This is a genomic window from Lactobacillus corticis (assembly GCF_018327645.1).
GTDB classification, from domain to species: domain Bacteria; phylum Bacillota; class Bacilli; order Lactobacillales; family Lactobacillaceae; genus Lactobacillus; species Lactobacillus corticis.
Map to the genome: position 1 here is coordinate 57,060 of NZ_BMAY01000002.1, position 57,671 is coordinate 114,730.

Genomic DNA, 57,671 nt, shown 5'->3' on the forward strand with positions numbered 1-57,671 from the left:
TTGAACGTTGAACCCTTAAGAGTTTCACCGTCTTTACCGTATAGGTAAGTGCCTGCTGAGAACATTACTGGCCACATTACGTATGCGTTGGTGAAGTCAGTTGCAACTACACCCTTCTTAGTCAAAGTGTCCCAGTCCTTAACATCGCTAGCTGATAACTTAGACTTGTTGTAGTACAAAGTTTGAGCTTGTTGAGCGTATGGGTATGCGTAAACCTTACCCTTCCAAGAAACACCCTTGTAAGCTGCGTTGAGGTAGTTGCTCTTGATGTCCTTAGTTGCTGCTGGTGAAAGTGGGTTAATGTAACCTGCTTCGGCCATTTGACCTAATTGGTCGTTAGGAACTTCAAAGACGTCAGCAGCCTTTGATGGGTCCTTACCAACGTCAGTCTTAGCGTTAGCTGAACCGTTTGGACTTTGAGTAACCTTAACCTTGATCTTTGGATACTTCTTTTGGAAGTCCTTAGCAATGCTCTTGTAGTAAGTTACTTGTTCAGTGTCAACCCAGAGAGTAATGTTACCCTTGGTGTCCTTGTCATTAGAGCTTGAACTTGAGCTGCTTGATGATGAACCGTTAGAGCAGGCTGCTAAAGCTGAAACAGCTAATAAAGTCACGCCTCCGACAGCAAATTTCTTCCAAATCTTCATAATATTTCCTCCTAAACAAAGCAAATACAGCTTTTTTCTTTGCAAATGACCAAAACACACATCAAAAACGGATCATTTGCAAGGTTCTCTTTCCTAATTGTGAATACGTAACGTTGTGTCCTTGTCAAAGAAGTGACCCTTGTTAATATCAAAGCCCATCTTGACAACATCACCTGGTTGGTGGAAGTCACGCGAATTAATGATGGCTACGAATTCGGTTCCATCTACTTCTTGGTACAGTTGGATCGTTGCCCCAAGCAATTCTGAAACTACAACCTTCGAAGTTACGACATCATTTGGCCAAGTTTCCATAAAGGCTTCTTCTGAGTGAATGTCTTCTGGACGAATCCCAAAGACTAAATCTTTGTCATTGTAGCCTTGTTCTTCAAGCATCTTGGCCTTGCCTTCAGGCACTTCCAAGTTCAAGCCCTTGCCATCACTCATGCGACCATCTTTATAATGAACATTGAAGAAGTTCATTTGTGGTGAGCCAATGAAGCCTGCAACAAATTGGTTAACTGGTTCGTTGTAAACTTCAAGCGGCGTTCCGATTTGTTGCACATGTCCAACCGACATAACAACGACCCGGTCAGCCAAAGTCATGGCTTCAGTCTGATCGTGAGTAACGTAAATTGAAGTCGTCCCTAAACGTTGGTGCAGCTTGGCAATTTCGGCTCTCATTGATACCCGCAGCTTGGCATCCAAGTTAGAAAGCGGTTCGTCCATCAAGAAAATTGGCGCATCCCGAACGATTGCCCGTCCTAAAGCGACACGCTGACGTTGACCACCAGATAAGGCACCTGGCTTTTTGTCTAAGTAATCTTCCAGCCCTAAGATCTTGGCAGCGTTCTTAACCCGCTTGTCAATATCTTCTTTCTTGTAGTGCCGCAGCTTTAAACCAAAGGCCATGTTGTCATAAATCGTCATGTGTGGGTACAAGGCATAGTTCTGGAAAACCATGGCAATGTTCCGGTCCTTTGGGGCAACATCATTCATGACCTTGCCATCGATCTCCAAAGTCCCCTTGCTGATGTCTTCCAAACCAGCAATCATCCGCAAAGTAGTTGACTTACCACAACCTGATGGTCCAACGAAAACGATGAATTCCTTGGGCTTAATATGCAGATCGAAGTCGTTAACTGAATATTTATCGTTGCCTTCGTATTTCTTGTAGATATGGTTTAAATCAACTTCAACCATTCTTGATCTCCTTACTTTCTTTAAATGCCGTCACAATATCTGCCAAGTGAAGTTGACTGGTATCGCTGACGATGTAGTCTGCTTCATGGAGCAGTTTGCGATCGCCGATGCCGACTGCAAATTGACCGGCTGCCTTGATTGCGGCCACGCCCGCAGCTGCATCTTCAAAGCTGATAACTTCATCCTGCTCAAGGCCAATCAATGCTTGAGCTTTTTCATAGATCTCTGGATCCGGCTTGCCCTTATGCAAGCTGGCTGGATCAACAATGCCGTCAAACTCTCCGATAATTCCAAGTTTAGTTAGAATCTTAGGGGCATTCTTTGAGGCACTGGCAATCACCAGTTTCAAGCCATCCTGTTTAGCATCTGCTAGCAGTTGCGGAATTCCTGGCAGAATGTCAGCCGGTGTCATCGTTTCAACTGACTCTAAGAATTTTTCATTCTTTTTAGCAGCTAAAGCAGCTTTTTCTTCCGGACTGTAGTCATTTTCCTTGCCGCCGATCTTCAGAATCATTTCCAAAGAATCCATCCGGGAAATCCCGCGCAAGTTATCTAAATCGGCTTGGGAAAGGGTAATGCCTAAGTCTTTTGCCAAATTATTCCAAGCAGTTAAGTGGAATCTGGCAGAATCGGTTAACACGCCATCAAGGTCGAAGATTAAGCCTTTAAGCATTTTTCTTCACCTTCTTCCAAGTGAATGGTTTCGTCAAAGACCTGCACTGCTAAGGCTTGTCCCTTAATCAGCTTGATCTTTACTTCTCCCTTAACCACTTCAACGGCAATAATCCGATCACGGTAGTTGAGCTTGAAGCTGTAACTGTTCCACTTATCTGGAACAAATGGTTTGAAGCTCAAGTGGTCATGGTCATAACGCATTCCGGCAAAGCCTTGGACAATTGCCAACCAGCCACCGGTCATTGAAGTAATGTGCAAACCGTCAACCGTGTCATTGTTGTAGTTGTCCAGGTCAAGTCGCGCAGTCCGTTCATACAATTCAACCGCCTTTTCTTGCTTGCCTAATTCAGCAGCCAAGATTGCGTGAATTGAAGGACTCAGGGAACTTTCGTGAACTGTTAATGGTTCGTAGAAGTCGAAGTTGCGTTCTTTTTGTTCCATCGTAAAGCGGTCATTGAAGAAGTAGATTCCTTGCAAGACGTCTGCTTGCTTGATAAATGGCGAACGCAGGATCTTGTCCCATGACCAGTGTTGGTTGATTGGGCGTTGACCTTCAGGAATTTCGCTAACTGGACGAACGTCCTTGTCTAAGAAGCCATCTTGTTGCAAGAAGATCCCAAGTTCTTGATCTTCTGGGTAGTACATGTTGTCGATGATATCTTGCCATTTGGCCTTTTCTTCATCGCTAACATTTACCCGCGCCTGCGCTTCTTTCGTTGCTAGTGGCAAACGTTCAAGCGTCCAGCTCAATACCCAAGCTGCCATGGTGTTGGTAAACCAGTTGTTGTTAACGTTGTTTTCGTATTCGTTTGGTCCGGTTACGCCGTGGATCATGTACTTGCCAGCGTGCTTCGAGTAGTGGACCCGTGAAGCCCAGAAGCGCGCCGTTCCAACCATGACATCCATTCCTTCATCTTCAATGTATGAAGTATCGCCAGTGTAGTGGGTGTATTGATAGATAGCGAAAGGAATATCGCCGTTCCGGTGAATTTCTTCAAAAGTAATTTCCCATTCGTTGTGGCATTCAATCCCATTGAAGGTTACCATTGGGAAAAGTGCCCCATCTAGACCTTGTTGCTTGGCGTTGTGGTAAGCGCCTGGCAATTGGTCATGCCGGTATTCCAGCAAAGCTCTGGTTACGCTGGCTGGAGCTACTGCCAAGTACATTGGAACAATGTAAGCTTCCGTATCCCAGTAGGTAGCACCGCCGTATTTTTCACCGGTAAAGCCCTTAGGACCAACATTCAAACGTTTATCTTCACCGTAGTAAGTCATGAACAGTTGCAGAATATTGAAGCGAATGCCTTGTTGGGCTGCATCGTCGCCTTCAATGGTGACATCGCTTGATTCCCAGCGTTTTTCCCAAATCTTGGTATGGTCTGCAAGGTTTTCTGCAAAACTCTTAGCTTGTACTTGGTCAAGCAGCTTTTGACTAGCAGCTGCTTGCTCGTCAGCTGGGACATCGCGACTGGTTACCACAACGATATCTTTTTCAATCGTCTTGCTTTCGCCTTGGCTTAATTCAAATTCGCCAGTTTCTGCTAAAAAGCCGCTCTTAGTTTCAACTTTGCCTTGATACTTTTGACCATCAAGCCGTAAGCCGCTTTGCAATAAAACCGTGAATTGCGGTACCTTGTAAGGATTTGGCTTAGTCCGCAATTGAATCGTTCTAGCGTCTGCATCTTCTGCTAAGGCATCCCAGAAGTGTTCATCGTAGTTGCTGTCTTCATTAACTACGTTGCCGTCAAGCGTTGAGGTAAATTCAATTTTGGCCTTGCCAGCTAAAACTTCAGCTTTCACTTGAATCAAGGCAGCTTCTTTAATGCTATTGCTTAAGAAGCGGTTGAAAGTGAACTTGACTTGCGTGTCGTCAGCTTGGTAAATGAAGCTTCTAGTCAAAAGCCCTTGGTGCATATCTAGTGATAAGTAAAAGTCGCTAAATTCAACTTTGGCTAAGTCGATTGCTACCCCATTTACCTTCAGCTTCAAGCCCAAAAAGTTTGGTGCATTTAAACTCTTGCCGAAATATTCTGGATAACCATTCTTCCACCAGCCGACTCTCGTCTTATCAGGGAACCAAACCCCTGCCAGGTAAGTCCCTTGTAAGTAGTCGCCGGAGTAACCTTCTTCGAAGTTGCCCCGAACGCCCATGTAGTCGTTGCCGATAGCTGTAATACTTTCTTGCAGCCGTTTGTTGGCTGGATTAAATTCATGCGTGGTCACGTGCCACGGATCAATTTCAAAAATTCTCTTCATGATGTCTCCCACTCTTTTGTAGGCGCTTTCGTTTTTCTCTATATTTAAGATACATTGCCTGTAAGCGTTTTACAACGGGTTTTGGCATGTTACCGGTATCAGAATTACTTTGTGATAAATAGCGCAAATCCATTTGGCAAAATTTCGTTATTTTTTACCAATTGGCTTAATTCTGGCCGATCACTGATAGTAATTGGCTTGGTTGTCGTATTAAAGAGCCCGGTAATGGTTTCCGTCCCTTGTCGAACCACTTGCAAAAGTCCCTCTGGGGTAACGGTCAACCGGAAGCTTCCGCGACCCAGCGTTTCCTTATGAGCAAGTCGGAAAGCAATTATATTGTGTACGCGTTCCCATACCGGACCTGCTTCTTTAGACCAATCCATTGGCTTGCGGCAATCCGGATCATTGCCACCGGCCATCCCCATTTCAGTCCCATAGTAGATGCAAGGGCTGCCTTGCTGCATAAATTCAAAGGCTAGAGCTTGCAGAGCCAGGTCCTGGTTTCCCCCGGCAACAGTTAAAATTCGTGCCGTATCATGAGAATCAAGCATGTTCATCATGACTTGGTTGGTCATATCACGGTATTTCATGGTCTGATCAGTCAAGCGTTCAGCTAAAGCTTGGGCTGACAGGCGACCATAAAAGAAGTGATCTTCAATTTGCAAAGTATATGGGTAATTCATTACTGAACTAAATTGGTCACCGTTAAGCCACGGCCGAGCTGAGTGCCAGATTTCGCCCACAATATAAAAGTCCGGCTTGATCTTAACTAGTTCATCATGGAATCTCTTCCAAAAATGATGATCAACTTCATTGGCTACATCCAGTCGCCAGGCATCAATATCGAAATATTTAACCCAGTAGCTAGCAATATTCAATAAATACTCTTGGACTTCGGGATTAGCGGTATTCAGTTTAGGCATATTGCCGACAAAGGCAAACGTGTCGTAGTTAGGTTCACCTTCGCCTTTTGAAGCATCAATAAATGGTTCAACTGGGAATTTATTAATATGGAACCAATCCCGGTAACGTGATTTGGCACCATTTTTCACAACGTCTTGCCACTGCATGCTGGCAGCCCCAACATGGTTGAAAACCGCATCGAGCATGATGCGCATCCCGCGACTGTGAGCTTCGTTAACCAATTTGGCAAAAAGGGCCTTATCGCCAAAGGCTGGGTCAATTTCTAAATAGTCATTAGTATCATACTTGTGGTTGCTTGGCGCCTTGAAAATTGGGCAGAAATAAAGCCCGTTGACGCCTAATTTTTGCAAGTAATCTAAATGATCGATAACCCCTTGCAAGTCCCCGCCATAAAAATCTTCACGACCAGGGTGGTCTTCTGGATTCCAGGCCTTGGTTCCTACAGGATCGTTGGATTTATCGCCATTAGCAAAGCGTTCTGGGAAAATCTGATACCAAACAGTGTCTCGGACCCAATCTGGGGTCTTGGTCAGATCAATCTCGTGTAAATATGGCACCTTAAAATAATTGCCGTCGGCCATAACTGCATCTTGACTGTATTCACTAATTCCCCGATCGCCATAAATCACCTTGCTGCCGTCCTGTGCTTCTACGACAAAAGTGTACTTTAAGCGGTGATATGGAGCTTCCAGCGTTGCTCCCCAGTGGTCTTGAACTTGACCGCTACCAATTTGGGCCATTTTTTGTGCTTTTACTGATTCTAGAGGTAAATAGTTATCAGTATATAACACTGTAACCTCTTTGACGTCAGCCTTAGCTGAATGGAAACGAATATTGACGTGCGTATTGTCAATTACAAAGCTATCTTCGCTTTCAGTGCGGTGACTTAAAGCAGCTAATTGCATAAGTAAAATCTCCTTAATCATTAATTTCTAAGTAGTCATCTTTGGGTTCAAGAGCAGTTTAGCAGTTATCTAGAAGCGCTTACAATAGCATTTGTGATGTTACCGGTATCAAAAATAACAAGAAACAAAAAATCCGAGTCAAGCATAGTTTTGCTTGATTCGGATTCTTTTACTTGGCTAAAACCACGCCAGCATATGGTGCTAGTTGGATTTTATTTTCATTGGTATTTACCGCGCCCACTTGCAGCAAAGTTTTTCCATAGGATTCTGGTAAAGCAATTTCGACCGTTTCGCCTGACATATTAACGGCAACGATGGCGCTGCGATCGGCTAAATCACGCTGGTAAACAAAAGTCCGCTGATCAGTCGGCAACAAATAATATGCGCCATCTTCAAAGAGCGGCGTCTGCTTCAGCTCCAATAATTGCCGATAAAAGCTCAAAAAGCTATTGGCATCGCCCTCTTGTTTGGCGACACTAGTATCTTCAACTAGTTTTCCCTTAATCCAAGGCTCATGATCACTAAAGCCGTGGCCAGCTTCTTCGGTCCATGGCATGGTCCCGCGAGCAGCCAATTTATGCGTCTGGCTAACCATAGTGGCAATTTCAGCTTCGCTCTTGCCCGCCTGGGCTGCTGACTTAGCAAAGGCCGCAACAGTCGGATCGCCTAACTCTTGGAGCTGGTCAAAATGCAGATCCTGCAAACCTAATTCTTCACCATAATAAATAACCGGCAATCCTCGCTGCAGATACATTAACATTGCTAGGCTCTTAGCTTGCTCATCACAAGTCGCATATCGCGTCCGCAGCCGAGCCATATCATGGTTATTCCAATATAAGGTCGGCAAAGAAATGCCATTGAGCGTTTGCTGCCAAATAGCCTGGGTTAGCTTAAAGTTCGCTAGGTCTAATTTTTTCGGCTGGTACTGGTCATTAAAGCTAGGGTCTACGCCGTCTTGGCTTTCAGTAAAGTAGCGGAAAGTAATTACCGAGTCCATCAAATGCCGGTTAGGTGCCGTATAGTCCACTGCCAAATTGACATTAGCACTAGCCGCTTCACCTAGCAGCAAGGCATCGGGATAGTCTTCTTTAATCTGTTGGCAGAATTCGCGCATCCAAGTCTGCACTTGGGGCAAATTTGCAAAGAATGGCTCAGCTACCACCACGTCATCATTATTGTCCGGAGTTGGATAGTCTTGGCGTAAATCGGCCTTAGCGATATGGATAAAGGCGTCAATCCGCAACCCGTCTATCCCTTTGGCTAGCCAAAACTCGGCAATCTCCAACATTGCATGCCGCACCTCGGGATTATGCCAATTTAGATCAGGCATGTGTTTGTCGAATAAGTGGAAGTAAGATTGTCCGGTGCCCGCTGGATCTGGTTCCCAAACGCTGCCACCAAAAAAGCTGCCCCAATTATTGGGCCGCTGACCATTTTCACCAGCAAAAATATAGTAATCGCGATAAATGCTGTCCGGTGAACTAATCGCATCTTGGAACCATGGGTGCTGGTCAGACGTGTGGTTCATCACGAAATCCATCACGATGCGAATTCCGTTATCATGCAAATCGGCAATTAATTTCTCCATATCAGCCATGTTGCCCATTAATTCATCGATTGCAAAATAATTGGATACGTCATAACCATTGTCGACTTGAGGTGAAACAAATACTGGGTTGAGCCAAACAGTATTGATCCCTAAGCTTTTAAGATAGGGAATTCGTTGCCGAATCCCATTAAGATCCCCAATTCCATCATGATTGCTATCTTGGAATGACTTGGGGTAAATTTGATAAATTATTGCATGCTCATACCATTTTGCCATAATACTGTCCTCCACTAACCATCTTAGCAAGGGTCAATAAGCGCTTACAATACCTGGCCGACTGTTACCGGTATCAAGTTAATAAGTAATTTTAATAAAACCTTGCCTTAATTCCCGCAATTCGGCTTTGGTCGGCAGACGATGGTAGCGACAAGCGTTCTGTAAAATAATCACGGCAAAATTGCTAAAAATCTCAATTACATAATCTGATTCTGCAATCTTAGTTTGTTTCATTTTCGTAGCAACTTCTTGCTGAATTCGTTTACGTAAACCATGGTTATCAATTTGAAATTCCAATAAGACGGACAAAGTATCGCTATTGGTCAGCAAAAACTGGTATAACGGACCTGCATTAATGGTTTGTTCCAGGAATGTTTCTAAATGAACATGGTCCTGCATCCCTTGCATTCTTTGGTCAATAATCTGTTTAAAGTCACTGAAATAGCGATCGCTTAGCTTGGTTGCGAGATCATATTTATCCTGATAATAGTTATAAAAAGTTTGGCGATTAATCAAGGCCCGAACTGCAATTTCTTTAACCGAAATTTTCCGAAATCCTTCCTCTTTAAGCAGTGCGATAAATGCTTGATCAATCGCTCTTTGCGTCCGTTGGCGCTGTAAATTTTCCATGCAATTTCTCCCTAATAGCATTATAGAGCGACAAGTGTCGCATATATTGACAAAAATAGAAATATTATCTATTGTAACACGGTTTTTAGCAAGGTAAATTAGAACAGTAATTAAAGCAAAAGGAGGACTCAGGATGTTAATCGATTTGGAAAACGTCAACAAGTCTTTTGACAAACAAAAAGTATTGAATAACATCAATTTAACAATCGATGCTGGTCAAATAATTGGTCTAATTGGGCCATCAGGTGCCGGTAAAACCACCCTAATCAAAACCGCTCTGGGCATGGAAAAAGCTGACAGTGGCGTGACCGAAGTAATGGGAACGCCAATGCCCAACCGCAAAATTCTAGGGAAAATCGGCTACATGGCCCAAAGCGATGCCTTGTACGACAATTTAACCGCTAAAGAAAATCTGGAATTTTTTGGGCAATTAAAAGGCCTTAAAAAGCAAGAAATTGCTAGTGAAATTACCAGAGTAGCCGGAATCACGGCCCTAACTGCCCATTTGAATAAACGCGTCAGCTTATTTTCTGGCGGAATGAAGCGGCGTTTGTCACTGGCTTTGGCTTTGCTAGGACAACCCAAACTGCTGGTCCTCGACGAACCAACAGTTGGGATTGACCCGGCCTTGCGTAAAACTATTTGGGAAGAACTCAAGAAACTGCGCGATAAGGGATGCGGTATTTTAGTTACGACCCACGTTATGGATGAAGCCGAGCAAGTGGATCAAGTGGTCATGCTGATGGGAACTATCATCGCCCAAGATTCACCAGCTAAATTAAAGGAAAAATATCAGGTTAAATCCATTGAGGAAGTCTTCCTCCAAGCAGAAAGCGAGGTCTTAAACAATGAGAACGCTGGCAATTAGCAAACGAATTGGCAAGGAACTGCTGCGTGACAAACGCACCATGGCCCTAGTGCTCTTAGCGCCAATTTTGATCATGTGGCTAATGAGCGTCATCTTTTCTGCCAATAGCGAAACTAGCGCCACCATCGGGACAGTAGGAGTCAGCAGCTCAATTACGAAAAAGCTCGATAAAGTTGATAACGTTACAGTCAAACGCTACCAGACAAAAAGTCGTGCCAAGAAAGCCCTCAAGCACTACCACTTGGACGCGGTAATTATTAAAACGGGTTCCAACAAATACCACCTTTACTACGCTAATATCGATTATGCCAAAACCGCTTTAACCAAGCAGGGTTTCCAACAAGCTTTATCCAAACAACAAATTGCGCAAATTAAGAGCAAGATCACTAATTTAAGCAAAGCCATCAACCAAATCAACCAAACTCTGCCAGCTGGACATAAACTGCAAATCAAAAAGTCCAAATCCAGCAGCAAGACCAAGATCACCAATACTTACGAATATGGTAATAAGGATACTGGTTTCTTCAATAAAATCGCCCCAATCTTTATCGGTTTCTTTATTTTCTTCTTTGTTTTCCTAATTTCCGGAATTGGCCTGTTAAACGAACGCAGTTCAGGAACCTTGGAACGGGTCTTGGCTACTCCAGTAAGACGCAGCGAAATTGTTGCTGGCTACATGATTAGCTACGGCGTTTTAGCGATTATTCAAACTTTAATCATTGTCGCTACTTCCGTTTGGCTATTAGATATTGAAATTGTCGGCAGTCTGTGGCTAATTCTGTTAATTGCGATTGTCCTTTCAGCTGTTGCCCTATCTTTAGGGATCTTCATTTCAACCTTTGCTTCTTCAGAATTCCAAATGGTCCAATTTGTGCCAATTGTCCTGATGCCCCAAATTTTCTTCTCAGGAATTGTTCCGTTAGATGCTTTGCCATCATGGTGTACGCCGCTTTCACAAATCATGCCGCTAACATACGCCGCACGGGCAATGGAAGATGTCACCCTAAAAGGGGCTGGCTTTAACGAAATTGCTGGAAACTTAGGCATATTGCTAATCTTCCTCGCAATTTTCACAGTTCTCAATGTCGTTGGTCTGAAACAATACCGCAAGGTTTAAGCAAAAAGAGACGGAAAAATCCGTCTCTTTTTTGGTTGATGTTACTTTATTTGGTCGTATCTCTAACCACTAATTTAGGTTCTAATAAGACCTCTCCTTGCGGCGCCCCTGAAAGTTTGATTTTTTGCAACAACATTTGAGCTAAAATTTCACCCATTTCAAAGGTCGGCTGTTTGATCGTAGTTATCTTTGGATTGGATACCTGATCAAGGAACACGCCGTCAAAGCCGATCACGCCATATTCTTCCGGAATTTTCACCTGCTTTTCCAACAAGGCCCAAATTATGCCAACTGCCAGACGATCACTACCGCAAACAAAGCAGGTATTCTGCGGAAACTTTTCCCAGTTATCCAACACGACCTTTTTTGACTGGTGAGAATGGTTGGCAGCTCGATAAATTTGTGTTGGCATTTGTGCTTGCTGCATGGTGCTTAAATAACCATTTTCACGAGAATACTCAAATGGTTCTTTGACATCCAAGCCAATAAAGACGACATGCTCATACCCTCGCTCCAGCGCGTACTTAGTAGCAATTTTTTCACCCAAGCTATTATCGGTGTCGACATAATCGTAACCATGTCGATTTTCGCCATATAAAATAAAAGGCTTATCAAAAGCATCAAATAAATCATAATCGGCTTGCCTTGCCCCGGTTATGATATAGCCATCATCGCCGCTTTTGCCAATATCGCCAATATCAGTTACTAATTGCAGGGCATATTGCTCTTTCGTCAAGCCGCGCGCTACCCCAAACAACAAGTTCATATAGTATGGCTCAGTCGTATCAATATCTTCTAGGGTAATGAATTTAACAACGTTAGTTCGATTATTGACTAGCGCACGCGCAGCTGAATTAGGTCGGTAGTGGAGTTTATCCATTGCTTTTTCGACTAGCTCCAACAACTCGGGGGTAACTTGTTCGGGATGATTAATCGCACGCGAAACGGTCATTTTTGACACATTTGCTTCCTTTGCTACATCTGATAGCGTGACCATGTTCTTACCTCTTTCGTATGTAAACGCTCTAACTAATTTTATAGCGTTGCTAGCCAATTTCCAAGAACTTTCATTTATCAAATGAAAACAGCTCCAGGCCAATCGCCTGAAGCTGCCATTTCAATGGTAATGTTTGATAACATTAAAAAGGAAATAGTCAGAGTGAAAATTTAGAAGTTAGATTTTGAAGTGAATGTGCGCTGCCCGTAATTGCTTAAGCAGGTGTCTTAACTGCTTTAATAGCTTAGCTTTCTTGCTTGCATGCTTGCGTGCTTTGTGACTGCGGTGGTGTTTAACAGTACATTTACGTGACACGTGCTTATTGTGCTTATTGTGTTTGCTGTGCTTTGCGTGTTTGCTGTGCTTTGCGTGTTTGGTGTGTTTTTGGTATTTGCTTCCCCGTTTAAGAGTTGGCGCCTTGGCAGCTGCTTTCACCGCTGTTCCAGTATTATTACCAGCAGCAAGTAGGGTGAAATCCTTCTCCCAATTTTTACCTAAATCTGATCTAAAAGTATAGCCGTGTTCCATCCCTGCTGTTTCAACTGACCAATTTACCTCTTTTTTCAAACCGTCTGCCTCTGTAAAAGTTACTTGGCCCTTTGCATCGGTTTCCTTGGTAATCTTAGTCTTGCCATCCTTCAAATTGCGCAAAGTCACCTTGGTTCCTGCCTTGACTGGCAAACCATTAGCATAACGAAAAGTCCCCGTAAAAGTTAAGGGTTTGGCAGCTTGCGGCATTTGCACCTCAAAGCTGCGCACCCAATCTTGACCGATATCAGATCTAAAGGTATAGCCATAACGATAGCCGGCAGTTTCGACACTGTAGTTAACGCCCTTCTTCAAGCCATCAGCTTCTGTAAAAACAACTTGCCCATTAGTATCGGTCTTCTTAGTCAATACGGTTGTTCCATCTTTTAGATTCCGCAAATTGACTGGTGTACCCGCCTTGACCGGCAAGCCATTAGTATAACGAAAAGTGCCTTTAAAAGTTAATGGTTTAGTTGAACTAGCTACAACACTAGTTTCAGCAGCATGGACTGTTTGGAGGTTTGCTGCTTGGCTGAATGCCAATCCCATCAACGCTCCTGTAAGTAATGTTCCATGAACTAAAAGCTTTTTAGTCATAAGTACCTCTTTCTAAAAATATAAAATACAAAATACAAAATATTTTTGATGGAACATATCAGAATAGCGTATCTGGGAAAAATGTCAACACTTTTTTTGAATATCTGTATGATTTATTATTTAGCATTATCAAAGTTGTTTGTATAAATTATTTAGTTGCTATTTTTGAAGATATAAACATTTAAACATATCAAAAAACAAGGCCCACAAGTTGGACCTTGTCAAACCCAAAATTAGAAAAGGAAAAATAATGTCAAAAATATTATCGATATTCTGCAATATTTAGTCGTTCATCCGCAAAGTTTTTTACTTGTTCATCATGTGTTGCAACAATCACAATTTTATTGTCATTTGCCATCGCACGTAAGCTCTTTAAAACCATGTTCTTGTTATCAGCATCTAACGCACCTGTAGGCTCATCGGCTAACACAATTTTGGGATCTTGCATGCTCAACCGCGTTAGTGCCACTCTTTGGGCTTCACCACCTGATAAAGTAAATATTTTTCTATCAAGATAACTTGAATCCAATCCATAACGTTCAAGAAAACGACGCAGCATTCTATCCTTATGCCTGTTAACTAAATTTAGATTTTGGCGTACTGTTTCTTCATCTACCAATGCATAGTTTTGAAAGAGGTAGCCAATAATTTCTCGATAATATTGCAAAACGTTGTAGTCAAAAATGTTTTTTCCGTCATAGATAATATCCCCATAAGAAAGATCATTCAGTCTACCTATACTGTTCAATAGAGTAGTTTTTCCTCCACCAGAAGGACCAATAATTGCATAAATCTTGCCAGGATTGAATTCAAAATTTAAGTCTTTGAATACTACAAAATCTCCATACTCTTGTCCTATAGTTTTTAATAGTAAGTTTCCCATTCTACTCTCCTTTGATTGTTTCTGAAATCTTCTTATTGAGGTGCATCCCCTGAAGCATTAACAGTGATAATTCAAGTAAGTTTCCAATAATAAAGACTCCCAAAGACAAAGATAGCTTTTGGGTAATTAAATAAACTAATGTTGCTTCAACAACTCCTACTCCTAAGATTATCAAAATGAATTCTCCAAACTGTTTTAAATAGTTTGCTCCCATTAATCGTTTAATTGCTAACTTTTTACGATTGTTACTGATGTAAACAGTATTAAATGCAATATCCTCAAACAAAGCTAAAAAAATACTGATAATAGCAACTATAACCGTAACTAACAGTTTCTTTTGGGTAGAAGCAATTTGCTTAGCTGCATAACTCTTGGTATTCAAAATTCCCCCTACATAAGGCGTAAATCCAGTCTTGTTAATAGCCCGATGAAGCAAACTCAAATCATTAGTCATCAGTGCTGAGTCTGAAACATAAGAAGTCCAATTCATATTAGCTGGGTTATTCCACCCTCCGCCACCTAAAGATTTATGTGAAACAACAACCAACAGAGAATCTTTTACCGATCCAGAATAATTCCCATAATCAAAAGAATTTATGCTGTATAAAAAATGGCTTTGATTATTTTTTATTGCAATTGCCTTTAACGATAAACTCTTTCCCGTTGTTTTCTCTGCTTCATCTAAGCTAAGAAACGTCCGGTACAGCTTAATAAGTTTTTTTCTCTTAGAATAATAACGTTCAGGTATCAATAAATATGTTGTTTTGGTATTTGAGCTTAAATGAATTCTATTTCCGCTTAGATTCAACACTTTATTATTATCTAAATACTTAGCATTAACTAGTAAATGATTGCCCTCTACAGTGTCAAAAACATCTTTGCTTCCCCAGCCTTGAAAATCAATCAGCATTCCACCATGATCAAGCATATAATTAGCAAATTTTATGCTTTTTTTATCAACGTCATGATTTTCAGTATCTGTCCCTGTACCGATAGTTACAGTGTAATAAGTTTGATGGCTTGTCCACTCCGACAATTGTGCCGTCATTTTTTGTTCTCTATTCCAAGTTTTAAGCATAGAAGCCAAAATTACACATAAAACAACTTCAATCATAATTTTGATACTCAAGTTTATGAAAAAAGCCATATTACTATGCGCATCTCCTTTGATTGCAGGAATAATTGTATAGTAATTATGCATTTTTGCTCTAATAATAGCGTTTATGCCAATAATCACTCCAACAATTAAATACGCTAATACGCAAGCAAATAACATAATGTGATAAGAATAGCGGTAATTTTCTAAATACATGTAAATCATTATCAGAATTATTCCGCCAAAAAAAGCGAATGAAAAAATCTTTTCATCCTCTAAAAACTTTCCCATGCATCTCTGCTATTCGATACCCCAAGCAAAGCCCGAATATTCATTTTCTTTAATTCCCGCAAATTGGTCAGTAAGAGGACGACAAGTAGTATAACAAGCACAATTAAGAATACATATCCCATGCTGCTAGCTTCTAAATAATTGGAAATGTCCCATATCCAACTTTCATTAATTTTATTGTACTTAATACCATTTTTATCGAACATTCGTTCAATAGATGCTGGGTTTGTCTTTCCAACAAAATAGTATGAAAAATACACCCCGCTAGTTTCAAACTCTTTTTTAGTCGCCCTGGTTCCTTTAGGAAGGGCTAAATTCTTACCATAAACATGAATTTTGCTAACTGCATCAGAATTGCTGGATTTTTCTGGCAAAACGGTAAAAACCTTCAGTACGGAGATATTATGCTTTTTAGCATATTGACTAATAATAGAATTAAATTTAGTGGTTTGTTCTCCACCATTCATTTTATATATGCTATAGGAAGATGAGCTAGATTCAACATATGTATTTCCCAACGATTGAATGAACATCAATATTATTGCAATGATTGTTATTCCTGATAGCAATAATACAATTTTTCTAAGTTTATTCATTTCTCGTCCCCTTAAATTTTTATGTTCTAATTATACACATATAATGGTTCTACATTTTTAAAACCGTATAATTTGCATAACACTTCAAATATCTTTTTTTGCTAACAAAAGTCCAGCCACATTTATCAAATGAAAAAGGCCGCCAGGAATTATCCCAGCAACCTTAATTATGCTAAATATTTTGCGCGCAGCTTCTCGTAATCATCCTTGGAAAAACCTAATTCACGCTCAAAGAAGTGAGCGAAACTGCCCCAACCAGCGCGAATGGTTTGCGTAATGCCTAAAATTGCCGTTCCTTCGCCCTTGGTAACATTCATTTTGTTAACCATCTGCGTAATCTCATCATTTGACGGATATTGCTTGGCAATAGCAAAGTCATATAGGTTGTTCGTCAGTAGATAATCACGAGCAATTTGATCATCATCAACGCCTAAGGCCATTAAAATCAAGGCGGCCGTCATTCCGGTCCGGTCTTTTCCGGCACTGCAATGAAAGACCAAAGCTTGTTCATCAGGCAGCTCTAACAATTGCCGAAATACTTGGGCAAACATGGCCTGGCTGTGGCTATTTAACAACGTTCTTTGATAAATATCGCCCATGTAGTTTTCCCGCATATCTGGAATATGGTGGAAAAAGCGATACATTTTATTATCGCCCTTATTTTCCGCCTGCTTGTCAGAGTAGATCGGCAAATGCACATAAAATCGTCCTTGCCAATCCTTATCTGGCGCCATTCTCGTTTCATAACTGGAACGCAAATCACAATCAATCGTTATGTGGCGCTGCGTCAATTTTTCGGCATCATTCGCACTTAGCCGCGCAAGCGAATCAGCACGATAGATGCGGTTCCACTTTACCTCTTGCCCTTGACTATTTTTATAGCCGCCAAGATCACGAAAGTTCAAAGGGCCATCAAGGGCCAAAATCCGGTCCTGGGTCATCGTATGCCTGCTTTCTAACTAATAATTACCATGGGCAAAAACTTGGGTTGCAACAACCGCCCGCTTCCAGCCGGCGTACAACTCCTGGCGTTCTTCATTGCCCATCTTAGGGATAAATGACTTGCCCACCACAAAAATTTGCTTCAATTCGTCGGTGTCTTGCCAAAAGCCAGTTGCCAGACCAGCAAAAAAGGCTGCACCCAAGCCAGTCGTCTCCGCAATTTTAGTCCGTTCCAGCTTGATATTCAAAATATCTGCTTGGAATTGCATCAAGTAGTCGTTATTAGAAGCCCCACCGTCAACTCGCAAGGTAGGAATCTTAATACCGGCATCTAGCTGCATGGTATCAACCACATCCCTAGTCTGATAAGCCAATGATTGCAGCGTAGCCTTAATTAGGTCGCGGTCAGTTGTTCCACGTGTAACACCATAAATTGCTCCATGAGCTTCTGGATCCCAATACGGTGCTCCTAATCCCGTAAAAGCAGGAACTACATAGACTTCATTAGCAGATGTTGACTCAAGCGCTGCTTGTTCTGACTCCGCTGCCGTCTTAATCAGCTTCATTGAATCTCGCAGCCACTGGATGGCACTTCCGGCCACAAAAACTGAACCTTCTAGGGCATAGTTGACTTTACCGTTAATCGCATAACCAATCGTCGTCAGCAAATTATTGTTAGAATCAGTGGGTGTCTGCCCTGTATTCATCACAATGAACGAGCCCGTGCCATAGGTATTCTTTACCATACCAGGCTTTAAAGCTAACTGGCCAAAAAGAGCTGCTTGTTGGTCTCCGGCCATCCCGGAAATAGGCACTTTGGCTCCTAAAAAGGTATAGGATTCTGTTTCGCCATAAATTTCTGAGTTGGAACGAACTTCCGGCAGCATTGCTCGCGGGATGTTAAGCAAGTTTAAAATATCATCATCCCAGGCAAGCGTATGGATATTAAAGAGCATCGTTCGACTAGCGTTGGTGTAGTCGGTAACGTGCACCTTGCCATCAGTTAGTTTCCAAACCAGCCAGCTATCAATGGTGCCAAACAGCAGTTCACCTTTTTCGGCCCGTTCTTGCGCACCAGGTACCTGGTCCAAGATCCACCGTATTTTAGTAGCACTAAAGTAGGGGTCAATCAAAAGTCCAGTTTTTTTGCGGATCATTTCGCTATAGCCAGAACGTTTCAACTTTTCGGCTAGTTCTGTGGTTTGTCGCGACTGCCAGACCACCGCATTATAAATCGGTCGACCAGTCTGCTTGTCCCATACCACCGTTGTTTCCCGCTGATTGGCTATCCCAATGCCAACAATTTGATCTGGCCGAATTCCGGAATTAATAAAAGCAGTCGCAATCGTAGTCTGCACGGCATGCCAGATTTCACGAGCATCATGCTCTACCCAACCAGGAGTTGGAAAATATTGCGGAAATTCTTGTTGCGCTGAGGCAACAATTTTTCCCTGATGATCAAAAATTAGGGCTCTAGTTGAAGTCGTGCCCTCATCTATCGCCATGACGTATTTCTTCTTTGTCATGCCAAACCTTCCTTATCATAAGCGCTTTCCTATCAAGTTTAGGAAATTTAGACGAAATTTACAATATATATTGGCAGTTTAAGCTATACTTTTAGTAGTAGTAGATTTAGGGGAGGTTTATATATGAACAAACAAGCAATCGCAGTTACTATTGCTGGTAACGATTCTGACGGCAGTGCTGGCATGCCCGCCGACTTACACGCTTTTTACGGTCGCAACGTTTATGGGATGGGCTTAATGACCGCGGCTGTTGCCGGAAATTCGACCGGAATTTTTGCCCAACAAGTAATGCCAATTGATTTTATTGCCAAGCAATTTGAAGTTTTGGCTAAAGACTTTGATATTGGCGCCGTAAAAACAGGCATGTTGGCTAATAAGGCAGTCATTGACTGCGTAGCTGACAACTTAGCTAAATACGATTTTGGCAAGGTTGTGCTTGACCCGGTAATCATCACTAAACATGGCGCGATGCTGCTAGACGATGATGCCTATCAAACCTTCCTCGATCGCTTGCTGCCGCTAGCAGAAATTATCACGCCGAACTTTTTTGAACAAGAAAAACTTACCGGCATGAAGATGGACAGCGACAGTCAGATTATGGCTGGTGCTAAAAAATTGCAAGAGATGGGAGCCAAAAACGTGCTGATGAAAGGCAAGCACGGTACCGGCTCAAGCACCGTAAGAGACTACTTGCTGCTAGAAGATGGCAGCAGCCAGTGGCTGGAGAAGCCTTATGTGGATACTACGCACATCAACGGCACTGGCGACACGCTTTCAGCCGTTATTGCCGCTGAACTTGCCAAAGGCAATGAGCTTGCGCAAGCTGTTGCTATCGGAAAAGACTTTACCTATGAAGCAATTGCCCACCCAATTCCGGTTGGCTCAAAATTCGGGCCGATCAATCATTGGGTAGCTCAAAAAGCGGTAAAATAGCGGGCAGCGGGCTTTTGCGCTATACTTGTAAACAAGACTGAATAAGGATGAGAAGCAAAATGGCAGACAAGTTAATCAAAATAGCCTATTTATACGAAGACTTGATGAACACCTATGGTGATTCAGGAGACGTCAAAATCCTGCGTTTTTTATTACGTCGCGAAGGCTACGATGTCCAAGTAGATAATGTTTCATTAGGCGATGAATTTAATGCGGACGACTATGATTTCGTATTTTTTGGCGGTGGCCAGGACTTTGAACAAACGGTCGTAGCTAAAGATTTGCCGCGACACCGGGAAACTTTGAATAAATACATTCAAGCTGGCAACCCTATGTTAACGATTTGCGGGGGCTACCAACTAATGGGAACCTACTACAAGACCGTCTCTGGCACCACGATCAAGGGCTTGGATATTTTCCCATTGCACACGGTCTTTAAAGCTGACAAGCGGATGATCGGCGACACCCGCTATCAAACTGAATGGGGCGAAGTAAAGGCGTTTGAAAACCACTCTGGCCAAACTTACTTTGATAATACCGATATGCTGCACCCATTGGGCGAAATGATTGAGGGTTATGGCAATAATCCGCAAGACAAGGTTGAAGGGATGCGTTACCGTAATTTCATCGGTTCCTATTCCCATGGGCCACTTTTAAAAAATGTCAATGTTGCTAATGCCATTATGAAGCAGATCATTCAGCGACACAAAAAGCGGACTCAAGAAACTGCAAAAGCATAAGAAAACGAGGCTTTTAGGCCTCGTTTTTAAATTTCACTTAAAAGTTGAATTTGTCGCTGCTGTCTTTTGATTTTTCCGCTTTGCTCTAAATTCTTTAGACTCCGGGACAAGGTCTCTGGCGTCGTTCCCAAATATGAAGCCAGGTCCTTAAATTTCACGGTCAAGTTAAGCCGGCCGCTTGGTTGGGCCCGACTATTAAGGTATTCCAGCACCCGCTCTTCAATCGAGCTAATTGTTAACAGCTTCGCCTGCAAGCTTAGTTGCTGGTTTTGCTTAAAGGTTGCCTGTAGCAGCGCCATCGTAACGGCTGGGTGCTGCTCTAATAAACCAATAAAGTCATGATAGGTTATCAAGCAGACATCGGCGTCACTTTCTGCTTCCGCAAAAAAGTCATTGGCACCAGCCGCAAACAACCCGGCTTCCCCAGCATAGTCTCCTGTCCCTAGCAACTTTTGAAAATGTTCGCTGCCATCAGCCGATAGCCGATATAGTTTTACCTTGCCCTCTTCAACAATCAGCAAACTTCCTTCGGCCTCAGGCCCTAGCACTTGTTCTCCGCGCTCAAAATGCCGATGACGAATTAATCCTTCTATTTGCGCCTGGATTGGCAAAGCTAGAGTTTTAAACAGCGGAACTTTGGTGACACATAACTGATTAAGCTGGGGCATGATTATTTCCTTTCTAATTATTTTTCTTTATTTTAGCTAAAACTGCTAAAAAATAAATTGATTTTGATCAAGATTTTTTTAACTAAAAATTGATCAGCCTCAATTTCAAAAAGTGCAAAGCCCCCTAAGCTTAGGTCATAACGATTTTTACGAAAGGAACAATAATTATGACCAAACTTTTGACATTCATGCAGCGTCATGCAAACTCCCTGCTGCTTGCCATGACAATTTTGCTGCCGTTAGGCTTTGCTGGAAAGTTCTGGCACCTCCCGCTAGTCTTTGATGGGACGATGCTGGTAGTTACCCTGCTTGGCGGACTTCCCCTAATCCTGCGAGCCAGCGAAGCTCTAAAGTACAAAACAATCGGGATTGAACTCTTAATTTCCCTGGCGATCCTGGGAGCCCTCTTCATTCACGAATATGAAGAAGCTGGCATGGTTGTCTGGCTGTTTTCACTAGGCGAATTTTTAGAAAAACGCACGCTCAACCAAACCCGGAAGGCCATTAAGGATCTCGTCGCGCTCACTCCGCAAACTGCTATGAAAATTACCGACCAAGCGACTGGCAGCTATGAAGAAGTCGATATTGATGAGGTGGCTCCTGGCGATCTGCTCTTAGCCAAAAATGGTGCCAAAATCCCAGTTGATGGTTTAGTGGTTAGCGGGGATGCCTTTGTCAACGAAGCAAATATTACGGGAGAATACCAACCCAAACATAAAACTCACAACAGCAAGGTTTTCGCCGGTACGCTGGTTGCTAGCGGTACGCTCACGATCCAAGCAGAAAAAGTAGGCGAAGATTCAACTTTCGGCAAGTTATTAGAATTAGTCGAAGAAGCTCAAGACAGCAAAACGCAAACCCAAAAAACCATTGACAAATTTGCCCAATACTATACCCCTTTGGTTCTCCTGCTTGCTTTAATCTTGGGCTTGTTAACCAAAAATCTCAGCCTGGCAATTACCGTGCTGGTCTTAGGCTGCCCCGGCGCCTTAGTGATCGGCGTGCCGGTTTCAACGGTGGCGGGCGTAGGTTCAGCAGCCCGGCGCGGAATTGTTGTTAAAGGCGGCGGCGTCTTAGAAAAAGCTACGCAGATTGACACCTTGGTCTTTGATAAAACCGGGACTATTACAACCGGTCAGGCCAAGGTTACCCAGGTCCAAAATTTCTCCGCTGGTCAATCCGAAGCGCTAAAAATTTTGGCTAGTGTCGAAAATCAATCTGACCACCCTTTAGCTAAAGCAATTAAGGCTTTTTATCAAGAAGATACCTTCTATCCGGTGACAGAAAGCACTACTATTAACGGCTTAGGCATTAAGGCGGTGGTTAATGGCCAGCAGGTGCTCGTCGGCAACGAACGGCTGCTTCAGCAATATCATATTGCTACTACTGGACTGGCGCTGCCAGAAGCGGCTTCACATGTCTTATTGGCAGTTGACGGCAAACTGCAGCTGGGAGTGGCAATCAGTGATTCCCTGCGGCCCAATTTAGCTCATGATTTAAAAAAGCTACAAGACTACAAGTTAATCATGCTTTCCGGCGACAAAACGGCAAATGTCGTTCAAATGACCCAGGGGCTTGGTTTTACCGACGTTCGGGGCAATATGCTGCCAGAAGATAAGGCTAACTACCTTAAACAGCTTCAGCAGCAAGGCCATCATGTCGCTTTTATCGGAGATGGAGTCAACGACAGTGTGGCCATGGCTAACAGTGATCTGGCAATTGCCATGGGGAGCGGCTCTGACACGGTAATCGATTTAGCCGATATGATTTTAGTTAAGTCTGACATTGCCCAACTAGCAACGGCCTTAACTTTTGCTCGGCGCACCGTCAACAATATGAAGCAAAACATTGCCTTAGCCCTGCTCACGGTTTTGCTGCTGTTCATCGGCTTGTTCACCGGCTTTATTTATATGGCCAGTGGCATGCTGGTTCATGAATTAAGCATTTTGCTCGTTATTTTCAACGGGATGCGTCTTTTAAAAATTAAGGCAAATTGATTGCAATCAATTTTTTCTAAGCGGACCTATTCAATAATATGCTCAAGGAGGAAATTATTATGAAACAAGCAACTATTCAATTGGGTACCTTAACTTGCCCATCTTGCATGCAAAAAATTCAAAATGCCGTTAAACAATTAGATGGCATTCAGGATGTTAAAGTATTATTCAACTCTGGAAAGGTAAAAGCCAATTACGATGATCAAAAATTAGCTACGGAAACAATTGCAAACACCATTAGTCAATTAGGCTATGAGGTAAAAAAGACTTCAGTAAAGGAGGCCAATTAATGAGTGAGTTAACACCATACCAAGCTGAACAAGCTAGAAGCGAGCGCGAGCATCACAAGCCAACTGCTGGTGCGATGATCGGCCACATTACCTCCAATCTCGTCATTCACGCCTTTAAAATTGAGCAGGCTCGCTTATTTGCCAAAGGCGTCTACTCGAGCTTTTTACAAGACCAGGGGAAAAGTTGGTTAAAGCAAGAATTGGCCTTTATTGACCAGCTGAACCAAGCCTTATTGGCTGAAGATGACCTCATCCCTACCACCAGCAGTGCTTTTCAAGAATTTAGCATGTTAACCGAGGATGCAGCTAACAAATATCACAACAGTGACGACCAGCTGTTTGATTTGATCAAGGATTTCGACACGCAGCTGTTGTTTATTAAAAAGGCGATTGCTCTTGCAGAACAAGAACAACATTACGGTCAGATTTTGGTGCTCGAAAAATTATACGCTTGGATTAAGGAACAAATTGCCCTAGGTCAGCATTTTCTTAATCACGAAATTACTAGCGGTCTATATCAAGAAGACTAAAAAAGCGAGGCTTTTAGGCCTCGTTTTTGATTGTTCATTTTCGGCTGGTTGGCAGCGGCTTTTTCTTCGGCATAATATTTAAGGCAAGCACTGCCACAACCACCATCACTGATCCTAACCAGTCAAGCGGCGTCAATTGCAAACCGAAAACCAGCACCGAGCCAATCGTCGCCGACAGTGGTTCAAAGGCGTCCAACATGCTGGCTACGCTGGGCTTTATGTAACGCAGCGAGGAAGCCATCAATTGAAATGGAATAATCGTTCCAATTAAAATTACGCTAAGAACGCATCCCCACACCATCGGGGTATTGGGAACTTTGGGCACATGCGGATGCATAATGCTTAAAGCAATCCCGGAAAACAACATTCCCCACCCAGTTACCAAAAGACTAGAATATTTTTTGATGACTTTGATCGGCAATAAAGTATTGTTGGCTTCACCAATCGCCGATAAAATTCCCCAAAACAGCACTATTGGGGTGATTGCCAGTTGGTCCATCCGACCATGCGTTGATAGCAAGGCTACCCCTAAAAAAGCGACAATGCTTGCAATAATATCGAGCCGCCGAATTACTTGCTTTTTCGTCACTCCTAAATAGGCAATCACAAAGAAGGGACCAAGAAATTGCAAAATCGTCGCAATCGAAGCATTGGACAGCTGCACTGCAATAAAATAGCAGGCTTGGACTGGCAAGAGGCCAAAAATTCCGTAAGCCACGATCTGCCACAGGTCTTGCTTATTTTTCAAAATCTTTAACGGCTGCAGGCCACGCATCCCTGCAATGGCTAGCATTACTAGTCCACTAACCAGCATTCGGACTTGCGACAGCCAGATGGCGTCAGCTTGCGGAGCTGCTTCAAACAGGGCTTTGCCAAATAGTCCGGAAATTCCCCACATAATGCATGAGCCGGCAGCTAACAGGGCCCATAAGCGTTGTTTAGTCATTTAATCATCCCTACACATAAAGTCTGATTTATTATAGCAAAAAAGCTGCCCGCTTTGAGGCAGCTTTTTGCTTAATCTAAGCCACAGGCGTGGAAAATTTCGTCCACATGCCGCAAGTGATAATGATAGTCAAAAGCATCATCAACATCGGCTTGAGAAAGGTAATTCATAATCTCGCTTTGTTCAACCAACGGCTTGAATTGCAGATGTTCGTTCCAAGACTTGGCAGTCAATTTTTGTACCATATCATAAGCCTTTTCCCGTGATAAGCCGGCTTCATCAATCAGTTTGAGCAATAGGCGTTGGCTGTAAATCAAGCCATAAGTCTTGTTCATATTTTCCTTCATGGTTTCGGGGAAAACATCTAAAGTGCTCAAGATATTCTTGAAGCGATGCAGCATGTAGTCAATGCCTTCAGTTGAATCCGGCAAAATAATCCGTTCAGCACTGGAGTGGGAAATATCGCGTTCATGCCATAAAGCTACATCTTCGTAAGCCGTCAGCATCTGTCCGCGCAAAACTCGCGCCATGCCGCAAAGGTTTTCTGAACCAATCGGGTTACGCTTATGCGGCATTGCACTCGACCCCTTTTGGCCTGGACGGAAGTGTTCTTCAACTTCATGAATTTCGCTGCGTTGCAAACCGCGAATTTCAGTTGCCCAGTTTTCAATGCTGGTAGCAATCAAGGCCAGCATGGCCAAGTATTCCGCATGCAGATCCCGTGGCAAAACCTGACTAGTTACCGGCTGCTGGGTTAAGCCCAATTCTTGTAAAACACTGGTTTCAACAGCTGGCGGAACGTTGGCAAAAGTACCGGTAGCCCCAGAAATTTTGCCGCTTTCTACTCCTTGAGCCGCATGTTCAAAACGGTCGATGTCCCGCTTAATTTCGGCATACCAGCGGGCAAGCTTCAAGCCAAAAGTGGTTGGTTCTGCCTGTACCCCGTGCGTCCGGCCCATCATCACCGTGTTCATGTACTTCAAGGCTTTTTCTTTGATGACGTCTTTTAATTCATGCAAGTCTTGACGAATGATTTCATCGGCTTGTTTTAGCAGGTAGCCTTGAGCCGTATCAACAACATCAGTTGAAGTCAGACCATAGTGGATCCACTTTTTCTCTTCGCCCAAACTCTCAGAAACGGTCCGGGTAAAAGCAACTACATCGTGGTGGGTAACGGCTTCTAATTCATGGCAGCGGTCAACCGTAAAACTAGCTTTTTCTTCAATTTTAGCCAAATCGTCGTCCGGCACTTCACCCAGCTTGTTCCAGGCACGCGTTGCCGCAATTTCAACCTTCAGCCAAGCTTCATACTTATTCTGGTCAGTCCAAATTTTACCCATTTCTGGGCGAGTGTAGCGATCAATCATTTTTTACAGCTCCCATGGATTCTTTAAAACAATCGTTTGTTCTCTGTCAGGCCCAACAGATACCGTCACAAGTGGCGTCTTGGTTACTTCTTCAACCCGCTTCAGGAACTTGTGGGCATTTTCTGGCAAATCTTCCCAAGTCTTAGCTTGGCTGATATCTTCACCCCAAGCAGGCAATTCTTCATATACTGGCTTGCAGCGGTACAATTCCTTCAAGCTTGCTGGGTAGTAGTCGATTTCCTTGCCGTCAAGTTCATAAGCAGTACAAATCTTGATCGTGTCAAAACCGCTGAATACATCCAAGATGTTCAAACTCAAAGCATTGATCCCAGCAACCCGCTTAGCGTGACGGAAGGCAACTGAGTCAAACCAGCCAACCCGCCGCGGACGACCGGTAACCGTTCCATATTCATGAGCAGTTTCACGAATTCGGTCACCAACTTCATCCTTCAATTCAGTTGGGAAAGGACCGGCACCAACTCTGGTCGTGTATGACTTAATGACCCCAATCACGGTGCGCAAACGGTTGGCACCCATGCCGATCCCGCTGGCAATCCCGCCGGAAATGGTATTAGATGAAGTAACAAATGGATAAGTCCCTTCATCAATATCCAACATAATTCCTTGAGCCCCTTCAAACAGGACTTTATCGCCATTATCGATAGCATCATTAATTAACACGGAAGTATCAGTTACATACTGCTTCAGTTCTTGACCATATTGGTAGTATTTTTCAAAAATGTCTTCGAACTTTAATGGTTCCTTACCGTAAACCTTGGTGAACAACTGGTTCTTTTCTTCCAAGTTGAACCGTAATTTTTCTTCAAAAGTGTCTTTTTCAAGCAAGTCGCACATTCTAATCCCAATTCGCGAAGCCTTGTCCATGTATGTTGGACCGATCCCGTTCTTGGTAGTGCCGACTTTGTTCTTGCCTTTAGTTTCTTCTTGGTAAACGTCTTGCAAAATGTTGTAAGGCATGATGATGTGGGCCCGGTTAGAAATCTTCAAATCACTGGTGTCAATCCCGTTGGCCTTTAAATTCTTCAATTCTGCTAAAAGCACTTCCGGATTGATAACTACCCCGTTACCAATAACTGCACCCTTCTTAGCGGCAAAAATACCTGATGGCGTCAACCGCATCTTGAAGCTCTTGCCGTCAAAATCGATCGTGTGGCCGGCATTATTGCCCCCGTTTGACCGAACGGCATAATCTGCTTCTTGGCTCAGGTAGTCGGTAATTTTACCTTTTCCTTCATCGCCCCACTGGCTGCCTACAACTGCTACAACTGTCATATTGTTCACCTCATATAAAGTTCCATATTATTTCCGTCACACATTTTAGCAATACCCAGAATATTAGTCAATAAAATTCCGAATTATAGTTTTTACTAAGTTTTTTATAGTTCGCTTTTTTCTTGACAACGCTCTTTGACTTGCGTATAGTTGTTTCCGTTAGAAATTGCCCGGAAGGAGTTCCAAAATGAGTAATTATTTTAGTATGGAAGCATTCGACTACGATGATATCCAATTAGTCCCGAGCAAAGGAATTATCAAAAGCCGGCGGGATGCGGATACCAGCATCAAATTTGGAAGCCGAACATTTAAAATCCCTGTTGTTCCAGCTAATATGGAAAGCGTCATTAACGAAGACCTAGCTGTTTGGCTGGCAGAAAATGGCTATTATTACGTGATGCACCGTTTTCAACCGGAAAAACGGTTTGATTTTATTAAACGCATGCACGATAAAGGCTTATTTGCCTCAATTTCAGTTGGTATCAAGGACAGCGAATATCAATTTATTGATCAACTGGCGGAAAGTCAAAATATTCCTGAATACATTACCATTGACGTTGCTCATGGTCACTCGATCTACGTTATCAAGATGATCAAGTACATCAAAGAAAAATTGCCTGAATCATTTTTAACCGCCGGCAACATCGCTACTCCAGAAGCCGTTCGCGAGCTAGAAAATGCCGGTGCCGATGCCACCAAAGTTGGCGTTGGACCCGGCAAGGCCTGCATCACCAAGCTAAAAACCGGTTTTGGGACTGGCGGCTGGCAGTTAGCTGCTTTAAGAATGTGCAGCAAGGTTGCCAGCAAGCCATTAATTGCGGACGGCGGAATTCGCCACAATGGCGATATTGCCAAATCAGTCCGGTTTGGTGCCAGCATGGTCATGATTGGGTCAATGCTTGCAGGGCATGAGGAATCTCCTGGCCACATCATCAAAATTGACGGCAAGAACTACAAACAATACTGGGGCAGTGCCAGCGAGGTCCAAAAAGGCGCTTACCGCAACGTTGAAGGCAAGCAAATGTTAGTACCCTATCGTGGCTCCATCAAGGATACGCTGGTTGAAATGCAGGAAGACTTGCAATCATCTATCTCCTATGCTGGTGGACGGGATCTGAATTCTATCCGCAAGGTCGACTACGTAATTGTCAAAAACACGATCATGAACGGCGACTACTAATTTTTTTAAATTTATCACTCAAAAAATAGCAAAACTATGTTATACTGATTGAGTTGATGAATTGCACCCTTAGCGCAACTGGATAGAGTGTCTGACTACGAATCAGAAGGTTGTAGGTTCGACTCCTACAGGGTGCACATTCCGGGAAGTGGCTCAGTTTGGTAGAGCACCTGGTTTGGGACCAGGGGGTCGCAGGTTCAAATCCTGTCTTCCCGATTGCGTACGTCTCTCCTAGTGAGAGACGTTTTTATTTTCCCTCAGACTTTTTACAAATTTTTACTTGCATTTTTTGGAAAAAGCTTATATTATTATCTCAAACGATTAAAAAGCTATGAAAAAGACGAGTAAATAAGTTACCTCTTGCAGTGAACCGACGATGGTGTGAAGTCGGTAGACCCTGGCTTATTGAAAAACACTTTGAGCAGCTCGCCGAACGGCAATCAGCCTAGTAAGCAGAGACGTCTCCGGTACGTTACCACGCCGGTGGGGCATGATAGTGCTCCATTAAGTTGGTCTGCAAATGCAGACAATGTGGGTGGTACCGCGGAAAAAGCCTTTCGTCCCTATCTTTCAGGGAGCGAAGGGCTTTTCTTTTCTCCCAAATATATTTAAGGAGGAAGCGCGATGACGCTAATTATACCCAAGGATTACCGCCCAAGCCTGTCAGTCCGTGATACCGAAGCTGCAATTGCTTTTATCCGGGAGACTTTTCAAGCTTATTTAGCTGACGAATTGCATTTGCAGCGGATGTCAGCACCAATGTTTGTCGAAAAGGCAACAGGGTTGAACGACAACCTAAATGGGGTTGAACGTCCGGTAGCTTTTGATATGAAAGCTATGCCAGACAACGAAATTGAAGTTGTTCACTCACTGGCCAAATGGAAACGGTGGGCTTTGAAACACTACGAATTTGGCATGCATGAAGGCCTTTACACCAACATGAACGCCATTCGACGGGACGAAGATTTAGATAACTTCCACTCAATCTACGTTGACCAATGGGACTGGGAAAAGGTCATCAGAAAAGAAGACCGCACCCTAGATTACCTGCAGGCCACAGTAGCACATATTTATAAGGCAATTAAAAAGACTGAAAAAGCCGTAACTAAGCTCTACCCCGGCTCAGCATACCGTTTGCCAGCCGACGTTCACTTTATTACGACCCAAGAATTAGAAGACCGCTGGCCAGAATTATCCCCAGCTGAACGCGAAAGCAAGATTTGCGAAGAAGAACGGGCCGTTTTCATCATGAAAATCGGCGATAAATTGAAACGCAGTGGCAAGCCGCATGATGGCCGGGCACCAGACTATGACGACTGGCAACTCAACGGCGACCTGCTCTTCTGGTACGAACCGCTGCACACCAGCTTGGAGATTTCCAGCATGGGAATCCGGGTTAGTCCAGAATCATTAAAAGAACAGCTTGCTAAAGCTCACTGCGAAGATCGCGCGAAATTGCCATTCCACCAGGCATTGTTAGCCGGCGAATTACCATTTTCAATCGGTGGCGGGATTGGCCAATCACGTCTTTGCATGTTGTTGTTAGGCAAGGCTCACATCGGTGAAGTGCAAGCCAGCGTTTGGCCTAAAGATATGGTAGAAACCTGCAAGGAGGCTGGAATCAAGTTACTTTAAAATTTTCCACATAGTTTTACTCAAAGAAATATAAAATACTGTTTTTTAATACTGTTAATACTTAAAATACTATACTTATTGTTACTAAAAAGAGACCTGTATCGGTCTCTTTTTTTGCGTTATTCTTTGGTGTACTTCTTTTTCGCAAAAATCTTAAGTATACTAAAGATTTTTGGAAAAAAACGAGAAATATGAAGTATACTAAAGATTTTTGGAAAAGACCGAGAATTTTCTCCACTTACCGGTTGGGTATAGAAAAATAGTCGTTACTAATAATTGGGATGATGTCGGCAGCATTGATGGAATTAAAGTTGTGCATCTAGTTGATTTTTTAACCAGATAATTTATTACCAGACAAAAAGAGACCTGTATCGGTCTCTTTTTTTGCGTTATTCTTTGGTGTACTTCTTTACTGTCGGCATTACTTTCGTAGCTAACAATTCAATATTTTCCTTTACTTGATCTAATGGTACCCCACCAAAATCAATCTCAGCAACAAATCTTTGGTGGTGGTACATCTCGTATTGGAAGAGGATCTTATCAATAACTTCCTCAGGACTACCAATCATCATACTCTGTTCCTTGCCAACGCTATGGTCAAAGACAATCCGTGGAAATTCCTCGCCACGAACCGCACTCCAGCCAGCATTAAGGTAAGGGTACATTTTATCCATAGCCGTTTTAGTGTCTTTTCCAAGCCCCATCAGACCAGCGATAGTTAGCGGAAAATCAGCAGGATCATAACCTGATTTTTCCAAACCTAACCGCCAACCTTTGACACCTGGATAAAAGTACTTGCTTGGTCCTGAAAGGGTCGTCAACATCATCGGAATACCGTCCAACCCTGCCTTAATTGCAGATTCATCGGGACCGCCAACGGCACGCCATACTGGTAAATGTCCACCCTTTGGCTGCGGGATAATTTCAGCTTCCCGCAAATCTGCCCTAAATTTGCCTGACCAATTAATCTTTTCACCTGGCTTAGCTTCATTGAGCAGCTTTAAGAGGTGCATTTTTACTTCGAACAGCTCCTCATAATCATTGACGCTGTAACCCATCAAATCGTAAACCCCGGTTCTCGAACCGCGTCCGGCAGCAATTTCTGCTCGGCCATCGGAAAGCAGATCCAAGGTCGCATATTCTTCGTAAACCCGCACGGGATCATTGGTTGACAATACACTAACGGCAGAAGTTAGCTTAATGTTCTTCGTTTGCGCTGCAATTGCTCCTAAAATTACTTGGTTAGCTTGCCCAGTAAAGTATTCCTGGTGAGATTCACCAACACCAAAGACATCCAGCCCTGCTTGATCAGCAAATTTAGCAGCTTCGACGATTTCATTGATTCGTTCTTGGTTGGACAAACGTCTGCCAGTCTTGGGATCAGCGACATGGTCAGCTAAGGTGTACAAGCCAATTTCCATACCTTTTGAAGTATCAATACGGTAGTTTTCTTTCATCGCTTTGTTCATAGGTAAGCCTCCTAATCTTGAAAAAAGTTCATCTATTTCTATAATCAAGATTATATCCTGCTTACTTTTAGTAAGCAATTATTTTGAACAAAATAAAGGTATTTAAATCCTATTTCGTTTTAAGTGATTTAGAATTAAATGTAGGATATTTATAGTACAAGGATGGGTCTCATGTCAGTTATTGGAATTATTATGATCATTGTCTCCGGTATAATGTTGTCTTTGAAAAGAATGCGGCAAAACAACATTTTACTTTACTCCTCTATATTTGTATTAATAATAGGACTTACCCTATTAATCATATCTTTGATTACTTTTACTAATATGTAACAAAAAAGCCGAGATTTCGACCAATGCCATTAAGTTAAGACATTGACAAATCTGTCGACACTTTTTAAGACATTTATCGAATTGTTTTATTCGGTAAGTGTCTTTTCTCCTCTGTCTAAGGGGCGTAAGATAAAATATCGGCGCCAAATACAACAAGCCATTCTCCCATATTTAGAATTAGCTTAATCAGGTCAACGGTATTGAGCTTGCGACAACGGGTAAAAGCCTTATCCCAAGTAGAGAAAGCATGAATATTAGTGGCAATTTTATTGATAATACGCCCTTTCTAAAATTATTTGAAAGACCTGGAAATTTAAACAGATGAAGTGAGAAGTGGCATTTTCTTCTCACTTTTTATTTTAGAAAGAAAAAGACCGAATCAAAATAATTCGGTTCGTAAAGTCCAACCTTCGTCAATGTCTTAACTTAATGACATTGCCCTCAGTGGAATTCTGCTTTTTAACGATTGCGTATTTTGCTTACCAGTTAGGTTAAAATTTATGCAATAAGTCTGCGCCTGCTGGAGTAGCTAAGAATATTGCAGCCATAATAAAAATCACTCCGACAATAATCAAAAAAATTCGATAGTTTTTATTAGACTTAATTCCGGCAGCAAGTATTCCAATCCCGATAATTAAAGTAAAAATCATCAAAAAGAAACTCATTTTTCCTCCCCAATTTCTAAAACATGCGAGTTCGCCAACTTTAAAATTCTATCATGTTGCTTAGCAACATTGGAGTCGTGGGTCACCGTTAAGACAGTTTTTCCGTTTGCAATTAGTTTTTTGAATAACTGTAAAATAATATTTGCATTATCCTGATCCAGCGCGCCCGTTGGCTCATCTGCCAAAATCAACTCTGGATCGTTAATCAACGCCCTGGCCGCAACGACACGTTGTTTTTGACCGCCAGATAGAGTATTAGGTTTTTCATCAAGCAGATCATAAATTCCAAGATTTTTGGTTAAATTAACCAATCGTGTTTGAAAATCTACGTTTTCCCTTTCTTTTTTCGATAAATAAACAGTCGGTAGCAGAATATTCTCACGAACTGTCATCCGATCAATCAACAACGGCTCCTGTAAAATAAATCCTAGCTTGGTATTTCGATAATGAGCCTGCTCTTTTTCACTCAAATCAGCAACATTAGTATCAAATAGCAACACTTGACCGGTGTAATCACTATCAAGCAACCCAATAATGTTCAAAATAGTCGTTTTTCCTTCTCCTGAAGCACCAATTAACGCTGTCATAGTGCCGGCTTCTAAGGAAAAAGCAACATCTTCAAGGATAGTACGCTTATACTTTTTTCCAAGTTTTTCAATCGTTACAACACTCATTTTTCGGACATCCTCAACAATAAAGGTTCCTTATTAAACCTATAAATTAAAATTACGGAGATCAATACCAGAAATACGAAAATAAAAATAAAGCAGATCAATAAAGAAATTCCTTCAATTCCAGGTAGCGGTGAAGATAACATCAACCTGGAATCTTGCTGAACCGCACCACTAGTCAGCATTCTTGAATACGCCAAAGAATACAATGAGACTGGAATCATGATGACTATTGTCAGGATAAATTGATACAAAATAGCTGCAGTATAAATTTGAGTTGGTCGCATACCTAAAGAAACTCTAAGCGCAATATTCTGTCTCTCTTCTTCCAAACTCTTCCATAAATTAACAGATATCATCCAAGAAGAAATAAAGAAAATTATCAAACTAAAAATCAGCAAAGAGGTGCTTCTCTTTGTATAACTAGTATAAAATTCTTCAAGATTATTTTTAGCAGAATAAAACTTCACATTAGCAAAAGAACGTTTAGCTAAGTATTTTTGTATTTTCTTAACATTGGCTAACGACGTTCTGTAAACTAATAGATCTTGCAGACCAGAATATAATTCGACTGCATTAAAGGTCTTTTTATCAGAACTTCTAAGTGGCCTAATAATTGCATTATTGAAATAAGTATAGCTATCAGGTTCATAAATTGAGGCGATCTTATTGTTTTTCGCTAAAATCCCTATTACTTTTATTTTTTCATTTTTACCTGTACCTGAGTTATAAATCTTATAAGTTTTGCCTACATGTGCAAATCTGTGTAAATTTGGACCCACTAAAACTGGAATTGGTGCGTAGCCATTATTTTTAAAACTTGTCTTTGTAAAATTGTGCCCTTTACCAATTTTTATGTTGTAAAAATTAAAAAAATCTTCATTCACCGTATGAATGCTATATTCAGCTGTTCCCAAATTGGCATTCATAACAATATGCATTGAATAACTATAATTGCTATCTAAATACTTTATAAAAGACCTGGCTATTTCATCTGATTTCTTGGCATTTTTTATATTCTGATCCGTCATCTTTTCCGGCGTCTGATCATTACCTACGAAGGCAGTCTTAGCCACAAGAGACCTCAATTCTGTTCTTCCCTGAAATGCATATAAATTTGAACGCACTAAGGTATATGAAATAAAGGTATATGAGATTAGGGTCAATGCGGTCAGCAACGTTAAAAGTACGCGCTTAGCAAAGATATTTTTTATAAATTCAAAGTACATCCTTACCCCTTATGCTATAAGCATCCAACAAACAATACCAAAGAAGCATCACTATAGTACGAACTATTTGTATTGTAAGCTGAATTATTGATAGAGTATTTTTTTCTAAAAGTACAAGTAAACAAAAGGCAACCACATCAGCTAAAACTATGAGCCCCAGGGACTGCATTCTAATCTGCTTGCTTGTAGATCCAATAAAAAATCTTATTTTTCGTTCTTTTTTGGTTTGCATGAAAAAATGATATATCCAAAGAAGTGACATCAAATCAGTGAATAATAATATAAACACTGCAAAAAAATGATTTTCTTGAAGAGTATTAAAATACCTATCTAAATAAGCCGACGACTCATATCCTCGGTAAGGCCTAATACAAATTCCCCACAGAAATTGGTTAACAAGTTCGATTAGTTCTATCTCAATAAAGTTCTTCCAGGAAATAAATCTTTTTGACATACTTTTTTGCTATTACTTAAAACTATAACTAAATTTAGTCTTAGGAGCGTTCCGATGCTCAAATGTTGTTGCTAATACATTTGAAGCTGGGATTAAACTAATTGTTATCACAACTATGACAGCCATTTTTTAAAAAAATATTCATAAATATCCTCCAGAAAGTAATAATTATTTTTATTATAAAGCTAACATTTAATCTGTCAACGATTTTTTAAATTTACTTTTAACATAAAAGACTCTAATAATATTTTTTGCAATTGCTTCTTTCAGCTTATCAAAGGTAAGAAAGCTAAGTTTTTTTACAGCTAAGCTTATCCAAATTGAATGTTTGCAACGCTTCGCTAGTCCTATGAGAAATCAAGAAAAATTCACCTATAAGATAATATCATCAAAGAAAAAAGAATCGCATAGAGTTTTACCTCTAACCGATTCTCAGTAGATATTCATAATCAAGATAATTTGACAACGAGCCATCTCAAGCCAGCCGCTGGTTCACTTCCGCTAATAGCAGCAAGAAAATCAAAACCAGTAGATTCTGGACTAACACACCGCCACCAAAGGCAATCTGGCTGAAAAAGCCCACTGCAATCAATAAGATAAATGCTGAAAACATAGCAAGAAACGTCTTCGTGATCAGCGTATGGCTGCTGTAGGTCAAATACAGTTCAACCAATAGCATCACGATCCCGATAACATGGCCGATGATGGTCGGAACAAAGTCATTCCAACCCATTTCCTTTGCTGAATTGATATAATCTGATAAATTCAAACCCATCACTATCAGCAAAAATAGGATAGCAATCGTCAACAGTCCCCTAAGTACATATTTACAAATTTTCATTATGATATCCTCCCTCTAATAGTTTGTGATCTTATAGGCATAAGATGGATGAAACGATTTAGAAAAATAATTCATCATATTATGTTGTCGAAGCCAAAATACCTTTGCTAGTTATTATTATTCCTCGTTTTTACAGCGCTTTCAACAATTGCTCATTTTTCAAAAACTATCTTTCTACTGAAATGCTAAAATAATACTTTCATCTTCTTATAGTCCAAAATTTCCTTGCCTAAAATGGCCACGATCTCATCCGGATCCTCTTTCTTGCCACCACTAATCCAAGCCGACAAAGTTCCGATCAAGATGCTAATCCGCATTGATAGGAAGTAAGATCGTTCAACTGGACTGATTTCATCATTGTAGTAGCCCTTTTCCTGCATATATTCAACCACCATTGGTGAAGCCCGGTTAAAGGATTTATAGATGATATCGACCCGGTTAATTGAAATTAGAATTTCAAAAACTTCCGAATTGTTATACCAGTAGTTGAAAATAAACCGGACAAAGCCTAAATATTCCATTTTTTCAGGATTGTGCGGCAAGTCAATATAGCGCTTAAGTACGTCAGAAAAGCTGTCATCACTCTTCCAGGTCAGAATATCAATCAATTCGTCAAAGTTGCGATAAAACGTACTCCGACCGACTTGGGCTTCATTAGTCAGCTGGCTAATGCTGATATTTTCCATATTGTAGCCCTTTTTTAGTAAGCGCGAGAGGCCTTGATAAAGTTCCTCTGCAGATCTTTTAGCTCTTTTGTCTTCTTTGATATGGTACATTTGTATCACCTTTTGTTTCTTATTGTACTTATTTTTTATGAAACTATTGTACCACATAGTCAGCAATGATACATTAGTACCATAAAGTTGTGAAACAAATAACCCATAAGTATGACACGAAAGGATTTACTAATATGACTGAAGAAAAGACTCAAAGAAGAGGCATCTTGCATGACGCTAACGGTAAAGAAATCAGTGTTCCGTTAAGAAACGTTCTGCCTACTACGGCTAAGCGGGTTCGTTATCCAGGATTTAAACCAGGGACTGAACTCTTGAAGAAGGGTACGGTCCGTATGCCAGGCTACGCTCCACTGCCAGTTGACATTGTCTTTGAACGTGATGTTCCAATTAAGTTATCAAACGGCAATACAATCTACACCGACGTCTTCCGGCCAAACGACGACAAGGAACACCCAGCCATCATGACCATGAGCCCTTACGGTAAGGAAATCGGTGGCCAATGGTTAGACGATGTGAAGTTCCGGGCCGGTGTAAAAAAGAATCAAACTACGGGTTTGCACAAGTTCGAAGGTGCTGACCCTGGTTACTGGGTTCAATACGGCTACGCCATTGTTAACCCAGACTTGCAGGGTGCCAACAAGTCAGAAGGCTTTATCCACTTCTTTGGTAATGACTATGGCCGTGAAGGTGCCGAAATCATTGAATGGATTGCCGACCAAAAGTGGAGCAACCAAGCTGTCGGAATGAGCGGTAACTCATGGTTAGCTATTTCTCAATGGTTCGTTGCCGCCCAACATCCAAAGCACTTGAAGGCTATTGCTCCTTGGGAAGGCCTCAACAACGCCATGAACGAAGTTGGTACCCACGGCGGTGTACCAACAGCTGAATTCGTTGAAATCTTGACTGATACTTTTGCATCTGACACTGACGGTGTTGAAGACGACATCGCTGCTATGCAGGAACACCCATTAATGGATGACTACTGGAAAGACAAGATAGTGCCTCTGGAAGAAATCGACACTCCGGCTTACATCGTGGCCAGTTACACCAACTTCATCCACACTTACGGTACGTTTGAAGGCTGGCGCCGGATTTCATCCAAGGACAAGTGGCTCAGAGTTCACGACATCCAAGAATGGCCTGACTACTACACCAAGGAAAACGAAGACGACCTGCGCAAGTTCTTCGACTACTACTTGAAGGGTGAGACTGACAACGGTTGGCAAGATACGCCAAAGGTTCGCCTGTCAGTCTTGAACCCAGGTGGCAAGAACATCATCAACCGGGAAGAAAACGAATTCCCATTGGCACGGACTAAGTACACCCGTTTGTACTTAAACGATGAAAACCGAAAGCTGCAACTTGAACCTGTCGCCAAGGAAAACGTCTTAACTTACAACTCAGACGATCCAAAGAAGCGCTCAGTTACCTTCAAGTACCGCTTCCCAGAAAAGACTGAAATTACCGGCTACATCAAACTTCGTTTGTGGGTATCAGCACTCGATGCCGACGACATGGATCTGCATGTCACAATGAGCAAGCTTAACCCATTAGGCTTTAAGTACCCTAGCGTTTCAGGCATGGAACCAGTCGCTAACGGCTACATGCGCGTTTCAATGCGTGAATTGGATGAAGAAAACAGCACCGAATGGAACCCGAAGCAAACGCTTGAAAAGTCAGAAAAATTGCAACCGGGCGAAATTGTGCCAATTGACATTTCAATCTGGCCGATGGGAATGATCTTCGGCAAGGGCGATATGCTTGAATTGAAGGTTGAAGCCCACAAGATCGGCTCCATGAAGGATGCTCCATTTGCTTCAATGTTCGGCTCAGCTAAATTGGAAGTTCCAGCTTTGGATGAAAACTACACTTACGATCCAAAGACCGAACACCCGAAGATGGTTGAACTCGGCGGGGACAGTGAAGAAGTATCAAGCGACGGTGAATACAACATCGAACACCGGATGCCGAAGGACGTCAACAAGGGCCGTCACGCAATCTACGCCGGCGGCAAATACGACAGCTACCTGTTAGTTCCAGTCATTCCTCCAAAAGACTAATTAAACTTAAACCTATTTTCCTAATCTAAACACATCTATTTCAATAAGCTCCAGCAACACAAAAAGCAGAACTCCTCAGTGGAATTCTGCTTTTTCCTATGTATTTAATTAGCTCTTATCTGGTTTCCCGCTTAGCTAGCCATGCCATAATCAAAGGCAGGACCACAAAGCCAAAAGCCATCATCGCAATTGCATACCAGTTAACGCCAACGACTTTTCCGTTGGAAATCAACCCAAATTGACTCTTCCAATCATAATTGATCAGTAAAAATACGGTTAACACAATCGAAAGAATTGGGAAGATGACGTCAGTTACTAAGTTCCTCTCAGCAGGCAATAACTCTGCTTGACTCTTGCCTTTGTAGAAAAACATAACTGCGATCGGCACCACGATAAAGCCTAAGAACCGAATCATGGCACTCAAAGTAATCAAGTTGGTCATGTTGTACTGGAAGGCCATTGGGATTAACACTGCCAGCAAAACCGAAATGACAAAAGTCCGGGCTGGGAAGTTGTTCTTAGTCCGCTGGGTCAACCATTTAGACATTTGACCTTCATTAGCCATTGCTTCCAAGATCCGTGGTGCGTTGAAGCTGGATGCAACGTTGATCCCAAACATTGAAACCAGCGCCCCAACCAAAATCAAATTCTTCAAAAAGCGGTTATTAAAGATAGCAGCCACGGCAACTACTTCTTTAGTAGTCATCAGAGCCTTCGGATTTAACAGCATTGCCACGGCTACAACGCCAATGTAAATTACGGCAATGATCAGCATGGATAGCGGAATCGCCCGCGGCAGGTTCTTTTCCGGATTCTTCATGTCTTCAGCCCCAGAAGCTATTGCTTCAAAGCCGGTGAAGGCATAAAAAGCTGAGACAATCGCCATGACGAAGGTACTAGTAGTCAAAGCTGGAACAACTGCCTTGCCACCAACTCTAACGCTATCTACACTACTGATAGTGTGCCCTGGCTGAGTAACTGTTAAGATAGTTGCCCCCGCCACGATAACTAGCACTAACGCTGCCAATTTACCGACAGTTGCGATGTTCATGACGTACTTAACGACTTTTTGCCCAAAAACATTTACTAAGGTCAATAGTGCCATTAATACCAAAAAGCCGATCGTGGTCGTAAGGGCGTTATTAGCATCCCCGCCAAAAATTGAAATGGTGGACTTAATAACTCCGACAGCCATTACGCCCCAAGCCACACTGGCTGAGAAGTAACGCAAAACCCCCATGTAAAAGCCGACTTTTGGTCCAAATGCAGCTTTGGAGTAGGCATAAGCTGCTCCGGATTTATTGACATACTTGGCAGCAGATGCAAAAGTTACCGCTAAAATCGTGGCAAAAATAGCGGCAATCAGGTAAACCACTAGGGCTTTGGAACCAACTTGCTGGACCACGCTGCCTGGCGTCAGGAAAATCCCTGACCCAATGATGGCATTGACCCCGAACAACACAATTGAGCCAAAGCCTAACTTATCATTATCATTTTCTGCTGTATTATTCATTGATAATTACCTTCTCTGAATTTACTTATTGCTTAATCGTTATTTACTACAAATTTGAATAAGTTATTCATGAAGGCAACTTGTTGATTGCGGTGCAGCATTTCTGGATGCCATTGCACTGCTAAAACATTTCCAGCTTCGTTTTCTAACCCTTCAACTACGCCGTCATCAGCCTTAGCTACTGCCTTTAAGTCAGGTGCAACATCTTTAATCAGCTGGTGGTGGAAGGAATTAACCATAAACCGCGTCTTGCCTAAGACCTTAGCCAATTTTGAATCAGCTGCCACACTCATCTGGTGGGTTGGCAAGTCAGGCGTGTGCCCCTGCATGTGCTTATAGGTTAATTCTTTGCGGTAAGAAATGTCTTGATACAAGCTGCCGCCATGCGCAACATTAATTATCTGTGCGCCCCGACAGACTCCCAGTACCGGGATACCCTTTTCTTCTGCCAGTTTTAGCAGCTTCATATCAAATTGATCACGAGCTGGCCAGATGGTCCCGATCTTCGGCAACAGTTCCTCACCGTATAGATGGGGATCAACATCATGCCCACCGGACAAGATTAAACCTTGAATTTGGTCGATCTGCCCGCTAATGACTTCGTCATCTTCAGTAAACGGAATGATAAAAGGTACTCCGCCGTTTTGAACAACCGAATCAACATAATCTTCATTGACATAGCTGCGACGGTAGCCTGGAAAAATCCCGCCATTATCAATAATGACAGAGCCAGAAATTCCAATTATTGGTTTAGTCATGCGTGCCCCTTTCTAGTACTTACTTCCTTTAAGTTAGTAAAAAGTGTTCCTACCTATAATACTCTCTCGAATTATTTTTTTCAAAATTATTAATTGCTTTTACGGTGCTTGCGCCAATAATGAAGCGCCAAAACCGCCAAGTAAACTGCTCCCACGGAAACCGAAACTACGGTATCGGGATTGATAAACATAAAAATGACAATCAGCGTCAGCATGATCAAAGCGAAATAGTTAGAGTATGGATATAGCGGCAGCTTAAAGGGGTGGTCCTCCATTTGCTGCGGATGATCCCGCCGAAAGCGCAATTCGGCCAGCAGGATGACAAACCAAGCGACCATTCCTGGCAAAACCGATGAACTATAAACGATCACAAACATGTTGCTTAAAGATTTGCTAAACCATTGGGCCAGCAAATTCAACACAAAGCCGATCAAAATACCGGCAGTAATCCCGGTAATTGCATGGCTTGGCACAATCCGTTTAGACAAATAGCCAAAAGTCTTCGGTGCTTCCCCATCCCTAGCTAGTTTATAAAGCATGCGGCTAGAAGAATAGATCCCGCTGTTAGCCCCGGACAAGGCGGCAGTCAATACCACCGCATTGATAATCGAAGCAGCTGCAGTAATCCCGACTTTGGCAAAAGTATTAACGAAAGGCGAGCCGATCGTTCCGATTTTGTTCCAAGGATAAATCGTCACGATGACAAAAATTGCCCCAACATAGAAAATCAAGATCCGCCAAATAACGCTTTTTACCGACTTAACAATGGCTTTTTGCGGGTTGGCAACTTCACCAGCCGAAATACCAATAAGTTCAATCCCTTCGTATGAACCGACTACAATTGCCATTGAGAAAAAGAAGCCTTTTATCCCGCCGGTAAAGAAACCGCCATTTTTCCATAAATTAGATAGGCCGATAGCCTGCCCGTGGTTGCCCAAACCGAAGAAAATTACCAGGATCCCTAAAATTATCATGAAGATAATCGTGACCACTTTTACCATCGAGAACCAAAACTCTAAGGTTGCATAAGCCCGAGCAGAAATGATATTGGCCAAATACAAGGCAATGATGATTACAATCCCAGCAATCCAGTCACTGGAGCCCTTCCACCAAAATTCTAGATACTCAGTAGTTGCCACCACTTCAGAAATGCCCACTACAATAAATTGGAAGACATTCGCCCACTCAGCTAAATAGCCAAAAATCGGGTGCACATATTCTGAAGCATAATCGGCAAATGAGCCGGTTCGCGGATTGATATACAGCATTTCGCCAAGTGCCCGCATCACAATATAGAGCAAAAGGCCTACAAATAAGTAGGCCAAAATAACCGATGGACCTGTCCACTTGATGGTTGAAGCTGAACCCATGAAGAGTCCGACCCCAATTGCTCCCCCAAGCGAGATCATTTCCATCTGTCCTGAAGACATTGTTCGCTTTAATTCCGGCGATTTTTCTTTATTTGCCATCTGCTACTCCCTTATTTTGCAATTTTGAGTGCCGGATTCCAAAAGTAAAGTAAATTACCAAACCGATAATAATCCAAATCGTCACCATGGTCTTGGTCGTTTGTGGCAGCATTAGCAAAAAGTAAATACTGAATAGTCCTGCCAGAATTGGCAAAACTGGATATAACGGCATCTTAAAACCAGAGTTGGTAATATCTTGACGATGACGCAGCGGAATAATTCCAAAAGAGATAAAAATGAATGCTAACAGGGTACCGGCATTAATTAACTGGGTCAATTCTACCAGTGGTACCAAGCCAGCTAAAAAGGCGCAGACGATTGCGGCAATCACTAGTGCCCGCGTTGGAATCCGATGTTTTTTATCAATGTGACCCATGTTGCCTGGCAGTAAGCCATCACGCCCAAGGGCATACATTAACCGCGAGCCGCCCAAAAGCATGGTCATCATCGCTGTAAAAATTCCGATCAAAGCACCAACTGTGATCAGTTTGTTCCACCCATTCAAACCGGCAGCCTTCAATGCAAAAGCGGCTGGGTCATCAACACCCAATTTTTTATAGTTAACCATACCAACCAGAACTAAGGCAAATGTTACGTAGAGAATCAAAGAGACGAGCACCGTTCCTAAGATTCCCCGCGCCATATTTTTCTTAGGGTTAATCGTTTCAGCCGAGTTGGAAGCTAAGGCATCAAAGCCGATGAAAGCAAAAAAGACGGTCGCTGCTGCGGTTGAAATTCCACCTAGACCGGCAAAGCCAGTCCGAAATTCTTTGGGATAAAACGGCACATAATTGCTCTTCTTAATGTAAAAAATACCAACAGCAATAAATAAGATAATAATCGCTACTTTGATCATTACTGCCATATCCTCAACTCGCTTGGACAAAGTAGCCCCGTGATAGAGAATGAGTGCAACAATAATCGTAATAATCACTGCGGTTAGGTTGATGACGCCACCTTCCAGCGGCCCCGCCTGCAGAGTTTTGGGCAAGTTGATGCCAAAGGCTGACAAAATATTATCGTTAAAATATGAAGCAAAACCAGTCGCTTCAGCAGCTACCGCAAGAATGTATTCCAGGAGCAGGGCCCAGCCTAAAATCCAGCCGATTATTTCGCCATAAATCACGGAGCCAAATGAATAAGCTGACCCGGCAACCGGCATGGCACTAGAAAATTCCGCATAGGCCATCCCTACCGCCCCAGACACAATTGCCGCTAGAAAGAAAGCAATACTGACTGCTGGGCCGGCATGATTTGCTGCTTCATGCCCCGGCAGAATGAAGATCCCGGTACCGATGACTGCTCCGATTCCCAAGGCGATCAAATCTCTTGCGTGCAAGGTTCGTGCAAAATGAGCATCTGCATTTAAGTAGTCTTTGATCGGTACCTTTTTAAAAATATTCTTCATACTTGCATCCTTTCTTTAATCGCAAATGTAAAATTCTTTAGCAGTTCTGCTTAATTTTTGTTTATTTAATATTAATTTAAGTAACTGCTTAATGCAAGTAATTATTTTTCACTTTTCTTTTGCAATTTTGAATGTTTCATCCCATATCCAAAATAAATCAGCAACCCTAAGATAATCCAAATGACTACCATCACCTTAGTAGAATTTGGCAGCATCCAAAGGAAATACAAACTAACCAGCCCGGCTAAGATTGGCAAAAAAGGATAACCTGGCATTTTAAACCCGGTATTTTTGATATCCTGACGCCGGCGTAAGGGAATAATCCCAAAGGAAATAAAGATAAAGGCTAATAACGTACCGGCATTAACTAGTTGCGTCAAATCAGTTAAAGGAACCAACCCAGCTAAAATGGCAATCACAATCGCCGAAAGGATTAACGCATGCTCTGGTACCATATGCTTATGATTAATTTGGCCTAAAAACTTTGGCAGCAATTGATCCCGACCAAAGGCATAGATTAGTCGCGAACTGCCTAGCAGCATGGTAAACATCGCCGTGAAAATACCAATTAAGGCTCCGATAGTGATTAGCTTATTCCATGAATTTAGCCCGACAACTTTTAAAGCATAGGCTGCTGGATCATCGACGCCTAATTTTTGATAATTGACCATCCCAACTAAGACTAGCGAGAATAAAACATATAAAATCATGGCTGCCAGCACAGTTCCCATAATGCCACGAGCCATATTTTTCTTGGGGTTGATCGTCTCAGCGGAATTAGAAGCTAAAGCGTCAAAGCCCAGAAAGGCAAAGAAAACCGTGGCTGCCGCCGTGGAAATTCCCCCTAAGCCCCAAGGACTGGTCCGAAACTCTTTGGGATAAAATGGCACGTAGTTGCTCTTTTTAATATAAAAAGCACCCACTATGATGAATAAAATAATAATTGCAACTTTTAACAGAACTGCATAATTTTCGATTTTTTTAGACATGGTTGCCCCGCCTAATAAAATCAAGGCAATGAGCAAGATAATCAAAACCGCCGTCAAATTAACAACCCCGCCCTCAAACGGACCAGCTTCTAAGGCCCGGGGCAAGTGAATCCCTAAGCTTGCCAAAAGGTTATCGTTAAAATAGGAAGCAAAACCGGTAGCTTCGGCAGCAACAGCCAAAAGATATTCTAAGATTAGGCACCAACCCAAAATCCAGCCGACAACTTCACCATAAATCACGGAGCCGAAAGAGTAAGCTGAACCGGCAACCGGCATGGCGCTAGAAAATTCCGCATAGGCCATGCCAACAGCCCCTGATAATAAGGCAGCAATTAGGAAGGCAATACTGACAGCAGGACCGGCATGACTAGCTGCTTCATGGCCGGGCAAAATAAAGATGCCTGTTCCAATTACGGCACCGATTCCTAAGGCTACCAAATCCTTGGCATTCAAAGTCCGTTTTAAGTGTGAATCTGCATCTAAATAAGAACTGACGGGAACTTTTCGAAAGATATTTTTCACGTTTCTCATTCCTTTCTTAATTGTTTTAATTATAACCAAATTTAGCGATTTTTTCGAAAAAAAGAGCCAGATATTTCCTGGGAAATATCTGGTTCTTGCGTATTTTTAGACTTAATTGTTGTTTAGTTCCACGTATTTACTTAGTTGCTTTTTACTTAGCACATCTTAAGCTACCTTCTTTCCATTTAATTGCAAATCGCCATCTTTAGCAGTAAAGTTCAATTCTTTGACATCTTTTTCATGCAAAATCAATTTTGCACTTGGAGTTTCGAGTTTTTGTTCAACGACTCTTCTTAATGGACGAGCACCAAATTCCTTATCGAATCCATGTTCAGCAATCCATTCCTTAGCAGAATCGGCAACGTTAAGCTTAATTTGCTTTTTATCCAAAGCTTCCCGCATCCGGTTCAGATACAGATCTACAATCTTAGTCATATCTTCCTTAGTCAAGTAGTTGAATGGCACAATTGCATCCAACCGGTTCAAAAATTCTGGACGGAAGTAGTTTTCCAAAGCCTTAACTAATTCAGCTTGGTCAACCTTGCCATCTTTAAGCAGCTTGTCTGAAAAGCCGGCATTTGAGGTCATAATCAAGATCGTATCCTTGAAGGAGACGGTGTGACCTTGTGCGTCGGTTAAGCGACCATCATCCATAATCTGTAATAAGGCGTTAAAGACTTGCGGGTTAGCCTTTTCAATTTCATCGAGCAAGATCAGGCTGTATGGGTGGTGCCGGACTTCTTCAGTCAATTGTCCGCCTTCACCGTAGCCTACATAACCAGGAGCAGAGCCGATCAGCTTGTTAACTGCCATCGCATCTTGGTATTCAGACATGTCCAAGCGGATCATGTGGCCCTTTGAACCGAACAAGTTCTTAGCCAACTGCTTAGCAAGTTCAGTCTTACCTACACCAGTTGGACCAGCCAATAAGAAGGACCCAGTTGGACGACCGTCATCTTTGAAGATTTGCTTTCTGGCAATAGCGTCGGTAATCACATCAATTGCGTGATCTTGGTCAATTACGACTTGCTTCAGGTTCTTCGCCAAGTCTTCAGTCTTTTGACCGCTATCGGCATGCAATTCGCTCATTGGGACTTGCGTCTTAGTTTCAATCAAAGCATAAATAGCTTTGCCATCAACCGTTGGCACTTCACCTTTAGTATCACTAGTCAACTGCTTGTTCAAATCGCTTAAACGCTTCTTTAGATCAGCAGCTGTTTGGTAATCTTCTGCCTTAACTGCTTCAGCTTTTTTAGCTTCCAGGGCTGAGATTTGTTGCTTCAAAGTGTTTTTGTCAACTACCGTGCTGTTCATCCCAGCCTTAGCACCTGCTTCATCAATCAAGTCAATGGCCTTGTCTGGCAAATGCCGGTCTTGGATGTAGCGTTTAGATAATTCCACAGCTAATTTAATTGCTTCATCAGTGTATTTTACGTGGTGGAATTCTTCATACTTTGGCTTCAAGCCTTGCAAAATTGCGATCGTGGTCTCAGTGCTTGGTTCACCAACAGCTACTGGTTGGAAACGACGAGCCAAGGCTGGATCTTTTTCAATTTGCCGATACTCACTAGTAGTGGTTGCACCAATCAATTTCAAATCGCCGCTAGCCAAAGCAGGTTTCAAAATGTTGGCAGCATCCCCGGAGTTATTTTCAGAATCAGTTGAGCCAGCTCCTACAATGTTGTGCAATTCATCAATAAATAGAATTGTGTTGGGATCTTTCTTAGCCTGATCAATTACTCTCTTGATCTTCTCTTCAAAACTACCACGCAGGCTTGAACCAGCAACCATGTCGTTGATGTTCAAAGCAATAACATGAGCATTTTGCAGCTTTGCTGGCACCTTGCCGTCAGCAATTCTTTGGGCCAAGCCTTCAACAATTGAGGTCTTACCAACCCCGGCAGGACCAGTTAAGACTGGATTGTTCTTCTTACGCCGGCTCAAGATTTCAATTACTTGGTTAATCTCATCGTCGCGTCCAATTACGGGGTCAAACTTCCCAGCTTTAGCTTGTGCTACTAAATCTTCCCCGATTTCATTCTGATGTTTATTTTGTTTAGGATTCTCGTTAGTCATTGGTTCAGTGAATTTTTGCATGTTTGGTTCACTGGTTGCGTAAAAGAAAGAGCCGTTTAAATCGTTAAATAATGCGTCAAAATCGTTGTTAAAATATGCCATAATCAAATGCACCCTTTCGTTCTTTTTTATCCAATTAGCACTCTAACTCTTTGAGTGCTAACTCGATTCACTTATTAGTATAGCAGGTTATCCACAGGATGCAAGCCTTTTTGCATTATTTTTCCACAGATTTTTCTTATTTTGTGAAATTAACAAAAAAATCCGATAAATTCTTGTAATAACAAGATTTTATCGGATCACAAAGTTTGTTTTTTTGCGACTTTTTAGCTCAGAAACCAAGCTTTTTCACAAATTATTTATCTTTGATCTTCAAATGCAATTTAGCATTATCGTTTGGTTTGTCCAACAGATATTGCTTAATCAGTTGCACAACCTGCTTATTTTGCGGCAAGGATGAATGTTGCGCATCGGTTCCCGTAATATTGATGGCCGTATAGCTCTTTACTTGATTTTGGAAAATGTACTTCGCTGCTAACACGCTGCCTTCTGGCACCAAACCATCACTGGTATAGGTCTTACCGCCCAACAAACTATAGACAACCAGATCTGACGGCAGGCGTTTCTTGTATTTCAAAAAATCGCTGAACATCTGGGTTTTCATCTTGATGGAGCTTTCTTTGAAGTTGTAAGGCGACCCCAAGGTCATTAACCGTTTCATTTTAATTTCTGATGAGTAGCCACTATAGTAGTGCTCCAACCAGTAGGTCCAAACCAAGCCCCCATTTGAGTGACCAAAGGCCTTAAATTTATGGAAGTGATAATCGTTGGTCAGTTGATAAAATGCATCATCGAGCCAAGCGGCTTGCTTTTTAATGTTGCTATAGCCATCGTGATTATTCTCAAAACCAATGACAATAATAGGTTCTCGATCATTCCGGTTAATGCTGCCAGAATATTCTAGTTTTCCGTCAGTATCAACCTGAACTTTTAGCAAGCTATGTTTAACTCGGCGGTTTTTGTTCAGTTCGTTAACCAGTCCATTAAAGCGATTAACGGTCGCGGAACTGCCCGGGATCATAATTACCGGTGACGTTTTGGACCGTCTTCGTTGTGACATTTCCTTATTGGAGCTCTTCATCCAAGCGTAGGTAGGCACAGAAGTTACGGCCAGAAATATTACCGCTAATACCAGCAGCCAAAGATGTCTACGCTTCTTCATTATCGCGCACCCGTCTTTCAATCTTCATATCAAATCTTACCCAAGGCAAGAAACACAGTACGTCAATTATTAACAAAACTATGGTATAAATTAAGGAATTAAGGTTGCCATTAGTTGCCACAAACGGAGCCAGGGGATCCGGCGTCCCGTCCAAAATCGCAAAGGCTACCGGTGGAATCCACCGCAACCATAAAAGACCGGCAGTCAGCAGCATATTGATCACTACCACCTCAATATAGGCAACAATTATTATCGGGTTAAATAGTACCGGATAGCCAGAAAAGAAGCCTGACGGTGCATCAAACATGGTCGGAAATAACGTTAACTCGGCTAAACGTCGTCTTCTCATATTTTGGGCTAACAATAATACGGCAATAATCAATGCCAAAGTCACATATCCTAAGGCATTGGCATATGCGGTATAAATTTCGCTTCCCAAGTATTTATATGGAATATTCCAACTGGACCCATGAACCAAGGCATAGTTCATATTAGCCACTGCTTCGGCCGAATTATTATCACCATTAAGTGCCTGTAAAGGATAACCTACTCCCACCAAGGCCAAAAACGTCACGGCGATTGCTAAGCCAATCCCCTTTAGCACATTATTGGTGCCAAAAAGCGTCCCGAGCATTGAAGTAAACCACGCTTGCGATAAATTAACTTTCAAGATATAAAGCCCTAAGGCTAGGATGATGCCCAAGGCCAAACTTACCAGCATCGGTTTGAAAGAGTCCCATACTCGTTTGTCTAAGTCGGCTAGATGTTCAAAGCGGCGATGTTGATAATCTGGTCCCAACCAGCGAAACAGCAAACCGATACAGTAGCCTAGGCCGAAAGAAACCAAGGCCATATTAACATTAAGCAGAAAACCACTAAACGGCAATGCCAATACCTGCCCTGGTCGCCGGCCATTTAAGCTAATCATCAGCAGGGTTAAGATACTGGTGATGCCTGCCAACTGGGCGTCCTTTTTAAATAAGCGAGCAGTATACTCTGCAGCCATATAAGCAATAAATAATCCAGCCAAATTAAAGGCCGCATATCTGATCGCCTTTAGCAAATAAATCAAATTATCGCTTAGCCAATATGGTACAAAATTATACGCTTCAGTAATGTTATAAAACCAACTATCGTAATTGATAAAGCCAGAATATAATGCCTGTGCAATCGAACCAATTAAGAAAACTGGCATCAGGGCCACAAATGTTCTTTGTGCCACCCTGAAAAAAGATCGCATCTTAAGCCAATATACCCAGTCCTCCACCCATATTTTCATTCTTATTTCCTTTCAACTTAGATGCTATAATATATTTAATATTAAAGAGGGGATTCCTATGACAAAATATCGTATTAAAGTAGACGAAAGCGTCAGTACGCTGCTTGAAAAATATCTCGAAAAAACTGATCAGTCGTTGGACCAAGTTGCCAACGAAGCGTTAAAAACATACTTGCTTACTAAGTTCAATTCTCGTGAGGCAAGACGTATCTTAAACGACTGTGAAAACAGTAAGGATTATTCATCCTTGTTAGATCGGTTCGCTTCTAATGATATTGACGATCATTATTAAAAACAACTATTTTAGCTTTTTTAAAGCAGTGCTTATCAACAATAGGCACTGCTTATTTTTTATGCCCTTACACTATATATAAGAAATAAAAAAAGCCTAATTCCACCAACATCGGAACTAGGCTCACACAGTGTTGTACCGCCATCTGACCACATATTATTTAGAAGATAACATTTTCGCTACCGGAGAAAATGATTACTTTCATGGCGATACATTTCGATTGTAGCATCGAAATTTTTAAAAGACAATACTTCAAAACAAGTTGTTTTACATTTTTGTTACGGATTTCATCAAATTGTTAATGAAGCGTTTTATTTGTTTGAAGTTTCCCTTCGTTTGATTTGTTTGCAAAAGCAACATGGTGCGGCCGTCATTGGTTGATCTGAAGAAAGTGTAATACCCATCACCAGCCCCATTAGCGGCTGCGATTCCACGCCGGTGGTAGTAACCACAATTATAGCCATTCTTTAGACTACTGGTTTGGATATACTGATGATCCTTCGCAGTCAATAATTTTCCAGCTAAAATATAGTACATAACTTTAGCCAAATCCGGTGTAGACATCAGAAGCGACCCAGCACCCAGGTCATTATGCGTAGCTAGCAAAGTCTTGTTGAATGGATAAACTTTGCCATTGATATGTCCTGGTACCCATGGATACAGCTGACGCTGCTTATCCCAAGCAAAAATCGTATGTTTTAAGCCCAATGGCTTAATAAATTCTTCTTGATATAGCTGTTCATAGCTTTTACCTAAAGTCTGCGACAAAATACCGCTCAACAAAACAAAGTTTAGTGAAGTATAATGCCACTTTCCCAGCTTAGCTGCATCAAAAGCCGTATTTTCTGCTGCCTGCTGCAAAGTTGCCTCATCAGATACGTAATGTTTAATGCCACGATAGCCAACACGGTAATCCAACCCGTAAGTCATATTAAGCAGGTTCTTGATAGTTACCTGATCGCTGCCAGTAATCTGCGGGTAGTATTTTGACAACTTGTCAGACAAACTTAGTTTGCCGGCATTAGCTGCCTTTAAAATCATTGCCGCAGTCATCGACTTTTGCGTTGAATTTATCAAATACATAGTGTCAGCAGAATTTTGGCGGTGCATGCTAATCACAGTTCGGCCATTTTTGACCACAACTGCCGAATTAGCTAATTTAAATGCACGCAACTGTTGGCGCACTAATTGCTTTTTACCAATTTCTTATTTACTGAGCCAACCTGGGTTTGATTTTGCCACTTCTTGGTAAAGTAATACTTCTTCAGCTTATAGTTGTAGTGGCCGTCAGGTTGGGCCATAAAGCTTCTAACGGCCTTATCTACCGCAATCCAACCATTCCAACCTAAGTGAATCGTATCTTCCATGAAGTAAGGCTTATTCCCCTTCTTGGATAAATCAGCAATTTGGTAAAAGCCTTGACTCATCAGTTGGTACTTAATCTTTCGTACAGACTGTTGGTACATCTTTTCTGACAAGCCAGTATACTTTGCCCACTTGGAGTTTACTGGCGGAATAATAAATTCCACATTCGTCCCTTGTTTGGCAAATTGGGACAACATTAGTTCAAAGTCGCTATATTCAGGTGATTTAACGTAATTAAAGTGCTTTTGACTGCCCTTTAACTTCTTTAAGATCTGCTTGTTAAAGCGCGTACGGAAAAATTGGTTATCGATCCCAAACTGGTTAGAAGTGGTATGCTTCTCCCCAGTTTCCGTCGCAATCTTCGTCAAAGCAGCCGTTGAATACCGTTTTGGCAACTTAGCTGCCCGCTGCCGAATCTTTTGTACCCGATCACGCATTTGCAAAGAACTGAAGAAGGTATCTTCATTCTTTAATACTTGCAGCTTGCGTTTAAGCATAAAGCGGTCATAGTCAGATAACTTCTTGCCCGCTGCCACTTTTTGCAAGCCATCTTTAATAACGCCCTTGATCCCAGGCATCATCAGGATGCGCTTGGCTGCATAGCGATCAGCCACGGTATTTTTAGCATTTAAGATAAAAATACTGGTTTCCAGTGGGGAATAATACATTTGAAAAGCTGCTGGATTCTGTCCTTGCTTGGTAAACCATTGAGGAGAAATAATCACAACGGCTTTCTTATTCTTCAATTGCTCGCTGGTTCCTTGCATCCCAATAAACTGGACCAATGATTGACTACCGGGACCACCTAAAAGAAATGGCCGATAATTCCGGTGGTATGCTTCTGCCAAAACACTGGGGTGCATTGGATCCAAACGTGACAATTCACTTGACCCGTAAAACGGTACATAGCCATCGTCGTAGGCTTCCTGCTTCATCTTTACGCCTTTGAACACGGTCAAGGTTTGAGAATTAGCTGCCTGAAAAATTGCATCCTTTGAAAAGGTGCGTTCCCAAGGCAATTGAAAAACTACAATCAGCAACACGATCGCACAAATAACCGGGCCAAAGATTTGCCACAGTCTGCGCTTGTTACTCATTTTCTAAGCTTTCCACCTTTGCCACAATCTTGTTAGGAGTTGACCATTCATCACGGTTAAATTCAGAAACTGGTACTGGCACGCCAAGTTGTTCTTGGATGCTCAATAACATTTGAACACTAGCCATTGAGTCCAATAAACCGCTAGCGTATAAATCTTCGTCCATCCGATCAGCAAAATCTTCACCAGTTAAGTCTGACAAAATGCTTAATACAGTTGCTTTAATATCCATAATTCAATCCTTCTTTGTTTTGATATAAAATAATAAATCTTACTATCCTACTTCCATCCAAACCACAATTGGCTGAGGAATCCTGAAAAGATCAGGAAACTAAAACATACAACGTGGAAAGTGAGGAAGATTGCAAATGCTTCAGTAAATTTGTTATGCGGTATCTGCTTTTGGTGTTTGCGCTTAAACCGTAACCAAATATCATTAATAATAATTGCTAAAGCATGGTAAATACCATATACAATGTAATACCAAGTCAAGCCGTGCCAAAAACCCATAATCAAGAAGTCAATCAAGTAGGAAGCTTGTGACAAACGAATGCGGTTTTTGATGAGCTTTTTCTTCATGGCCCAGAATGTGAAACGCATGTAGATAAAGTCACGGAACCAGAATGACAAGGTAATGTGCCAACGATTCCAGAAGTCCTTGATATTCTTTGATTTAAATGGTTGGTTAAAGTTCATTGGCGTATGAATTCCCATAAAGTAGGAAATCCCTACTGCAAATAGTGAATAACCAGCAAAGTCAAAGAATAAATACATACTGTAGCAGTACATATAGGCGACAACCCACCAGGAAAGCTTTAACCCGCCGACCATATTACCGACTGCCAAAGCTTGGTGTTCGATCTTTGGCAGCCATAGCGTACCAAAGAACCAGCCAATAATGAACTTGTACAAGAAACCTTGGAAAATGTAACGGACCGCATACTGCATATCCGTAATGTAGTCGCTGCGACTTGGTGCCTTATCGTAATCCTGCTTAAACCGGCGATACCGATCGATCGGTCCAGAAGAAATTGTCGGGAAGAATAGCAAGAAGCGCAGGTATGTTCCTGGGTCTACTTGCTTGATGGTTCCATCCCGCAACTCCATAATGACTTGAACCGTCTTAAAGGTTACATAGGATATTCCTAAAAACCCAACGACAAAGGGAACGCTGCCAGCAGGCTGGGTGGTCATGAATTTAGTTACCGTTAATGGAATAATTGCTAAAATCACGGTCAAATAGAAAATGCTGGTTTTGTTCTTTCCTTGCTTACGGTAATGCTGATAGGCAAAGGTTAAACAAAATTCAAAGACGAGCCAAAGCAGCAGATTAATTCCTTCCTGCCATTTAACTCCGCCAAAAGTTAGGACTAAGAATACTAAGGTAAAGAGTGCCTCATAAATTTTCAGCCTTTTACCAAAATATAAGCCGATAATAATCGGCAACAAAGCCGCCAACAGAATTAGGAAGTACTGGGGATTGGAATAGGGCTGTAAGTTAATCACTGTTGATTAACCTCCTTAATCACGGCCTTAATATCAACCTTGCCGTTCTGTGAAATTGGCAAACTGTCACGGAAAACGAAGCGTTGCGGCAGCATATATGGCATCACATTTTTGGCCAGATCAGCTCGCAAAAGCTTAGTTAACTCGCTGTTGCTATACTTTTCTTTAACGCTATCGTTCAGCTCAATTTCAGCCACAATTTGCTTAACAGCGTGATCAGCATCATATTTCGGAGCAGCCACCCCATAACGAACTAAGTCGTTTTTGCTTAAATAAAAGTTGATTTCCTCTAATTCGATCCGGTAACCATTGAACTTAATTTGGAAGTCAATCCGGCCACGATAAAAGAGCAAATCGCCATCGAAAAAGCCGGCGTCGCCAGTCCGATAACTGGCATAGCTCTTACCTGCTTCTTGGAAAAAGGCAGCTTCAGTCTTCTCAGGATTGTTCATGTATCCCTTTGAAACACTAGGTCCGGTTAAGATAATCTCGCCTTGACCTGCTTCGCCCTTCTTTTCATCAATGGTAATTTCAGTATCTGGCTTAGCCTTGCCAATCGGCAAACGATCGTACTTGGCTAAAATCTCATCAGTTATTTCAACCTGCGTTACCGCAACCGTCGCCTCAGTTGGGCCATAAGTATTAAAAATATGGCCTGCTGGGAACTTATCCTTCAACTTAGCTGCTTCACTATGTGGCAACTCTTCACCACAGAATAAGAAATGAGTTAAGTCAGGATGATGTTTTTGATCGAAAGTTGGATCTAAGAAGCACATTTGAGCAAATGATGGGGTTGAAACCCAAACATTAAATTGCATCTTAGGCAAGGTCTTAAATAATTGCCCAAAGTTTTGCGTAACTTCGTGTGGAAGAACGACTAATTTGCCCCCGCTAACTAAAGCCGGATACAAACTCATGACTGATAGGTCGAATGAGTATGGAGCTTGAGCTAAAAAGCTCGGATGATCAGGCAAATTAAAGCTGGTCAATTCCCAGTTAACAAAACTAAGCAAATTGTCATGACTAATTTGAACCCCTTTAGGCTTGCCAGTCGTACCAGAAGTAAAGATGATGTAGAAATTATCATCGCCTAAAACTTCCTGACTCAAATCCGCCTGGCCACCAGCCGGAACATCTTCAGGAGTCAGCACTTCAACTCCTGGTAAAGTCACTTCCGGTAAGGGAGCAATTGCCAGCACCGTTTTAGCCTTAGAAACTTCCTGAATCATTGCCAAACGTTCTGCATTAGAATAGCTGGCAATGGGAATGTAGGCATGGCCGCTTTTTACTGCCCCTAAAAAGGCGCAAACCATTTCAAAATCTTGACCGCCCCAGATCATGACGGGATCACCGGCAGGCACAGTGGCTGCCAGTTTCGCTGCCCAGGCATCTGAACGCTGCTTCAAGTCACGATAAGTGTTGGTCGTTCCCAAATAATCGTAAGCAATCCGATCAGGATCAGTTTCTGCTACTTGATCGATTGCAGTAATAATGTTGTCTACCATTTCCTTGCCCCCTTAAAATTCGTTGTAGATAAAGTGAACTGAGGTTAGCCCACTGTATTCATACAAGTAAATGAGGGCCATTAAAATGGCAAAATAACAAACCGTCTTCAACAGGAATAAACCTACCTGTTTCCAACGGTTTGGAGTGCGTGTCTTATTTCTCTCCATCTGTTTATCCCCTCGTAAATCAATTACATGATTAGCCTACTCGTTTGTAATACTTTTGTAAAACAAAAACGGCTTGTCTTTAAAGAATCTTAAATACAAGCCGTTTATCTGATGATTTCCTATTCATGTATCCTTTTGGCATAATGTGCCGCAATAAATAAGGGAATGGAATTTAATGCTGAAATTAAAAACAGGGTGATCCATGCCAAAATTGACACATTTTTAGGGTTGCGCCAACGTTCAGCGGTGGTGGTTGACAAGACATAAGCTCCGACTACCACGGCAATCCCGATTTGCAAAAGAAAAACTCCCATGTGGAAATATTTCCATAGTAATAGTCCGGCAATTGCCGGTAAGAGATACCCCCAGCCAGCAATCCGCAGCCAAATAATTTCTTTTTGGTAATTTTTAAGCATCAAATTCTCCTTTACTACGCTAATCGCCAAACAAAGCATTAATATTTAACGATAAGGTTCGGTCCATAATTACGCTATTAGGTTTGGCATATTGTTTTGCTCCAGATTCAAAGATACAGATCAGTTGACCCTTATAAGCCGTAATTTGTTCCAAATACGGCGGCATCGTGATAACTTCTTCAGCATTCTTTTCACTTAGTGACTTCAAAGCAGTAATCGGAAAGATGTAGAGTTTAGACGAACTGCTGCCGTATGACTGGCTTAAGAAAATTTTGTTTTGATAGATTGCAATTCCCTGGATTTGCTTGCTCATCGTCGTTTGCCCGTTAGGGTCTGACCAAGAAACGCGACCAGTAACCGATTTTACTTCATTATTAGCGATCGAATTCTTATATTTGCCGCTCCTGGCAATGGTATAAGCGGCAACTTTTCCACGTCCTGAAAGCGTAAAGAAGCCTACAAACAATTGATCATCGTAATAGGTTACAGTGGAAGCTTTTTGCACATTAGGAATGGCTATTTTATGGTTATACCAGATAGTCTGTCGACTGCCCTTGGGATAATTCTTTAAAGCCGCCATGCTAAAGCTCATCAAGCCCGAAGATTCGCCCATTGATCCGGTAATCCAGATATTTTTTCCTTCGGGATCATACGTAATTCCGCCCAGGTGGGGACGACCATCAATTTGGATCGTTTTAAGATATTTGCCCGTCTTTTTGTCCAAGACATAAATTACGGAATTATGAACATGTTCGCCATCATAAGCAGTGATGAGCAGATACTTGCCTGCAATCGTCACGCCTTGAGGCGTCATCGTATCAATGCGTTCCCATTTTTTCTTTTTATAGTTATAAGCAACCGTCGAGCGTAAGCCCGGGATTACAAAATCCTTGCCGTCCCAAGTGCGCGGCGGTACGTAATTCGATACCTTATTAATGAAAGAATAACTATTACGCAGACGTGCTTGATAAGTCGAGAAATTCTGCCAAGCCGCATTGGTATTAGTCTTATCTTTGGCTAAAGTCACCTTCGGCCGATTATCCAGCAATTGCTTTTCCTGCCACCATTGGTAGCCAAAATAACCGGCCGTGCCTAAAGCAGTTACTACCAATGAAAAAATGGCAAATTCACGTAAAAAACGTCCAAGAAATCTCAAGGTCTGCCCCCTTCCTTATCAGAACATTATACACAATCTCACTTTAGCCGGAAAATTATCTTGAATCATAAAACTTTTTTGAATTTTTCGCCAAAAAAGCACGAATCGTCACACTTTCTTCACAATTTACGGCTATTATAATAAGCGTAGTGAACGAAAGAAATTTCACTCACTCAATTTTTTGTTTTTCATTCATTCTCCTTCAAATATAATAATGAAAAATCTTGGTGAAGTGGGATCCCCAACCCATTTCATCTTCTATCCCCGTTAATGCGCCGTGTGAACCACGGCGTTTTTTTATGCTTATTTTTTTCTGAACGGGCTTTTTACTAACTTACAAGTGTTTCTTTACTATTTCATAAACTTTTATGTGCCTTTTCTTCACAATTAAC

At 42.0% G+C, this 57,671-nt stretch carries 51 protein-coding genes, 2 tRNA genes and 1 other annotated feature (1 of these 54 only partly in view); of the genes, 13 read left to right on the forward strand and 40 right to left on the reverse strand.

What is annotated here, in order from left to right; genetic code table 11:
• The 7 genes from KI210_RS01580 to KI210_RS01610 all read right to left on the reverse strand — a co-directional run.
• On the reverse strand, nt 1-647 hold the 5' portion of the coding sequence (locus KI210_RS01580) for an extracellular solute-binding protein (RefSeq protein ID WP_212780139.1). It extends 586 nt beyond the left edge of the window; only the first 647 of its 1,233 coding nucleotides appear in the window; it begins with the start codon at nt 645-647; its stop codon lies off the left edge, out of view.
• A 93-nt stretch (nt 648-740) separates the two neighbouring features.
• Nucleotides 741-1,847 carry an ABC transporter ATP-binding protein gene (locus KI210_RS01585; protein ID WP_212780140.1) on the reverse strand — a complete coding sequence of 369 codons (1,107 nt, stop codon included), beginning with the start codon at nt 1,845-1,847 and terminating at the stop codon, nt 741-743.
• Nucleotides 1,840-2,520 (reverse strand): beta-phosphoglucomutase, encoded by a 681-nt coding sequence (gene pgmB, locus KI210_RS01590; protein WP_212780141.1) that lies wholly within the window; start codon nt 2,518-2,520, stop codon nt 1,840-1,842. The genes KI210_RS01585 and pgmB overlap by 8 nt, the downstream gene beginning before the upstream one ends.
• Nucleotides 2,505-4,778 carry a glycoside hydrolase family 65 protein gene (locus KI210_RS01595; protein WP_212780142.1) on the reverse strand — a complete coding sequence of 758 codons (2,274 nt, stop codon included), beginning with the start codon at nt 4,776-4,778 and terminating at the stop codon, nt 2,505-2,507. Before KI210_RS01595 ends, pgmB begins: the two co-directional genes overlap by 16 nt.
• A gap of 104 nt (nt 4,779-4,882) precedes the next feature.
• Nucleotides 4,883-6,607, reverse strand: a complete 1,725-nt coding sequence (locus KI210_RS01600) for a glycoside hydrolase family 13 protein (RefSeq protein WP_212780143.1) — start codon at nt 6,605-6,607, stop codon at nt 4,883-4,885.
• 169 nt (nt 6,608-6,776) lie between these two features.
• A complete protein-coding gene (locus KI210_RS01605) occupies nt 6,777-8,432 on the reverse strand; it encodes an alpha-glucosidase (RefSeq protein ID WP_212780144.1) in 1,656 nt (551 codons plus the stop codon).
• A gap of 78 nt (nt 8,433-8,510) precedes the next feature.
• The gene (locus tag KI210_RS01610) at nt 8,511-9,062 is read right to left on the reverse strand and encodes a TetR/AcrR family transcriptional regulator (RefSeq protein ID WP_212780145.1); all 552 of its coding nucleotides are present in this window, start codon (nt 9,060-9,062) and stop codon (nt 8,511-8,513) included.
• Nucleotides 9,063-9,195: 133 nt separating this feature from the next.
• Between KI210_RS01610 and KI210_RS01615 the strand changes: the two genes are divergently transcribed.
• Both KI210_RS01615 and KI210_RS01620 read left to right on the forward strand, forming a co-directional pair.
• Nucleotides 9,196-9,930, forward strand: a complete 735-nt coding sequence (locus KI210_RS01615; protein WP_212780146.1) for an ABC transporter ATP-binding protein — start codon at nt 9,196-9,198, stop codon at nt 9,928-9,930.
• Entirely contained in the window at nt 9,911-11,047 is a 1,137-nt protein-coding gene (locus KI210_RS01620) for an ABC transporter permease (RefSeq protein ID WP_212780147.1), read from the forward strand. The genes KI210_RS01615 and KI210_RS01620 overlap by 20 nt, the downstream gene beginning before the upstream one ends.
• A gap of 46 nt (nt 11,048-11,093) precedes the next feature.
• On the opposite strand, the gene KI210_RS01625 is transcribed toward KI210_RS01620, so the two are convergent.
• The 7 genes from KI210_RS01625 to glpK all read right to left on the reverse strand — a co-directional run bounded on the left by KI210_RS01625 (nt 11,094) and on the right by glpK (nt 18,503).
• Nucleotides 11,094-12,044 carry a LacI family DNA-binding transcriptional regulator gene (locus KI210_RS01625; RefSeq protein WP_212780148.1) on the reverse strand — a complete coding sequence of 317 codons (951 nt, stop codon included), beginning with the start codon at nt 12,042-12,044 and terminating at the stop codon, nt 11,094-11,096.
• A 177-nt stretch (nt 12,045-12,221) separates the two neighbouring features.
• A complete protein-coding gene (locus KI210_RS01630; RefSeq protein ID WP_212780149.1) occupies nt 12,222-13,169 on the reverse strand; it encodes a collagen binding domain-containing protein in 948 nt (315 codons plus the stop codon).
• Between the two features lie 262 nt (nt 13,170-13,431).
• Nucleotides 13,432-14,052 carry an ATP-binding cassette domain-containing protein gene (locus tag KI210_RS01635; protein ID WP_212780150.1) on the reverse strand — a complete coding sequence of 207 codons (621 nt, stop codon included), beginning with the start codon at nt 14,050-14,052 and terminating at the stop codon, nt 13,432-13,434.
• Between the two features lies 1 nt (nt 14,053).
• Nucleotides 14,054-15,439: a DUF1430 domain-containing protein gene (locus KI210_RS01640; RefSeq protein WP_212780151.1), complete on the reverse strand. Its 1,386-nt coding sequence runs from the start codon at nt 15,437-15,439 to the stop codon at nt 14,054-14,056.
• Nucleotides 15,424-16,035 (reverse strand): hypothetical protein, encoded by a 612-nt coding sequence (locus KI210_RS01645; RefSeq protein WP_212780152.1) that lies wholly within the window; start codon nt 16,033-16,035, stop codon nt 15,424-15,426. The genes KI210_RS01640 and KI210_RS01645 overlap by 16 nt, the downstream gene beginning before the upstream one ends.
• Before the next feature lie 167 nt (nt 16,036-16,202).
• Nucleotides 16,203-16,976, reverse strand: coding sequence for a tyrosine-protein phosphatase (locus KI210_RS01650; protein WP_212780153.1), 774 nt, complete (start codon nt 16,974-16,976; stop codon nt 16,203-16,205).
• Nucleotides 16,977-16,994: 18 nt separating this feature from the next.
• Nucleotides 16,995-18,503: a glycerol kinase GlpK gene (gene glpK, locus KI210_RS01655; RefSeq protein WP_212780154.1), complete on the reverse strand. Its 1,509-nt coding sequence runs from the start codon at nt 18,501-18,503 to the stop codon at nt 16,995-16,997.
• Between the two features lie 123 nt (nt 18,504-18,626).
• On the opposite strand from glpK, the gene thiD reads away from it, so the two are divergent.
• Both thiD and KI210_RS01665 read left to right on the forward strand, forming a co-directional pair.
• A complete protein-coding gene (gene thiD / locus KI210_RS01660; protein WP_212780155.1) occupies nt 18,627-19,436 on the forward strand; it encodes a bifunctional hydroxymethylpyrimidine kinase/phosphomethylpyrimidine kinase in 810 nt (269 codons plus the stop codon).
• A 59-nt stretch (nt 19,437-19,495) separates the two neighbouring features.
• On the forward strand, nt 19,496-20,176 hold the full coding sequence (locus KI210_RS01665) for a type 1 glutamine amidotransferase (protein ID WP_212780156.1): 681 nt from the start codon (nt 19,496-19,498) through the stop codon (nt 20,174-20,176).
• A gap of 26 nt (nt 20,177-20,202) precedes the next feature.
• Here KI210_RS01665 and KI210_RS01670 read toward each other — a convergent pair whose 3' ends face one another.
• Entirely contained in the window at nt 20,203-20,844 is a 642-nt protein-coding gene (locus KI210_RS01670) for a Crp/Fnr family transcriptional regulator (RefSeq protein WP_212780157.1), read from the reverse strand.
• 167 nt (nt 20,845-21,011) lie between these two features.
• On the opposite strand from KI210_RS01670, the gene KI210_RS01675 reads away from it, so the two are divergent.
• From KI210_RS01675 to KI210_RS01685, 3 genes are read left to right on the forward strand one after another with little or no spacing between them, the layout of a single operon-like run.
• Complete coding sequence (locus KI210_RS01675; RefSeq protein ID WP_212780158.1) at nt 21,012-22,841, forward strand: heavy metal translocating P-type ATPase; 1,830 nt, start codon at nt 21,012-21,014, stop codon at nt 22,839-22,841.
• A 59-nt stretch (nt 22,842-22,900) separates the two neighbouring features.
• Nucleotides 22,901-23,131 carry a heavy-metal-associated domain-containing protein gene (locus KI210_RS01680; RefSeq protein WP_212780159.1) on the forward strand — a complete coding sequence of 77 codons (231 nt, stop codon included), beginning with the start codon at nt 22,901-22,903 and terminating at the stop codon, nt 23,129-23,131.
• Nucleotides 23,131-23,661: a ferritin family protein gene (locus KI210_RS01685; protein ID WP_212780160.1), complete on the forward strand. Its 531-nt coding sequence runs from the start codon at nt 23,131-23,133 to the stop codon at nt 23,659-23,661. The genes KI210_RS01680 and KI210_RS01685 overlap by 1 nt, the downstream gene beginning before the upstream one ends.
• A 34-nt stretch (nt 23,662-23,695) precedes the next feature.
• On the opposite strand, the gene KI210_RS01690 is transcribed toward KI210_RS01685, so the two are convergent.
• The 3 genes from KI210_RS01690 to KI210_RS01700 all read right to left on the reverse strand — a co-directional run bounded on the left by KI210_RS01690 (nt 23,696) and on the right by KI210_RS01700 (nt 27,267).
• Entirely contained in the window at nt 23,696-24,607 is a 912-nt protein-coding gene (locus KI210_RS01690) for a DMT family transporter (RefSeq protein ID WP_212780161.1), read from the reverse strand.
• Between the two features lie 71 nt (nt 24,608-24,678).
• A complete protein-coding gene (gene purB, locus KI210_RS01695; RefSeq protein ID WP_212780162.1) occupies nt 24,679-25,974 on the reverse strand; it encodes an adenylosuccinate lyase in 1,296 nt (431 codons plus the stop codon).
• A 3-nt stretch (nt 25,975-25,977) separates the two neighbouring features.
• Nucleotides 25,978-27,267: an adenylosuccinate synthase gene (locus KI210_RS01700; protein WP_212780163.1), complete on the reverse strand. Its 1,290-nt coding sequence runs from the start codon at nt 27,265-27,267 to the stop codon at nt 25,978-25,980.
• A gap of 187 nt (nt 27,268-27,454) precedes the next feature.
• On the opposite strand from KI210_RS01700, the gene KI210_RS01705 reads away from it, so the two are divergent.
• From KI210_RS01705 to asnA, 4 genes are all read left to right on the forward strand, one after another.
• On the forward strand, nt 27,455-28,447 hold the full coding sequence (locus tag KI210_RS01705; protein WP_212780164.1) for a GMP reductase: 993 nt from the start codon (nt 27,455-27,457) through the stop codon (nt 28,445-28,447).
• 63 nt (nt 28,448-28,510) lie between these two features.
• A tRNA-Arg gene (locus KI210_RS01710) sits at nt 28,511-28,584 on the forward strand.
• A 5-nt stretch (nt 28,585-28,589) separates the two neighbouring features.
• A tRNA-Pro gene (locus KI210_RS01715) sits at nt 28,590-28,663 on the forward strand.
• A 106-nt stretch (nt 28,664-28,769) separates the two neighbouring features.
• Nucleotides 28,770-29,015 (forward strand) — a binding site (T-box leader).
• Nucleotides 29,016-29,071: 56 nt separating this feature from the next.
• Entirely contained in the window at nt 29,072-30,082 is a 1,011-nt protein-coding gene (gene asnA, locus KI210_RS01720; RefSeq protein WP_212780165.1) for an aspartate--ammonia ligase, read from the forward strand.
• 389 nt (nt 30,083-30,471) lie between these two features.
• Here asnA and KI210_RS01725 read toward each other — a convergent pair whose 3' ends face one another.
• The 6 genes from KI210_RS01725 to KI210_RS01750 form a co-directional block, all read right to left on the reverse strand.
• Nucleotides 30,472-31,551, reverse strand: a complete 1,080-nt coding sequence (locus tag KI210_RS01725; RefSeq protein ID WP_212780166.1) for an LLM class flavin-dependent oxidoreductase — start codon at nt 31,549-31,551, stop codon at nt 30,472-30,474.
• A gap of 821 nt (nt 31,552-32,372) precedes the next feature.
• A complete protein-coding gene (locus KI210_RS01730; RefSeq protein ID WP_212780167.1) occupies nt 32,373-32,546 on the reverse strand; it encodes a hypothetical protein in 174 nt (57 codons plus the stop codon).
• Complete coding sequence (locus KI210_RS01735) at nt 32,543-33,220, reverse strand: ABC transporter ATP-binding protein (protein WP_212780168.1); 678 nt, start codon at nt 33,218-33,220, stop codon at nt 32,543-32,545. Before KI210_RS01735 ends, KI210_RS01730 begins: the two co-directional genes overlap by 4 nt.
• On the reverse strand, nt 33,217-34,446 hold the full coding sequence (locus tag KI210_RS01740) for an FtsX-like permease family protein (protein WP_212780169.1): 1,230 nt from the start codon (nt 34,444-34,446) through the stop codon (nt 33,217-33,219). Before KI210_RS01740 ends, KI210_RS01735 begins: the two co-directional genes overlap by 4 nt.
• Before the next feature lie 929 nt (nt 34,447-35,375).
• Nucleotides 35,376-35,741 (reverse strand): hypothetical protein, encoded by a 366-nt coding sequence (locus KI210_RS01745; RefSeq protein WP_212780170.1) that lies wholly within the window; start codon nt 35,739-35,741, stop codon nt 35,376-35,378.
• A 185-nt stretch (nt 35,742-35,926) separates the two neighbouring features.
• Entirely contained in the window at nt 35,927-36,427 is a 501-nt protein-coding gene (locus tag KI210_RS01750) for a TetR-like C-terminal domain-containing protein (RefSeq protein ID WP_212780171.1), read from the reverse strand.
• A gap of 224 nt (nt 36,428-36,651) precedes the next feature.
• Between KI210_RS01750 and KI210_RS01755 the strand changes: the two genes are divergently transcribed.
• Nucleotides 36,652-38,538, forward strand: coding sequence for a CocE/NonD family hydrolase (locus tag KI210_RS01755; protein WP_212780172.1), 1,887 nt, complete (start codon nt 36,652-36,654; stop codon nt 38,536-38,538).
• Nucleotides 38,539-38,653: 115 nt separating this feature from the next.
• Here the strand turns inward: KI210_RS01755 and KI210_RS01760 are convergent, their stop codons facing one another.
• From KI210_RS01760 to KI210_RS01795, 8 genes are all read right to left on the reverse strand, one after another.
• Complete coding sequence (locus KI210_RS01760) at nt 38,654-40,051, reverse strand: APC family permease (RefSeq protein ID WP_212780173.1); 1,398 nt, start codon at nt 40,049-40,051, stop codon at nt 38,654-38,656.
• Nucleotides 40,052-40,083: 32 nt separating this feature from the next.
• Nucleotides 40,084-40,809 (reverse strand): gamma-glutamyl-gamma-aminobutyrate hydrolase family protein, encoded by a 726-nt coding sequence (locus KI210_RS01765; protein ID WP_212780174.1) that lies wholly within the window; start codon nt 40,807-40,809, stop codon nt 40,084-40,086.
• Nucleotides 40,810-40,898: 89 nt separating this feature from the next.
• Nucleotides 40,899-42,278 carry an amino acid permease gene (locus KI210_RS01770; RefSeq protein WP_212780175.1) on the reverse strand — a complete coding sequence of 460 codons (1,380 nt, stop codon included), beginning with the start codon at nt 42,276-42,278 and terminating at the stop codon, nt 40,899-40,901.
• On the reverse strand, nt 42,268-43,686 hold the full coding sequence (locus KI210_RS01775; protein ID WP_212780176.1) for an APC family permease: 1,419 nt from the start codon (nt 43,684-43,686) through the stop codon (nt 42,268-42,270). Before KI210_RS01775 ends, KI210_RS01770 begins: the two co-directional genes overlap by 11 nt.
• Before the next feature lie 101 nt (nt 43,687-43,787).
• A complete protein-coding gene (locus KI210_RS01780) occupies nt 43,788-45,197 on the reverse strand; it encodes an APC family permease (protein WP_212780177.1) in 1,410 nt (469 codons plus the stop codon).
• Between the two features lie 165 nt (nt 45,198-45,362).
• Nucleotides 45,363-47,375: an ATP-dependent Clp protease ATP-binding subunit gene (locus tag KI210_RS01785; RefSeq protein WP_212780178.1), complete on the reverse strand. Its 2,013-nt coding sequence runs from the start codon at nt 47,373-47,375 to the stop codon at nt 45,363-45,365.
• 253 nt (nt 47,376-47,628) lie between these two features.
• Nucleotides 47,629-48,495: an alpha/beta hydrolase gene (locus KI210_RS01790; protein ID WP_212780179.1), complete on the reverse strand. Its 867-nt coding sequence runs from the start codon at nt 48,493-48,495 to the stop codon at nt 47,629-47,631.
• Nucleotides 48,482-49,717, reverse strand: coding sequence for a PTS sugar transporter subunit IIC (locus tag KI210_RS01795; RefSeq protein WP_212780180.1), 1,236 nt, complete (start codon nt 49,715-49,717; stop codon nt 48,482-48,484). Before KI210_RS01795 ends, KI210_RS01790 begins: the two co-directional genes overlap by 14 nt.
• 115 nt (nt 49,718-49,832) lie before the next feature.
• Here KI210_RS01795 and KI210_RS01800 point away from each other — a divergent pair, with 115 nt between their 5' ends.
• Nucleotides 49,833-50,066 carry a hypothetical protein gene (locus KI210_RS01800; RefSeq protein ID WP_212780181.1) on the forward strand — a complete coding sequence of 78 codons (234 nt, stop codon included), beginning with the start codon at nt 49,833-49,835 and terminating at the stop codon, nt 50,064-50,066.
• Between the two features lie 267 nt (nt 50,067-50,333).
• On the opposite strand, the gene KI210_RS01805 is transcribed toward KI210_RS01800, so the two are convergent.
• The 8 genes from KI210_RS01805 to KI210_RS01840 form a co-directional block, all read right to left on the reverse strand.
• Nucleotides 50,334-51,251 (reverse strand): serine hydrolase domain-containing protein, encoded by a 918-nt coding sequence (locus tag KI210_RS01805; RefSeq protein ID WP_246487301.1) that lies wholly within the window; start codon nt 51,249-51,251, stop codon nt 50,334-50,336.
• Nucleotides 51,251-52,528 carry a D-alanyl-lipoteichoic acid biosynthesis protein DltD gene (dltD, locus tag KI210_RS01810; protein WP_212780182.1) on the reverse strand — a complete coding sequence of 426 codons (1,278 nt, stop codon included), beginning with the start codon at nt 52,526-52,528 and terminating at the stop codon, nt 51,251-51,253. Before dltD ends, KI210_RS01805 begins: the two co-directional genes overlap by 1 nt.
• The gene (gene dltC / locus KI210_RS01815) at nt 52,521-52,760 is read right to left on the reverse strand and encodes a D-alanine--poly(phosphoribitol) ligase subunit DltC (protein ID WP_212780183.1); all 240 of its coding nucleotides are present in this window, start codon (nt 52,758-52,760) and stop codon (nt 52,521-52,523) included. Before dltC ends, dltD begins: the two co-directional genes overlap by 8 nt.
• Before the next feature lie 47 nt (nt 52,761-52,807).
• Complete coding sequence (gene dltB, locus KI210_RS01820) at nt 52,808-54,034, reverse strand: D-alanyl-lipoteichoic acid biosynthesis protein DltB (protein ID WP_212780184.1); 1,227 nt, start codon at nt 54,032-54,034, stop codon at nt 52,808-52,810.
• Nucleotides 54,031-55,539: a D-alanine--poly(phosphoribitol) ligase subunit DltA gene (dltA, locus tag KI210_RS01825; protein WP_212780185.1), complete on the reverse strand. Its 1,509-nt coding sequence runs from the start codon at nt 55,537-55,539 to the stop codon at nt 54,031-54,033. The genes dltB and dltA overlap by 4 nt, the downstream gene beginning before the upstream one ends.
• Before the next feature lie 12 nt (nt 55,540-55,551).
• Nucleotides 55,552-55,707 carry a teichoic acid D-Ala incorporation-associated protein DltX gene (locus tag KI210_RS01830; RefSeq protein ID WP_212780186.1) on the reverse strand — a complete coding sequence of 52 codons (156 nt, stop codon included), beginning with the start codon at nt 55,705-55,707 and terminating at the stop codon, nt 55,552-55,554.
• A 119-nt stretch (nt 55,708-55,826) separates the two neighbouring features.
• Nucleotides 55,827-56,123 carry a hypothetical protein gene (locus tag KI210_RS01835; protein ID WP_212780187.1) on the reverse strand — a complete coding sequence of 99 codons (297 nt, stop codon included), beginning with the start codon at nt 56,121-56,123 and terminating at the stop codon, nt 55,827-55,829.
• Nucleotides 56,124-56,142: 19 nt separating this feature from the next.
• Nucleotides 56,143-57,279: a YncE family protein gene (locus KI210_RS01840; protein WP_212780188.1), complete on the reverse strand. Its 1,137-nt coding sequence runs from the start codon at nt 57,277-57,279 to the stop codon at nt 56,143-56,145.
• Nucleotides 57,280-57,671 lie beyond the last annotated feature (392 nt).

Coding starts and splice junctions, on each gene's coding strand:
- KI210_RS01585 (WP_212780140.1), bottom strand. CDS start 1,847: ATGGTTGAAGTTGATTTAAACCATATCTACAAGAAATACGAAGGCAAC.
- pgmB (WP_212780141.1), bottom strand. CDS start 2,520: ATGCTTAAAGGCTTAATCTTCGACCTTGATGGCGTGTTAACCGATTCT.
- KI210_RS01595 (WP_212780142.1), bottom strand. CDS start 4,778: ATGAAGAGAATTTTTGAAATTGATCCGTGGCACGTGACCACGCATGAA.
- KI210_RS01600 (WP_212780143.1), bottom strand. CDS start 6,607: ATGCAATTAGCTGCTTTAAGTCACCGCACTGAAAGCGAAGATAGCTTT.
- KI210_RS01605 (WP_212780144.1), bottom strand. CDS start 8,432: ATGGCAAAATGGTATGAGCATGCAATAATTTATCAAATTTACCCCAAG.
- KI210_RS01610 (WP_212780145.1), bottom strand. CDS start 9,062: ATGGAAAATTTACAGCGCCAACGGACGCAAAGAGCGATTGATCAAGCA.
- KI210_RS01615 (WP_212780146.1), top strand. CDS start 9,196: ATGTTAATCGATTTGGAAAACGTCAACAAGTCTTTTGACAAACAAAAA.
- KI210_RS01620 (WP_212780147.1), top strand. CDS start 9,911: ATGAGAACGCTGGCAATTAGCAAACGAATTGGCAAGGAACTGCTGCGT.
- KI210_RS01625 (WP_212780148.1), bottom strand. CDS start 12,044: ATGGTCACGCTATCAGATGTAGCAAAGGAAGCAAATGTGTCAAAAATG.
- KI210_RS01630 (WP_212780149.1), bottom strand. CDS start 13,169: ATGACTAAAAAGCTTTTAGTTCATGGAACATTACTTACAGGAGCGTTG.
- KI210_RS01635 (WP_212780150.1), bottom strand. CDS start 14,052: ATGGGAAACTTACTATTAAAAACTATAGGACAAGAGTATGGAGATTTT.
- KI210_RS01640 (WP_212780151.1), bottom strand. CDS start 15,439: ATGGGAAAGTTTTTAGAGGATGAAAAGATTTTTTCATTCGCTTTTTTT.
- KI210_RS01645 (WP_212780152.1), bottom strand. CDS start 16,035: ATGAATAAACTTAGAAAAATTGTATTATTGCTATCAGGAATAACAATC.
- KI210_RS01650 (WP_212780153.1), bottom strand. CDS start 16,976: ATGACCCAGGACCGGATTTTGGCCCTTGATGGCCCTTTGAACTTTCGT.
- glpK (WP_212780154.1), bottom strand. CDS start 18,503: ATGACAAAGAAGAAATACGTCATGGCGATAGATGAGGGCACGACTTCA.
- thiD (WP_212780155.1), top strand. CDS start 18,627: ATGAACAAACAAGCAATCGCAGTTACTATTGCTGGTAACGATTCTGAC.
- KI210_RS01665 (WP_212780156.1), top strand. CDS start 19,496: ATGGCAGACAAGTTAATCAAAATAGCCTATTTATACGAAGACTTGATG.
- KI210_RS01670 (WP_212780157.1), bottom strand. CDS start 20,844: ATGCCCCAGCTTAATCAGTTATGTGTCACCAAAGTTCCGCTGTTTAAA.
- KI210_RS01675 (WP_212780158.1), top strand. CDS start 21,012: ATGACCAAACTTTTGACATTCATGCAGCGTCATGCAAACTCCCTGCTG.
- KI210_RS01680 (WP_212780159.1), top strand. CDS start 22,901: ATGAAACAAGCAACTATTCAATTGGGTACCTTAACTTGCCCATCTTGC.
- KI210_RS01685 (WP_212780160.1), top strand. CDS start 23,131: ATGAGTGAGTTAACACCATACCAAGCTGAACAAGCTAGAAGCGAGCGC.
- KI210_RS01690 (WP_212780161.1), bottom strand. CDS start 24,607: ATGACTAAACAACGCTTATGGGCCCTGTTAGCTGCCGGCTCATGCATT.
- purB (WP_212780162.1), bottom strand. CDS start 25,974: ATGATTGATCGCTACACTCGCCCAGAAATGGGTAAAATTTGGACTGAC.
- KI210_RS01700 (WP_212780163.1), bottom strand. CDS start 27,267: ATGACAGTTGTAGCAGTTGTAGGCAGCCAGTGGGGCGATGAAGGAAAA.
- KI210_RS01705 (WP_212780164.1), top strand. CDS start 27,455: ATGAGTAATTATTTTAGTATGGAAGCATTCGACTACGATGATATCCAA.
- asnA (WP_212780165.1), top strand. CDS start 29,072: ATGACGCTAATTATACCCAAGGATTACCGCCCAAGCCTGTCAGTCCGT.
- KI210_RS01725 (WP_212780166.1), bottom strand. CDS start 31,551: ATGAACAAAGCGATGAAAGAAAACTACCGTATTGATACTTCAAAAGGT.
- KI210_RS01730 (WP_212780167.1), bottom strand. CDS start 32,546: ATGAGTTTCTTTTTGATGATTTTTACTTTAATTATCGGGATTGGAATA.
- KI210_RS01735 (WP_212780168.1), bottom strand. CDS start 33,220: ATGAGTGTTGTAACGATTGAAAAACTTGGAAAAAAGTATAAGCGTACT.
- KI210_RS01740 (WP_212780169.1), bottom strand. CDS start 34,446: ATGTACTTTGAATTTATAAAAAATATCTTTGCTAAGCGCGTACTTTTA.
- KI210_RS01745 (WP_212780170.1), bottom strand. CDS start 35,741: ATGAAAATTTGTAAATATGTACTTAGGGGACTGTTGACGATTGCTATC.
- KI210_RS01750 (WP_212780171.1), bottom strand. CDS start 36,427: ATGGAAAATATCAGCATTAGCCAGCTGACTAATGAAGCCCAAGTCGGT.
- KI210_RS01755 (WP_212780172.1), top strand. CDS start 36,652: ATGACTGAAGAAAAGACTCAAAGAAGAGGCATCTTGCATGACGCTAAC.
- KI210_RS01760 (WP_212780173.1), bottom strand. CDS start 40,051: ATGAATAATACAGCAGAAAATGATAATGATAAGTTAGGCTTTGGCTCA.
- KI210_RS01765 (WP_212780174.1), bottom strand. CDS start 40,809: ATGACTAAACCAATAATTGGAATTTCTGGCTCTGTCATTATTGATAAT.
- KI210_RS01770 (WP_212780175.1), bottom strand. CDS start 42,278: ATGGCAAATAAAGAAAAATCGCCGGAATTAAAGCGAACAATGTCTTCA.
- KI210_RS01775 (WP_212780176.1), bottom strand. CDS start 43,686: ATGAAGAATATTTTTAAAAAGGTACCGATCAAAGACTACTTAAATGCA.
- KI210_RS01785 (WP_212780178.1), bottom strand. CDS start 47,375: ATGGCATATTTTAACAACGATTTTGACGCATTATTTAACGATTTAAAC.
- KI210_RS01790 (WP_212780179.1), bottom strand. CDS start 48,495: ATGAAGAAGCGTAGACATCTTTGGCTGCTGGTATTAGCGGTAATATTT.
- KI210_RS01800 (WP_212780181.1), top strand. CDS start 49,833: ATGACAAAATATCGTATTAAAGTAGACGAAAGCGTCAGTACGCTGCTT.
- dltD (WP_212780182.1), bottom strand. CDS start 52,528: ATGAGTAACAAGCGCAGACTGTGGCAAATCTTTGGCCCGGTTATTTGT.
- dltC (WP_212780183.1), bottom strand. CDS start 52,760: ATGGATATTAAAGCAACTGTATTAAGCATTTTGTCAGACTTAACTGGT.
- dltA (WP_212780185.1), bottom strand. CDS start 55,539: ATGGTAGACAACATTATTACTGCAATCGATCAAGTAGCAGAAACTGAT.
- KI210_RS01830 (WP_212780186.1), bottom strand. CDS start 55,707: ATGGAGAGAAATAAGACACGCACTCCAAACCGTTGGAAACAGGTAGGT.
- KI210_RS01835 (WP_212780187.1), bottom strand. CDS start 56,123: ATGCTTAAAAATTACCAAAAAGAAATTATTTGGCTGCGGATTGCTGGC.